Annotated in this window: 42 protein-coding genes and 1 rRNA gene (1 of these 43 running past the window's edge); 26 read left to right on the top strand and 17 right to left on the bottom strand. The window is 72.5% G+C overall.

From position 1 onward, the window contains the following. The 7 genes from AB0927_RS00215 to AB0927_RS00185 form a co-directional block, all read left to right on the top strand. Positions 1-1,743, top strand: the 3' portion of a protein-coding gene (locus AB0927_RS00215; protein ID WP_366665187.1) for an FHA domain-containing protein. It extends 1,557 nt beyond the left edge of the window; only the last 1,743 of its 3,300 coding nucleotides appear in the window; the start codon falls outside the window, past its left edge; its stop codon occupies positions 1,741-1,743. A 185-nt stretch (positions 1,744-1,928) separates the two neighbouring features. Further along, positions 1,929-3,308 (top strand): ABC transporter substrate-binding protein, encoded by a 1,380-nt coding sequence (locus AB0927_RS00210; protein ID WP_366665186.1) that lies wholly within the window; start codon positions 1,929-1,931, stop codon positions 3,306-3,308. 7 nt (positions 3,309-3,315) lie between these two features. Further along, complete coding sequence (locus AB0927_RS00205) at positions 3,316-4,659, top strand: sugar ABC transporter permease (RefSeq protein WP_366665185.1); 1,344 nt, start codon at positions 3,316-3,318, stop codon at positions 4,657-4,659. Further along, the gene (locus tag AB0927_RS00200; RefSeq protein WP_366665184.1) at positions 4,656-5,558 is read left to right on the top strand and encodes a carbohydrate ABC transporter permease; all 903 of its coding nucleotides are present in this window, start codon (positions 4,656-4,658) and stop codon (positions 5,556-5,558) included. The genes AB0927_RS00205 and AB0927_RS00200 overlap by 4 nt, the downstream gene beginning before the upstream one ends. Before the next feature lie 155 nt (positions 5,559-5,713). Then, on the top strand, positions 5,714-7,972 hold the full coding sequence (locus tag AB0927_RS00195; protein ID WP_366665183.1) for a CDP-glycerol glycerophosphotransferase family protein: 2,259 nt from the start codon (positions 5,714-5,716) through the stop codon (positions 7,970-7,972). Between the two features lie 124 nt (positions 7,973-8,096). Continuing rightward, positions 8,097-10,298 (top strand): CDP-glycerol glycerophosphotransferase family protein, encoded by a 2,202-nt coding sequence (locus AB0927_RS00190; protein WP_366665182.1) that lies wholly within the window; start codon positions 8,097-8,099, stop codon positions 10,296-10,298. 2 nt (positions 10,299-10,300) lie between these two features. Next, a complete protein-coding gene (locus AB0927_RS00185; protein WP_366665181.1) occupies positions 10,301-12,508 on the top strand; it encodes a CDP-glycerol glycerophosphotransferase family protein in 2,208 nt (735 codons plus the stop codon). A gap of 101 nt (positions 12,509-12,609) precedes the next feature. On the opposite strand, the gene AB0927_RS00180 is transcribed toward AB0927_RS00185, so the two are convergent. Continuing rightward, positions 12,610-13,023: an organic hydroperoxide resistance protein gene (locus AB0927_RS00180; protein ID WP_366665180.1), complete on the bottom strand. Its 414-nt coding sequence runs from the start codon at positions 13,021-13,023 to the stop codon at positions 12,610-12,612. Positions 13,024-13,146: 123 nt separating this feature from the next. Between AB0927_RS00180 and AB0927_RS00175 the strand changes: the two genes are divergently transcribed. Further along, a complete protein-coding gene (locus AB0927_RS00175; protein WP_366665179.1) occupies positions 13,147-13,629 on the top strand; it encodes a MarR family transcriptional regulator in 483 nt (160 codons plus the stop codon). Here AB0927_RS00175 and AB0927_RS00170 read toward each other — a convergent pair. Next, positions 13,577-15,307, bottom strand: a complete 1,731-nt coding sequence (locus AB0927_RS00170) for a glycosyltransferase family 39 protein (RefSeq protein ID WP_366665178.1) — start codon at positions 15,305-15,307, stop codon at positions 13,577-13,579. The genes AB0927_RS00175 and AB0927_RS00170 overlap by 53 nt on opposite strands. Positions 15,308-15,457: 150 nt before the next feature. Here AB0927_RS00170 and AB0927_RS00165 point away from each other — a divergent pair, with 150 nt between their 5' ends. The 4 genes from AB0927_RS00165 (at position 15,458) to AB0927_RS00150 (ending at position 20,570) form a co-directional block, all read left to right on the top strand. Next, the gene (locus tag AB0927_RS00165) at positions 15,458-16,729 is read left to right on the top strand and encodes a glycosyltransferase 87 family protein (protein WP_366665177.1); all 1,272 of its coding nucleotides are present in this window, start codon (positions 15,458-15,460) and stop codon (positions 16,727-16,729) included. Positions 16,730-16,773: 44 nt separating this feature from the next. Then, positions 16,774-18,462 (top strand): glycosyltransferase family A protein, encoded by a 1,689-nt coding sequence (locus tag AB0927_RS00160; protein WP_366665518.1) that lies wholly within the window; start codon positions 16,774-16,776, stop codon positions 18,460-18,462. Between the two features lie 98 nt (positions 18,463-18,560). Then, positions 18,561-19,556 carry a UDP-glucose 4-epimerase GalE gene (galE, locus tag AB0927_RS00155; protein ID WP_366665176.1) on the top strand — a complete coding sequence of 332 codons (996 nt, stop codon included), beginning with the start codon at positions 18,561-18,563 and terminating at the stop codon, positions 19,554-19,556. 57 nt (positions 19,557-19,613) lie between these two features. Further along, complete coding sequence (locus tag AB0927_RS00150; protein ID WP_366665175.1) at positions 19,614-20,570, top strand: ADP-ribosylglycohydrolase family protein; 957 nt, start codon at positions 19,614-19,616, stop codon at positions 20,568-20,570. Here the strand turns inward: AB0927_RS00150 and AB0927_RS00145 are convergent. Then, positions 20,557-21,195 carry a TetR/AcrR family transcriptional regulator gene (locus AB0927_RS00145; RefSeq protein WP_366665174.1) on the bottom strand — a complete coding sequence of 213 codons (639 nt, stop codon included), beginning with the start codon at positions 21,193-21,195 and terminating at the stop codon, positions 20,557-20,559. The two genes, AB0927_RS00150 and AB0927_RS00145, sit on opposite strands and share 14 nt — an antisense overlap. Before the next feature lie 208 nt (positions 21,196-21,403). On the opposite strand from AB0927_RS00145, the gene AB0927_RS00140 reads away from it, so the two are divergent. From AB0927_RS00140 to AB0927_RS00125, 4 genes are all read left to right on the top strand, one after another. Then, positions 21,404-22,315, top strand: coding sequence for an ABC transporter permease (locus AB0927_RS00140; RefSeq protein WP_366665173.1), 912 nt, complete (start codon positions 21,404-21,406; stop codon positions 22,313-22,315). Then, complete coding sequence (locus tag AB0927_RS00135) at positions 22,308-23,159, top strand: ABC transporter ATP-binding protein (protein ID WP_366665172.1); 852 nt, start codon at positions 22,308-22,310, stop codon at positions 23,157-23,159. The genes AB0927_RS00140 and AB0927_RS00135 overlap by 8 nt, the downstream gene beginning before the upstream one ends. A 180-nt stretch (positions 23,160-23,339) precedes the next feature. Next, entirely contained in the window at positions 23,340-25,535 is a 2,196-nt protein-coding gene (locus AB0927_RS00130; protein ID WP_366665171.1) for a CDP-glycerol glycerophosphotransferase family protein, read from the top strand. Further along, the gene (locus AB0927_RS00125; RefSeq protein WP_366665170.1) at positions 25,532-27,208 is read left to right on the top strand and encodes a glycosyltransferase family 2 protein; all 1,677 of its coding nucleotides are present in this window, start codon (positions 25,532-25,534) and stop codon (positions 27,206-27,208) included. The genes AB0927_RS00130 and AB0927_RS00125 overlap by 4 nt, the downstream gene beginning before the upstream one ends. Positions 27,209-27,268: 60 nt before the next feature. On the opposite strand, the gene AB0927_RS00120 is transcribed toward AB0927_RS00125, so the two are convergent. The 3 genes from AB0927_RS00120 to AB0927_RS00110 all read right to left on the bottom strand — a co-directional run bounded on the left by AB0927_RS00120 (position 27,269) and on the right by AB0927_RS00110 (position 34,348). After that, a complete protein-coding gene (locus AB0927_RS00120) occupies positions 27,269-28,750 on the bottom strand; it encodes a hypothetical protein (RefSeq protein WP_366665169.1) in 1,482 nt (493 codons plus the stop codon). 13 nt (positions 28,751-28,763) lie between these two features. Further along, entirely contained in the window at positions 28,764-29,243 is a 480-nt protein-coding gene (locus AB0927_RS00115; protein ID WP_366665168.1) for a GtrA family protein, read from the bottom strand. A 149-nt stretch (positions 29,244-29,392) separates the two neighbouring features. Then, the gene (locus AB0927_RS00110; protein ID WP_366665167.1) at positions 29,393-34,348 is read right to left on the bottom strand and encodes an NAD-glutamate dehydrogenase; all 4,956 of its coding nucleotides are present in this window, start codon (positions 34,346-34,348) and stop codon (positions 29,393-29,395) included. 578 nt (positions 34,349-34,926) lie between these two features. Between AB0927_RS00110 and AB0927_RS00105 the strand changes: the two genes are divergently transcribed. Continuing rightward, a complete protein-coding gene (locus tag AB0927_RS00105; RefSeq protein WP_366665166.1) occupies positions 34,927-35,493 on the top strand; it encodes a DJ-1/PfpI family protein in 567 nt (188 codons plus the stop codon). Between the two features lie 45 nt (positions 35,494-35,538). Here the strand turns inward: AB0927_RS00105 and AB0927_RS00100 are convergent, their stop codons facing one another. Then, positions 35,539-36,207, bottom strand: coding sequence for an HAD family hydrolase (locus tag AB0927_RS00100; RefSeq protein WP_366665165.1), 669 nt, complete (start codon positions 36,205-36,207; stop codon positions 35,539-35,541). 52 nt (positions 36,208-36,259) lie between these two features. Beyond that, positions 36,260-36,772: a hypothetical protein gene (locus AB0927_RS00095; RefSeq protein WP_366665164.1), complete on the bottom strand. Its 513-nt coding sequence runs from the start codon at positions 36,770-36,772 to the stop codon at positions 36,260-36,262. 82 nt (positions 36,773-36,854) lie between these two features. Here AB0927_RS00095 and AB0927_RS00090 point away from each other — a divergent pair, with 82 nt between their 5' ends. Together AB0927_RS00090 and AB0927_RS00085 are read left to right on the top strand one after the other, a co-directional pair. Beyond that, positions 36,855-37,058, top strand: a complete 204-nt coding sequence (locus AB0927_RS00090; RefSeq protein WP_366665163.1) for a hypothetical protein — start codon at positions 36,855-36,857, stop codon at positions 37,056-37,058. Between the two features lie 41 nt (positions 37,059-37,099). After that, positions 37,100-37,642 carry an Rv3235 family protein gene (locus tag AB0927_RS00085; RefSeq protein ID WP_366665162.1) on the top strand — a complete coding sequence of 181 codons (543 nt, stop codon included), beginning with the start codon at positions 37,100-37,102 and terminating at the stop codon, positions 37,640-37,642. A 66-nt stretch (positions 37,643-37,708) separates the two neighbouring features. On the opposite strand, the gene secA is transcribed toward AB0927_RS00085, so the two are convergent. Beyond that, the gene (gene secA / locus AB0927_RS00080) at positions 37,709-40,522 is read right to left on the bottom strand and encodes a preprotein translocase subunit SecA (RefSeq protein ID WP_366665161.1); all 2,814 of its coding nucleotides are present in this window, start codon (positions 40,520-40,522) and stop codon (positions 37,709-37,711) included. Between the two features lie 254 nt (positions 40,523-40,776). On the opposite strand from secA, the gene AB0927_RS00075 reads away from it, so the two are divergent. Next, entirely contained in the window at positions 40,777-41,349 is a 573-nt protein-coding gene (locus AB0927_RS00075) for a GNAT family N-acetyltransferase (protein WP_366665160.1), read from the top strand. A 48-nt stretch (positions 41,350-41,397) separates the two neighbouring features. Beyond that, positions 41,398-42,600, top strand: a complete 1,203-nt coding sequence (locus AB0927_RS00070) for a crosslink repair DNA glycosylase YcaQ family protein (protein ID WP_366665159.1) — start codon at positions 41,398-41,400, stop codon at positions 42,598-42,600. A 38-nt stretch (positions 42,601-42,638) separates the two neighbouring features. On the opposite strand, the gene AB0927_RS00065 is transcribed toward AB0927_RS00070, so the two are convergent. The 7 genes from AB0927_RS00065 to mtnA form a co-directional block, all read right to left on the bottom strand. Beyond that, positions 42,639-43,394 carry a response regulator transcription factor gene (locus AB0927_RS00065; RefSeq protein ID WP_366665158.1) on the bottom strand — a complete coding sequence of 252 codons (756 nt, stop codon included), beginning with the start codon at positions 43,392-43,394 and terminating at the stop codon, positions 42,639-42,641. Positions 43,395-43,598: 204 nt separating this feature from the next. Continuing rightward, positions 43,599-44,291, bottom strand: coding sequence for a ribosome-associated translation inhibitor RaiA (gene raiA, locus AB0927_RS00060; protein WP_366665157.1), 693 nt, complete (start codon positions 44,289-44,291; stop codon positions 43,599-43,601). A 316-nt stretch (positions 44,292-44,607) separates the two neighbouring features. Further along, positions 44,608-45,471: a ComF family protein gene (locus AB0927_RS00055; RefSeq protein WP_366665156.1), complete on the bottom strand. Its 864-nt coding sequence runs from the start codon at positions 45,469-45,471 to the stop codon at positions 44,608-44,610. Between the two features lie 119 nt (positions 45,472-45,590). Continuing rightward, positions 45,591-47,426: an LpqB family beta-propeller domain-containing protein gene (locus AB0927_RS00050; RefSeq protein ID WP_366665155.1), complete on the bottom strand. Its 1,836-nt coding sequence runs from the start codon at positions 47,424-47,426 to the stop codon at positions 45,591-45,593. Beyond that, entirely contained in the window at positions 47,416-49,557 is a 2,142-nt protein-coding gene (gene mtrB, locus AB0927_RS00045; protein WP_366665154.1) for an MtrAB system histidine kinase MtrB, read from the bottom strand. Before mtrB ends, AB0927_RS00050 begins: the two co-directional genes overlap by 11 nt. Position 49,558: 1 nt before the next feature. Beyond that, positions 49,559-50,248 (bottom strand): two-component system response regulator MtrA, encoded by a 690-nt coding sequence (gene mtrA, locus AB0927_RS00040; RefSeq protein ID WP_187282414.1) that lies wholly within the window; start codon positions 50,246-50,248, stop codon positions 49,559-49,561. A 145-nt stretch (positions 50,249-50,393) separates the two neighbouring features. After that, positions 50,394-51,536, bottom strand: a complete 1,143-nt coding sequence (gene mtnA, locus AB0927_RS00035; protein ID WP_366665153.1) for an S-methyl-5-thioribose-1-phosphate isomerase — start codon at positions 51,534-51,536, stop codon at positions 50,394-50,396. A gap of 140 nt (positions 51,537-51,676) precedes the next feature. Here mtnA and AB0927_RS00030 point away from each other — a divergent pair, with 140 nt between their 5' ends. The 5 genes from AB0927_RS00030 (at position 51,677) to AB0927_RS00010 (ending at position 57,311) form a co-directional block, all read left to right on the top strand. Continuing rightward, entirely contained in the window at positions 51,677-53,038 is a 1,362-nt protein-coding gene (locus tag AB0927_RS00030) for a hypothetical protein (protein ID WP_366665152.1), read from the top strand. A gap of 73 nt (positions 53,039-53,111) precedes the next feature. Next, a complete protein-coding gene (locus AB0927_RS00025; protein WP_366665517.1) occupies positions 53,112-53,825 on the top strand; it encodes a DUF4129 domain-containing protein in 714 nt (237 codons plus the stop codon). Next, positions 53,822-55,012, top strand: coding sequence for a DUF4350 domain-containing protein (locus tag AB0927_RS00020; protein ID WP_366665151.1), 1,191 nt, complete (start codon positions 53,822-53,824; stop codon positions 55,010-55,012). Before AB0927_RS00025 ends, AB0927_RS00020 begins: the two co-directional genes overlap by 4 nt. Continuing rightward, positions 55,009-56,001 (top strand): MoxR family ATPase, encoded by a 993-nt coding sequence (locus AB0927_RS00015; RefSeq protein WP_366665150.1) that lies wholly within the window; start codon positions 55,009-55,011, stop codon positions 55,999-56,001. Before AB0927_RS00020 ends, AB0927_RS00015 begins: the two co-directional genes overlap by 4 nt. After that, entirely contained in the window at positions 56,001-57,311 is a 1,311-nt protein-coding gene (locus AB0927_RS00010) for a DUF58 domain-containing protein (protein ID WP_366665149.1), read from the top strand. Before AB0927_RS00015 ends, AB0927_RS00010 begins: the two co-directional genes overlap by 1 nt. A gap of 101 nt (positions 57,312-57,412) precedes the next feature. On the opposite strand, the gene rrf is transcribed toward AB0927_RS00010, so the two are convergent. Then, a 5S ribosomal RNA gene (rrf, locus tag AB0927_RS00005) occupies positions 57,413-57,529 on the bottom strand. Between the last annotated feature and the right edge of the window lie 142 nt (positions 57,530-57,671).

Below are 57,671 nucleotides of genomic sequence, written 5' to 3'. Positions count from 1 at the left end.
CCGGCGGGATCCGGGGCACGGCCCGGCACGCCGTACGACACCCCGCCGATGCCTCAGCAGAGCCGGGGTCCGGAGGCGCCCGGCGCCCCCGTCGGGCCCCTCGGCGCCCCGGGCCAGGGCACCCTGTCCCCGGCTTTCGGGGCGCCGACGCGGGACACCTCCCCTCGCCGCCCGTCCTGGGCCAGGGACGAGGTCGGCACCGGTTTCCCCGGCCCCTACACGGTCGTCGTGGTCGACGGCGATCCCGGCGGGAGCGGGCTCCAGGAGGGGCTGGCCCGCGTGGCCGTGGCGGGCCCCCGGGCCGGAGTGCACGTGGTGTGCCTGGCCGAGGTCGGCGCGTCCTCGGCGGCGTCCCCGGCGGGCCGGACCTACGACGCGGCATGCGCCGTGACCCCGACGCTGCGGCACTGCGGGGCCGTGGCCCTGCTCGGCGGCGACGTGGCCGGCACGCTCCGGCTGATGCGGGTCGCGCCGGGCGGGCCCGTGGCGCCCGGCGTGCTCGCCGCCGTGGACGCGGTGTCCCCGGCGTGGGCGGAGCGGTTCGCGCGGGCGCTGGCCCCGTTGCGGGCGGACGGCCCGGCCGGGGCGGGGCACGCGCGGGTGGCGACGCCGTTGCCGCAGTCGGCGCGGCTGCTGGACGAGCTGGGCCTGGCCCGCGCCACCCCGGCCTCGCTGATGGCCCGCTGGGCGGACGCGGCGGACGACCCGGAGGCGCTGGGCGGCCGGGCCCGCGCGGTGCTCGGCGCCGGACCGCACGGGCCGGTCACCGCGGACCTGGTGGCCGACGGTCCGCATCTGCTGATCGAGGGCCCGGCGGGCAGTGGTCGTACGGAGCTGCTGCGGGCCGTCGTGGCGTCGCTGGCCGCGGCCGAGCGGCCGGACCGGCTCGGCATGGTGCTCATCGACGGCCGGGACGGCGTCGGCACGGGCCCCGGACGCAACGAGGGCCTGCGGGTCTGCGTGGAGATACCCCATGTGACGACCCACCTGATCGCCAACGACCCCGTCCGCATGCGGGAGTTCGCGCAGTCGCTCAGCGCGGAGCTGAAGCGGCGCGCGGAGCTGCTGGGCCGGACCGACTTCGCGCAGTGGCACGCGGGGCAGGCGCCGCCGGGCCGGGTCGTCGCCCAGCGCACTCCGCCCGGCGCGGGGGACATCGAGGCGCCGCCCAGCTCCACGCTGCGGCTGCGGCCGGGCGCCGCGGCTCGTCAACGCGCGGAGGCGGCACCGCCGTTGCCCCGGCTCGTGGTGGTCGTCGACGATCTGGACGCGCTGGTCTCCCCCGCGCTCGGCGCCCCCGGCCGGCCCGCCGCGGGTTCGGTGACGCGGGCGCTGGAGGCGGTGGCCCGCGAGGGCGAGCGGCTGGGCGTGCACCTGGTGGCGGCGGCCGGCACGGACGGCCGTACGGCGGACAGCGAACCGGCCCGCCGGGCCGCCCTGCGCATCACCCTGGCGCCTCCGCAGCAGGGCCCCGACGAACCGGCCCCGGGTCGCGGCGAGTTGGCCCGGCCGGACGGCGGCTCGGTGGAGTTCCAGGCCGGCCGGGTCACCGGCCGCATCCCCCGCACCGCGACCCAGCGCCCCACGGTCGTCCCGCTGGACTGGCACCGCATGGGCGACCCCCCGACCCGCCGCCCGGTCCGCGAACTCGGCAACGGCCCCACCGACCTGGCCCTCCTGGCCAGTGCCGTGGAACGCGCCGCCCGCCAGGTCGCGGCCGCCCAGGTGCCCTCGCTGCTGTAGGCGGGGCGAAGCCCAACGTGCCCTGAAGCAAGGCGCATACGCCCCCGGTCACGACCCGGTCACGATCACCCCGCCCCGCCCGCAGGCGCTCTTGCCCCGCCTCCGCGGCCCGGCGTACACCGGACCGCACGGGACAGAGTTCTGACGTTCACGGTGAAAGACGGAGAACGACGAACGGGGAAGTGATGCGCAGCAAGAGCGACACCATCCGGACCGGCAGGGCCGTCGGCGCGGTCGCCGCGTTGCTCGCGGGGGGCCTTGTGCTCAGCGCGTGCTCCGGCGGGGGCGGCGGTGACGACAAGAAGGACAAGGGGAGTTCGCCGTCCAGTGGCGCCTCCGTCTCGCTGCCCAGGCTGGACGGGGCGAAGCTGGAGATCGCGGCCGTGTGGACCGGGCAGGAGCAGACGAACTTCAAGAAGGTCCTCGCGGAGTTCGAGAAGCGCACCGGCGCGAAGGTCACCTTCGTGCCCGCGCAGGACCCGATCATCAACTTCCTCGGTTCGAAGGTCGCGGGCGGGCAGCCGCCGGACGTGGCGCTGCTGCCGCAGCCCGGCGCCATCAAGCAGGCCGTGGACAAGGGGTGGGCCAAGCCGGTCGGGCCGGACGCGCTCAAGGAGGTGCGGAAGAACTACTCGCAGGGCTGGCAGGACATCGGCAAGGTCGACGGCAAGCAGTACGGCGTCTACTACAAGGCCGCCAACAAGTCTCTGGTCTGGTACAACGCGAAGGCCTTCGAGAACGCGGGCGCCAAGGAGCCGCGGACCTGGCAGGACCTGCTGACGGCCGCGCAGGCCGTGTACGACTCCGGGGTCACGCCCTTCTCCGTGCCGGGCGCGGACGGGTGGCCGCTGACGGACTGGTTCGAGAACGTCTATCTGTCGCAGGCGGGGCCGCAGAAGTACGACCAGCTCGCCCAGCACAAGATCAAGTGGACCGACCCGTCGGTGAAGCGGGCGCTGGAGACGCTGGCGCAGATCTGGGGCAAGAAGGACTACCTGGCGGGCGGGCAGAACGGCGCGTTGCAGACGGAGTTCCCCAGCTCGGTCACCCAGACCTTCACCGGCGGCGACCAGCCGAAGGCCGCGATGGTCTACGAGGGCGACTTCGCGCAGGTCAACATCGGTGAGACCAAGGCGAAGGTGGGCACGGACGCCAAGGTGTTCCCGTTCCCCGCCGTCGGTTCCGCCGCGCCCGTGGTCTCCGGCGGCGACGCGGCGGTGATCCTGAAGGACTCCAAGGCGGCGCAGGCCCTGATGGCCTTCCTCGCCTCCCCGGACGCGGCCACGATCCAGGCGAAGCTGGGCGGCTACCTCTCGCCGAACAAGAGCGTGCCCATCTCCGCGTACCCGAACAGCGTGCAGCGGAAGATCGCCGAGGCGCTGATCGCGTCCGGTGACGACTTCCGCTTCGACATGTCCGACCAGGCCCCGCAGGCGTTCGGCGGCACCCCCGGCAAGGGCGAGTGGAAGGATCTCCAGGACTTCCTGAAGAACCCGGGCGACGTCGCGGGCACCCAGGCGAAGCTGGAGAAGGACGCGGCGGCCGCGTACGGAAGCGGGAGCTGAGCCGGCGATGGCGTCGGCAGCGGCGGCCGGGGCCCCACCGGGTCCCGCCGCGCCTCGCGCGCGCAAGAGCGTGACCGGCACCCGTAAGGCCGTGGCAGTGCTGTTCCTGCTGCCCGCCCTGGTGCTGCTGGGCGCGCTCGTGGTCTACCCGATCGGGTACTCGATCGTCCGCAGTTTCGGCACCGACTCGGGGCACGGCTTCGCCGGGTTCGACAACTACCGGACGGTCTTCACCGACGACGGCATCCTCACCGCCCTCAAGAACAACGTCATCTGGGTGGTGTTCGCGCCCGCCGTCTCCACCGCGCTCGGGCTGGTCTTCGCGGTGCTGACCGAACGGGTGCGCTGGGGCACGGCGTTCAAGCTGGTCGTCTTCATGCCGATGGCGATCTCGATGCTCGCGGCCGGGATCATCTTCCGGCTGGTGTACGACCAGGACCCGGACAAGGGCGTCGCCAACGCCGCGTGGGTGTCGGTGCACGACACGTTCGCGCAGTCCTCGGCGTTCCCGAAGGCGCATCCGGGGCGCCGGTCGCCGCTGGTGCCGAAGGACGGCGGGTTCGTCACCAGGACCGTCGTGCACGCCGGGCAGCCGGTCACCCTGCCGCTCGTCGGAGTCGCCCCGGACATGATGCCGGGCGGCGCGAAGAAGGCGGCGGCCGCGAAGGCCGAACCGGGCCGGGTCACCGGCACCACCTGGCAGGACTTCACCCGCGGCAAGGGCGTCGGCCGGCTCGGCGCGCCCGACCCGGCGGAGCTGGGCTATCCGGGGATGCGGATCGAGGCGGTGAAGGGCGGCAAGGTCGTGGCCTCGGCGAAGGCGGCGGCGGACGGCACCTTCACGCTGCCCGCCGCCGCGGACGGGGCCCGGCTGCGGCTGCCGGCCGGCAACTTCCGGGAGCCGTACAACGGCGTGGAGTGGCTCGGCCCGGCGCTGGTCACCCCGGCGATCATCGGCGCGTACGTCTGGATGTGGGCGGGCTTCGCGATGGTGCTGATCGCGGCCGGACTCGCGGGCGTGCCGCGGGAGTTGCTGGAGGCCGCGCGGGTGGACGGCGCGAGTGAGTGGCAGGTGTTCCGCAGGGTCACCGTGCCGTTACTCGCGCCGGTCCTCGCGGTCGTCGCGGTCACCCTGATGATCAACGTGCTCAAGGTGTTCGACCTCGTCTACATCATCGCCCCCGGCTCCTCGCAGGACGACGCCAACGTGCTCGCCCTGGAGCTGTACCGCAGGGGCTTCGCGGAGGGCCAGCCGGGCGTCGCGAGCGCGATCGCGGTGTTCCTGCTGCTGCTGGTGATCCCGGTGATGCTGTTCAACATCCGACGGCTCAGGCGGGAGGTACGGCGATGACGGCGCTCGCCACCGACGTGCGGAAGGCGGCACCCGCGCCCAGGGCCCGGCAGTCGCTCGGCGCGAGGATCGCACAGCGGCTGAACGGCACCCTGGTCCGGGTCTTCCTCGTCCTGGTCGGCCTGTTCTGGCTGGTGCCGACCATCGGCCTGCTGATCTCCTCGCTGCGCTCCCCCGACGCCATGAGCGCGAGCGGCTGGTGGACGGTGTTCACCAAGCCCTCCCAGCTGACCTTCGGCAGCTACAAGAACCTGCTGGAGAACGGCGACATCACCCACTCCCTGCTGAACACGGTGCTGATCACGGTCCCGGCGACCGTGCTCGTCGTGGTCATCGGCTCGCTCGCCGGATACGCGTTCGCGTGGATGGAGTTCCCGGGCCGGGACTGGTGGTTCCTCGGTGTGGTCAGCCTGCTGGTGGTGCCGGTGCAGGTGGCGCTGCTGCCGATCGCCGAACTGTTCGGGAAGATCGGCCTGTTCGGGACGATCCTCGGCGTGGTCCTGTTCCACACCGGCTTCGGTCTGCCGTTCGCCGTGTTCCTGCTGCGGAACTTCTTCGCGGAGATCCCGCGCGAACTGCTGGAGGCGGCCCGCCTCGACGGGGCCGGTGAACTGCGGCTGTTCGCGCGGGTGGTGATGCCGCTCGGCGGACCGGCGATCGCGAGCCTCGGCATCTTCCAGTTCCTGTGGGTGTGGAACGACATGCTGGTCGCGCTGGTGTTCACCAAGTCCGGCACCCAGCCGATCACGGTCGCGCTCCAGACCCAGGTACGGCAGTTCGGCAACAACATCGACGTGCTGGCGCCCGGTGCGTTCATCTCCATGGTGATCCCGCTGGCCGTGTTCTTCGCGTTCCAGCGGCAGTTCGTGTCGGGGGTGATGGCGGGGGCGGTCAAGTAGGCGTTCGCGGAAGGCAGTAGGGGGGTCGGCTCGGGCACGGGCCGGCCCCCTCCCGCTCGCTGGGTGTCCCCCGAATGCCGTACAGGCCGTAACCCCGTCACTCCTTCGGCCGTTGCCGGGCATAACGCCCGCGCCGACCGACCCATGGATGTCCCGTGCCCAGGTTCAGTGTCATCGTCCCCGCGTACCAGGTCCAGGCGTACCTCCCCGAGTGCCTGGACTCGGTGCTGTCGCAGTCGTACCCGGATCTCGAAGTGATCGCCGTGGACGACCGTTCGCCTGACGCGTGCGGGGAGATCATCGACGAGTACGCGGCCCGGGACCCCCGGGTGAAGCCGGTGCACCTGGAGGAGAACCGGGGGCTCGGACGGGCCCGGAACGCGGGGATCGCGCAGGCCACCGGCGACTACCTGATCTTCCTGGACAGCGACGACACCCTCACCCCGGGCGCGCTGCGGGCCATCGCCGAGCGGATCGAGGCGACCGGCGGGCCGGATGTGCTGGTGTACGACTACGAGCGCACGTACGGGGACGGCCGGCGGGTGCGCAACCATCTGGCGGCCGAGCTGTCCGAGCGCGGCCCGGCGCCCTTCCGGCTCACGGACCGGCCGGGGCTGCTGCGGGTGCTGATGGTGGCCTGGAACAAGGCGTACCGGCGGGAGTTCGTCGCGGCGGAGGGCTTCACCTTCCCGCCGGGCTACTACGAGGACACCCCCTGGACCTTCCCGGTGCTGATGGCGGCCGGGTCGGTCGCCACGCTGGACCGGGTGTGCGTGCACTACCGGCAGCGCCGCCAGGGCAGCATCCTGTCCACCACCAGCCGTAAGCACTTCGATCTGTTCGACCAGTACGAGCGGGTCTTCGCCTACGTCGCCGACCACCCCGAACTCGCCTGCTGGAAACCCGAGTTGTTCCGGAGGATGGTCGACCACTACGGGGTCGTCTTCACCCGGCCGGGGCGGCTGCCGCGCGGCAGCCACGGGGAGTTCCTGCGCCGGGCCCGCGACCACCACCGCCGTTACCGGGTGCCGAAGGCGCGGCTGAGGCGGCGGCACGTGCTGATCCGGTTCGGGCTGCACCGCACCTTCCGGGCGCTGCGGTACGTCTCCGCCGTCCGCCGGCGCGTGCGCAGGGCCGTGCTGGGTACGGCGCGCGTCGTGCGCTCCGGCGCGCTCCGGCTGCACTACCGGATCCAGCTCCGGCTGCCCCTGCGGCCCGAGCGGGCGCTGTTCGGCGCCGAGGGCGGGTACGCCGGCGACCCGGCCGCGCTGGAGGAGGCGGTGCGCCGGTACGCCCCGCACGTGCGCACCGCCTGGCTCGCCGACCCGGCGCACCCGCACCCGCTCCCGCCCGGCCCCCGCCGCATCACCCCCGGCACCGCCGCCCACTGGACGGCGCTCGCCCGCTCCACGTACCTGTTCGGCGACGCCCACCTCACGCGCGGGCTGCGCAAGCGGGACGGGCAGATCCTCGTGCGCACCCTCGGAGGAACTCCCCTCGGTCATACCGGACTTGACCTCGCGGAGCGTCCGACGGCCGCCCGGGGCACCGACCACGCGGCGCATCTGCGGGACGTCGACCAGTGGGACCACGTGGTCTCCGGCAACCGGCACTCCACCCTGGTCTGGGAGCGGGTCCACCCGGGCCGCTACACCACCCTGGAGTACGGCAGCCCGCGCACCGACGTCTTCCAGCGGGCCACCCCCGACGACGTGGCCCGGCTGCGCGCCTCGCTGGGCGTCCCCGTGGGCGCGGTCGCGATCCTCTACGCGCCCGCCCGCCGCGACCACCGCCGCACCCAGCACCTCCCGCTGGACCTGCCGCGGCTCGCGCACGCCCTCGGCCCGCGCTTCGTGATCCTCGCCCGCACCCACGGGGACGTGCCCGTCGAGGGCGCCCGGGTCGTGGACGTCTCCGCGCACCCCTGCCGCAAGGAGCTGTGCCTGGCCTCGGACGCGCTGCTCACCGACCAGTCGCCGCTCGTGTTCGACTACGCGGGCCTGGACCGGCCGATCGTGCTGCACACCGGGGACTGGGCGGCGTACGAGGCCGTCCGCGGCGCCTACGTCGACCTGCCCGCTGCCCCGCCGGGCGAGGTGGGGCGCGACGAGGACGAGTTGGCCCGGGTGTTCACCGACGGCCGCTGGAACAGCGCGCGCGCCGCGCGGCTGCGGGCCGCGTTCCGGGACCGGTTCTGCCCGTGGGACGACGGGCGCGCCGCCGAGCGGGTCGTACGGCACATCGTGCTGGGCCGCACCGAGCCGTCACCGGTGGTGCCGCCCGCCGAGCGCCGTCCGGTGCCGTCGGCCGCGGCGGCCCGTAGGGGTACCGCGGGCACCGAACGGCAACCGTTGACCACCGTGCCGCATCCGGCCGAGCCCCACCCCGACCCCAGGGCCGCCGAACACCGCTGAGATCACCGGGAGTTCCCATGGCCCTCGGCTCGACGCGGCCCACTCCGAGCCGGCCGTCCACCTGGCGCCCGGCGGGGCGACCCGGCCGCGCCCGCAGCCTTCGCATGACGACAGAAAGAGCAGTATGCCCCGCTTCAGCATTATCGTCCCTTCCCATGGGGTCGCCGGCCGGCTGTCCCAGGCGCTGGACTCGGTCCTCGGCCAGTCCCTCGGCGACCTGGAGCTGATCCCGGTCTGCGACGCGCCCGACGCCCCGGCCGCCGGGGTGGCCGCCGGGCACGCCGGGCAGGACCCCCGGGTGCGGCCGGTCCACTCACCGCCGTCCGAGGGGCTCGGCGGGGCGCGCAATGCCGGGCTGCGGGCGGCGACCGGCGCGTACGTGCTGTTCCTGGACGGCGACGACCTGCTGCTGCCGGGCGCGCTCGCGGCCGTGGACGCCCGGCTGACCGAGACCGCGGGGGTGGACGTCCTGTACGTGGAGCACGAGCGCGCCCCCTGGTGGGAGGGCGATCCCGCCAACCCGGTCGCGCCGCTGTTCGCCGGTGCCCCGGAGGGCGCCTTCACCCCCGCCGAGCTGCCGCGGCTGACCGGCGCCCTGCTCCCCGCGTGGAGCGCGGTGTACCGCCGCGCCTTCCTCGCCGAGCACGAACTCACCTTCCCCGAAGGACATTTCACCGACCTCGGCTGGGGCGGGCTGACCACGGTCGCCGCCCGGCGGATCGCCGTACTGCGCCGGGTCGTCGTGCGGCACCGGCTGCGCCGGCAGGGCAGCCGGCTGAACGCGCCCGGAGAGCGGCAGCACACCCTCCTCGACCAGGTGGAGCTGGTCCTCACGCGGGCCGCCGAGCGCGCCCTGCCCGCCGAGCGCACCGGTCCCCTCTTCGACCAGCTCTTCGCGCTGGTGCTGAAGACCGCCTCCCGGCCGGAGCGGCTGCCCCACGGCCACCGGGCGTTCTTCCGCCGCGCGGCCCGCCTGTACCGGCGGTTCAGTCCGGAGGGGCACCGGATGCCGCGCGGCAGCCTGGGTGTGCAGCACCGGCTGCTCGCGGTCGGCGCGTACGACGCCTTCCGCGCCCTGCGCGACGCGAACCGGCTCGCGAGCCGGGCCGCCCGGACGGTGCCGCGCCCGCGCGCGGTCCGCACCCGGCTGCGCTACCGGGCCGCCCTGCGCCGCCCGCTGGACCCCGGCCTCGCCGTGTACTGCGCCTACTGGGGCCGCGGCTACGCCTGCAACCCGGCCGCGATCCACGCCAAGGCCCGTGAACTCGCCCCGCACCTGCGCTCGGTCTTCCTGGTGGAGGCCGGGCAGGAGCACACCATGCCGAAGGACGTCGAGTACGCGGTGCTCGGCTCCCACCGCGCCTGGGAGGTGCTGGCCCGCGCCACGTACCTGGTCAACAACGCCAACTTCGCCGAGGGCGTGGTCAAGCGGCCGGGCAGCGTGCATCTCCAGACCCAGCACGGCACCCCGCTGAAGACGATGGGCGTGGACCAGTCGACGTACCCGGTGGTGGCCGCGCGCTCCGGCAGCTTCACCCGGCTGCTCGGCCGGGTCGACCGCTGGGACTTCAACCTCTCCTCCAACCGGCACTCCACCCGGATGTGGGAGCGCGCCTTCCCCGGCTCCTGGGAGGCACTGGAGTACGGCTATCCGCGCAACGACGTCTACTACACGGCGACCGCCGCCGACGTGGCCCGCGTCCGGCGGGAACTGGGCGTCCCCGAGGGCCGGTTCGCCGTGCTCTACGCGCCCACCCACCGCGACCACCACTCCGGCTTCGAACCCGGCCTGGACCTGGACGCGTTCTGCGCGGCGGCCGGCGAGGACGTCGTCGTCCTGCTGCGCGCCCACTACTTCTACGACCAGGGCCGCGCCCGGCACTCGGAACAGGTCATCGACGTCACCGCGCACCGCTGCGCCGAGGACGTGTGCCTGGCCGCGGACGCGCTGATCACCGACTACTCCTCCATCATGTTCGACTACGCCAACCTGGACCGGCCGATCGTGATCTACGCCGAGGACTGGGACGTCTACCGGCGGACGCGGGGCGTCTACTTCGACCTCATGGCCGAGCCGCCCGGACCGGTCGCCCGCACCCCCGAGGAGTTGGCCGCCGTCTTCCGCGACGGGGCGTACGCGGGCGCGGAGTCGACGGCGCTGCGGGCCGGGTTCCGGCGGCGGTTCTGCGAGTTCGACGACGGCCGGGCCGCCGAGCGCGTCGTGCGGCGGGTGCTGCTCGGCGAGGCGGCGCACGCGCTCCCGCCGGTGCTGCCGCTCGGTGAACGCGTCCCCGCCCCCGCCGCCGTGACCCCCGTGAGGAGCTGACCGTGCCCCGCTTCAGTGTGATCGTGCCCTGCTACCGGGTGCAGGCGTACCTCTCCGAGTGCCTGGACTCGGTGCTGGCGCAGTCGTACCGGGACCTGGAGGTGATCGCCGTGGACGACCGCTCGCCGGACGACTGCGGCGCGATCCTGGACGAGTACGCCGCCCGCGACCCCCGGGTGAAGGTGCTCCACCTGCCGGAGAACGTGGGGCTCGGGCGGGCCCGCAACGCCGGGCTGCCGCACGCCACCGGGGACTACCTCCTCTTCCTGGACAGCGACGACACCTTGACCCCGGGCGCGCTCGGGGCCATCGCCGACCGGCTGGCGGAGAGCGGCGACCCGGACGTGCTGGTGTTCGACTACGCGCGCACCTACTGGTGGGGCGGCACCCGGCGCAACGCGCTCGCGGAGGTGCTGGCCGAGGCCGGTCCCGACGCCTTCACGGCGGCCGGGTACCCGCGGATCCTTGACCTGCTGATGGTGGTGTGGAACAAGGTCTACCGGCGGGAGTTCACCGAGGCGGAGGGCTTCGCGTTCCCGCCCGGCTACTACGAGGACACCCCCTGGACCTTCCCGGTCATGCTCAGCGCCCGGCGGATCGCCGCGCTGGACCGGATCTGCCTGAACTACCGCCAGCGCAGGCAGGGCAACATCCTGTCCACCACCAGCCGCAAGCACTTCGACGTCCACGACCAGTACGAGCGGGTCTTCGCGTTCCTGGACGAGCGGCCCGCGCTCGACTCCTGGCGGCCGTACCTGCACCGCAAGATGGGCGAGCACTGCCTGGACATCCTCGCCAAGCCGGACCGGCTGCCGCCCGCCGACAAGGCCGAGTTCTTCCGCCGTACGGCCGACCTGTTCCGCCGTCTCAAGCCCGCGGACGCCCGGGTGGACGGCGAGGTCGCCGTGCTGGAGGGCGGCTGGGCCGCCTACCGGCTGCGGCGGCAGGCGGGGCGGGCCGCACGGGGGGCGGCCCGGCGGGCGGGCTCGGTCCGCCGCGCGGCGGCCGCGCGGACCCGCGCCGGCTGGGCGTCCCTGCACGCCCGCCGCCCGCTGGACCCCGAGCTGGTGGTGTACTCGGCCTCCGCGCATCGGGGCCTGCTGGGCGACCCGGCCGCCGTCTACCGCGCGGCCCGCCGGATCGCGCCGCAGCTGCGCGGGGTGTGGGTCGTACGGGACGCGGAGACGGCGGCGGGGCTGCCGCCGGACGTGGAGCACGTGATCGCGGGCACCCGGCGCTGCGCGGAGGTCATGGCGCGGGCCTCGTTCCTGGTCAACGACGTCAACTGGACCGGTGTCCCGGCCAAGCGTCCCGGCAGCGTGCACATCCACACTCATCAGGGCACCCCGCTGAAGTACCTCGGCGCGGACCTGCTGGACAAGCCGGGCGCCCGGCTCGGCGTCGACGTGCCGCAGCTACTGCGCCAGGCCGACCGCTGGGACCACAGCCTGGTCGCGAGCCGCCACTCCGAGCTGGTGTACGAGCGGGCCTACCCCTGCCACTTCGCCTCGGCGCGCACCGGCAGCCCGCGCAACGACGTGCTGGTCACCGGCGGCACCGGCGACTTCCGCCGGCGGCACGGCATCCCCGACGACCACACGGTGGTGCTGTACGCGCCGACCCGCCGGGACTACCGCAGGGGCGGGCACGTGGACCGGCTCGACGTGGCCCGGTTCGCGGCCGGTCTCGGTGAGGGGCACACCCTCGTGGTCCGGCTGCATCCCGCGCTGGCGAGCGGCCCGGCGCGCGGCCTGGGCCTGACGGAACTGGCCCGGCGCGGTGTCGTGGTCGACGCGACGGACGAGCCCGACCTGCCGGACGTGCTGCTGGCGGCGGACGCGCTGGTCACCGACTACTCGTCCGTGATGTTCGACTACGCCAACCTGGACCGGCCGATCGTGATCCACGCCGACGACTGGGAGGTGCACCGGCGGACGCGGGGCGTCTACTTCGACCTCCTGGCCGAGCCGCCGGGCCATGTCGCCCTCTCCCAGGGGGAGTTGGCTCTGCTGTTCGCCTCGGGCCGCTGGCGGGACGAGGAGTCGGCGCGGCTGCGGTCCGTCTTCCGGTCCCGTTACTGCGAGTTCGAGGACGGGCGGGCGGCCGAACGGGTCGTCCGGACACTGCTGCTCGGCGAGCCGATGCCGGGTGCCGGGATCCGGCTGCCGGGTCAGGCGGCGACGGGGCGGGACGCGCTGACGCGGGCGTGAGGGACGGACCGGCCGGCGCGGTCGTCACACCGCGCGGCCGGTCCGTTCGTCTGTCCGTTCGTCTGTCCGTTCGTCCGGCCTGTCCGTCCGGTCCGCCGGGCCTACTCGACGACGAGGTCGACGTCGATGTTGCCGCGGGTGGCGTTGGAGTAGGGGCAGACCTGGTGGGCGGCCTCGACCAGCCTGCGGCCGGTCTCGCGGTCCACGGTGTCGGGCAGCTCGACGCGCAGGGTGACCTTCAGGCCGAAGCCCTCGCCCTGCTTGCCGATGCCGACCTCGGCGGTGACGGCGGCGTCGGTGACGTCCACCTTCTCCCGGCGGCCGACGAGTCCGAGGGCGCCGCCGAAACAGGCGGCGTACCCGGCGGCGAAGAGCTGCTCGGGGTTGGTGCCCTTGCCGTCGCCGCCCAGCTCCACCGGCGGGGCCAGCTTGACGTCGACCTTGCCGTCGGAGGAGACGGCACGGCCCTCACGGCCGTGGGTGGCGGTGGCGACGGCGGTGTAAAGCGCGTCCATGACGAACCATCCCTCTCGATATGTCCTGTGCCGGGTCGCTCAGCGCTTCCCTGACACCACAAGTAGAGCACACAATTAAGTTGTGCACAATCAAATGCCGGGCGAAGAGCTACCCTGGGACCCATGACCGCTTCCCCCGCCGAGACCGAGGCGGACTGGCTCCGCCTGGACAACCAGATCTGCTTCTCGCTGCACGCCGCGTCCCGCGCCTTCAACGGCGTCTACCGCGTGGTCCTCAGGGACCTCGGCCTCACCTACCCGCAGTACCTGGTGATGCTGGTGCTGTGGGAGCAGGGCGAGCTGCCGGTCAAGAAGCTCGGCGAACAGCTGCGGCTCGACTCCGGCACGCTGTCCCCGCTGGTCAAGCGACTGGAGGCGGCGGGCCTCGTCCGCCGGGAGCGCAGCGTCGAGGACGAGCGCTCGGTGCGGGTCCTGCTCACCGAGGAGGGCGCGGCCCTGCGCGAGCGGGCGCTGGAGGTGCCCCGCCGCATCATGCGCTCCACCGGCTTCGACGCCACCGAGATCGCCGATCTGCGCGCCCGCCTCGACCGCCTCACCAGCGCGCTGGACGCGGCGGCGACGGAGGCCGCGTCCCCGCGGGACTGAGGGTCCGCACATAGAGCCGTACGACGGCCCGCCCGCGCACGGCCTCGCCGCGCACGGTGAACTCCTGCCGGAGCAGGGCGAGTTTGGCCCGCTCGACGGGGCTGCGCGGCGTCCACCGCCCCGCCAGCACGGCCCGGTCGGCGACGACCCACACCCGCCGGAGCCCGGCCGCCCTGCGCCGCACCTCCGCCCCGGGGACCTCCGTCCCGTACAGGGTCCCCGACACGTCCCCGGCGCGCGCCAGCGCGAGATCCCGCGTCCCGCGGAACGCCCCCGGGTACGCCAGCTCGGTGTTCCGGGTGTACGCCGGCAGGTACAGCACGGCGTCCCCCTTCCGCACCCCGTGGGCCGCCGCCCGCGCGATCGCCGCCAGGTCGTCGGGACGCCGGGCGGGGTCGCGGTCCTGCCGCAGCAGGGGGAACTGCTGGAGGGGGACGAGGGCGATCGCGAGGAGGCCGAGAAGGGTGGCGGGGAGGGAGCGGGGGAAGGCGCCGGGGAAGGGGCCGAGGCGGGTGACGGACAGGGTGCCTGGGCGGATGACGGACAGGGTGCCGGGATGGGTGGCAGCGAGGGAGGGGGCGCGCGGTGGGGTGCGGCGGTCCGGTGGGCCGCCGGTGGCACGTGGCGGGGTGCGGCGGTCCGGCCGGCCGCCGGTGGCGCGTGGCGGGGTGCGGCGGTCCGGCCGACCGCCGGTGACCAGCCGCCGCACCGTCCCCGCCACCCACTCCGCCCCGCCGGCCACCAGCAGCGGCGCCCCGGCCAGCGCGTAGAGCACGTACCGGTCGACGTACAGCGGCGACGAAGAGCGCGACACCACCATCAGCACCGCCGGCGGCACCACCACCAGCGCCCCCGCCACTCCCGCGAGCGTGACCCTCCCGGCCTCCCCCCTCCCCCCGGCCGCCCCCGCCAGCAGCCCCGCCAACGCCAGCCCCAGACTCACCCAGTACACCCCGTCGGACACCCCGAAGAACTGCCGCGCCAGCCCCTCCACCGTCTCCCCCGTCGGTCTGCGCAACCACGCCACCTGTGCAGCCTGCGCCCGGGACACCACCGCCATCGGCACCAGACAGACCACGACCGCCCCCGCCGCGCACCCCCACCCCCGCCACACCCGCCCCCGCACCCGGGCCAGCGCCAGGGCCACCGCGTGGGCCGACACCACCAGCACCGCGAACTCGTGCAGCCAGCACGTGACCCCGAGGACAAGGCCGTACCCCCACCACCCGCCCTTCTCCACCCCCCGCGCGAGCAACAGCGTCGCCCCCGTCACCCCCGCCGCCACCAGCGCGTAGGAGCGCCCCTCCTGCGCGTAGTGACCGGCCATCGGATTCACGGCGTAGAGCAGCCCCGCCCACAGCCCCACCCGCGGCCGCGCCAGCCGCGCGCCCAGCTCGGCCACCAGGCCCGCCGTCACCACCGCCCCGGCCACCGACGGCAACCGCAGCATCACCTCGTCGGCGCGGACGGCGAGCACGGCGTGCATGAGGACGTAGTAGAGCCCGTGCACCGCGTCCACCTCCCCCAGGAGCCGCCAGATCTGCGGCACCGAGCGCCGCGCGACCTGGAACGTGACCGCCTCGTCGCGCCACATCCCGCCCCGGTCCACCCCCCACAGCCCGAGCGCGAGCGTCACCAGCGCGGGCACGCCCACCACGACCCCGCGCCGCCCGCGCATCGCGGGCGGCTTCCGGGACGGCGCTTGCACAGCTTCCCCAGGGAGCCCGACGTTCACCACGGCCCGATCTTTTGCGATTAGCCAATGTTTGGGGGTGATTGCGGCGTATCGGCGCCGATACTCCATCCACCCGGCTTAGGCTCCAACGCGATGAACGGTCTCCGTGTCACCTCCCGCCCGGTCCTCGGGCTCACCACCGGCTGGCTCGCCACCCGGGCACTGATGCTGTGGCTGCTCGCGCACGACAGTTCGCCGCTGCTCAGCGGCGGTTCGGTGGCGCGCGAGGTGGGGCGGCTGTACTTCCACTGGTACGGCGTGCTCGAACAGGGGTCGTACCCGGTGCACGACACGCTGTGGCAGTACCCGCCGGGCGCGGGCGCGGTGCTGCTGGCGCCGGGGCTGGTGCCCGGACTGACGTACGTCCAGGCGTTCGTGACGCTCACGCTGGTCGCGGACGCGCTGATCGAGGCGGCGCTGGTGCGCGCGGGGCGCCGGCCGGGGCGGAGCCTGCGCGGCGCGGCCCTGTGGACGGGCGGGCTGCCGCTGCTGCTGCACCTGCCGCTCGCGCGCTACGACGTCCAGGTCACCGCCCTCGCCGTCCTCTCCCTGCTCGCACTGGCGCGTTCCCCGCGCGCGGGTGGTGCGCTGGGGGCGCTCGGCGCGCTGGTGAAGGGCTGGCCCGCGCTGGTGCTGCTGGGCACGCCCCGGGGCGCGGCGACCCGGAGCGCGTGGACCTGGGCGGCGGGCGCCGGGGCGGTCGTCCTGGGGCTGCTCTCCGTCGCGTTCCGGCATCCGCTGTCCTTCCTGGCGGAACAGGGCGGGCGCGGGGTGCAGATCGAGTCGCTGGGCGGCACGGCGCTCAACCTCGCCCGGCACGCGGGCTGGTCGGGCCGGCCTCGTTACCAGTACGGCGCCATCGAGCTGGTCGGCCCGTACGTGCCCGCCGTCGCCGCCGCGTCCCTCGCGCTGACGGCGGGCGCGTTCGGGCTGCTGGTGCTGTGGCGGGTGCGGGCGCGGCACTGGACCGAGGCGACCCCGTACGACGCGGCGCTGTGCGCGGTGCTGCTGTTCACGGTGACCAGCCGGGTGATCAGCCCCCAGTACATGGTCTGGCTGCTGGGGCTCGCCGCCGTCTGCCTGACCTCGCGGCACACCGGCCAACGCCCGGTGGCGGCACTGGTCCTGGCGGCGTCGGCGCTGAGCACGGTGGTGTATCCGCTGTGCTACGGCCTGGTGATCGAGGGCAGTTGGGCCGGCTGCCTGCTGATGCTCGGGCGCAACGGGACACTGGCGGCCGCGGCGGCGCTTTCCTTCGTCAGGCTGTGGCAAACCACCGGGGCCCTGCCGGTAAAGGGTAGGCAAAGGGCACAACCTTGCCCAGATTCTGACCGTCTCCCAAACCGAGCGCTAAGCCTCTCTTAATGGAGCATTACCAAATATTTCTACGCTCCCGGCCTGTGGACCCTATGCCTCCCGACTCACCCGAACAGTCCGAGAACACACAGAGCGCACAGCACCCTCAGAGCGACCAGAGCAACCAGAGCAACCAGAACACCCGGAACGCCCCGACCACCCGGAACGCCGTCTGTGTCGTCGTGATCGGCTACAACGACCGGGCCCATGTGGCCGACGCGGTGCGTTCGGCGCTCGCGCAAGGTCCCTCGGTCGCGGAGGTCGTCGCGGTGGACGACCGGTCCACGGACGGCAGCGCCGAGTTGCTCGACCGGATGGCCGCGGCCGACGCCCGGTTGCGGGTGGTCCGACGGGACGTCAACAGCGGTGGCTGCGGCGGTCCGCGCAACAGCGGGATCGACGCGGCGACGGCGCCGTACGTGATGTTCCTGGACAGCGACGACGTGCTGCCCCCGGGCGCGGTGGACGCCCTGCTGGCGGCCTCGCGGGAGGCGGACGCCGAGGTGGCGAGCGGGCTGTGCGTGCGCCGGGAGCTCCCCTCGGGGCGTGAACAGCCCTGGCAGGAGCCCCTCTACACGGCGCACTCCGTCCTCGCGCGCCCCTCCCGGCGCCCGGAGCTGGTCCACGACACGCTGTGCGTCAACAAGCTGTACCGCACGGCCTTCCTGCGCGAACACGGCATCCGCTTCCCCGAAGGCCGCTTCCTCTACGAGGACTTCGTCTTCACCGCCCGGGTACTGGCCGCGGGCCCGCGCATCGCGCTGGTGCCGGACCGCGTGTACGTCTGGCACGTGCGCCGCGCCGCCGAGCGGCTGTCGCTCTCCCTGGACCGGGGGCACATCGACAACTGGCAGGCGCGCACGCGGGCGTGCGCGCAGGCGTACGACATTCTGCTGGCCGCCGGGCAGAAGGAGCTGGCGCGGGCGGCGCGGGCCAAGTTCCTGGACCACGACGTGCGCATGTACGCACGCGAACTGGGGCTGCGCGACGCGGAGTACCGGCGCGCGTGGTGGACGCACACCCGAAACCACCTCGCGCGCTACGACGCCGCCGACTGGGAGGCGGACCCGGCCACGCCAGGCCGGCTGCTGGGCCGGCTGCTGCTGGAGTCCCCGGAGCCGCGCGACCTGCCCCGGCTGCGGGACCTGGCCGCGCGTCCGGGCCGCCTGCTCCCGCCGTACGCCCGTACCCCGGACGGCACCCCGGTCTGGTCCGAGGACCTCCCCCAGCTGTCCCTCGCCCCCCTCCTGACCAGCCCCGTCGAGGCGCTCCCGCTCGCGCTGGACGCCGAACTGCGCCCGCGCGCGGGGGCGACCACCCTCACGCTGCGGCTGCACGAGCTGTACGGCAGGGTGGCCGAGGCCAGGCCGCGCGAGCTGGAGGTGCGCTGGCGCTCCCGGAACGACGAGCGGACCCGGGGCCGCGCGACGGCCGCCCTCACCGGCACCGGGCCGGGCCTCTGGTCCGCCGGGCTGCCCGTCGACCTCGGCTCGCTCGGCGCGGGCGTCTGGGACCTGCGGCTGACCGTGCGCTTCGCGGACGGCGCGGAACGCGAGGTCACGGCGGCCGCCCGCGCGGGCGCCGGGCGGCTGCGCCGCCGCGCCGTGCCCAGCGTCCGGCACGGCGTGCTGCTGGTCCAGCCGTACGCGACGCACTCCGGCGCGCTGGCCCTGCGGCTGGAGACGGGTGCCCTCGGACTCGCCCGGATACTGCGGGGCCGCCTGCGGCGGCTGCTTCACTGAGACGGCGGCCCGTCCGCCCTGTCCGCTCTGTCTCCTCTGTTTACTCGTACCGTGTCGGGAACTACTGGGTCTGGAACCAGACCGGGAAGAGAATCATCGTGTCTGTCCTCATCGCCGGTGGAGCGGGTTACATCGGAAGCACCGTCGCGTCGGCCTGCCTGGACGCGGGCATCACCCCGGTGATCCTCGACAGCCTGGTACGCGGCCGCGCCGAGTTCACCGAGGGGCGGATCTTCTACCAGGGCGACATCGCGGACGGCGCCCTGGTCGACCGGATCTTCTCCGAGCACCCGGACATCTCCGCCGTGGTGCACTGCGCGGCGCTGATCGTGGTGCCGGAGTCCGTGGCGGATCCGATCGGCTACTACGAGGCGAACGTCACCAAGAGCCTGGCCTTCGTCGGCCACCTGCACCGCAACGGCTGCGACCGCCTCATCTTCAGCAGTTCCGCCTCCATCTACCGGGCCGAGGACGGCTCCCCCGTCACCGAGGACTCCCCACTGGCGCCGCAGAGCCCCTACGCGCGGACCAAGGCGGTGTGCGAGGGGATGTTCGCCGACATCGCCGCGGCCGGCAAGATGCGGGTGCTGTCCCTGCGGTACTTCAACCCGATCGGCGCCGACCCCCTGCTGCGCACCGGCCTCCAGCTCAAGCGGCCCAGCCACGCGCTGGGCATGCTGATCCAGGCCCACCAGGCGGGCACGCCGTTCCCGGTCACCGGCGTGAACTACCCGACCCGCGACGGCACGGGCATCCGTGACTACGTGCACGTCTGGGACCTCGCCGCGGCCCACATCGCGGCGATCGAGCGTTTCGACGCCATCCTCACCGCGTCCCGGCCGTCGATCGCGATCAACCTGGGCACGGGCTCCGGCACCACCGTCCGGGAGCTGTGCGCGGCGTTCGACAACGTCGTGAGCACCCCCCTGACCACGGTCGACACCGACCCGCGCCCCGGCGACGTCGCCGGCGGCTACACCACGAGCGACCGTGCCGCGCGGCTGCTGGACTGGGCGCCGCGGCTGTCCCTGGAAGAGGGCATCCGCTCCGCACTGGACTGGATCCCGGTGCGCGACAAGATGCTCGGCGACTGAGCCCGCCGCGACCTCCCGGCCGCCCACGGACCCGCCCCGCCTCAGTACGCTGAGCCGGTGACCCCGGCTCCCTCACCCCTCGAACGGGCCATCGGCGCCGTCGTCGGTTCCGCTGTCGGCGACGCCCTGGGCGCGCCCTTCGAGTTCGGACCCGAGGGCGCCTTCTCGGACCGCTTCCCGACCCCCGGCGACGAGATGTGCGGCGGTGGCGGCTGGGATCCCGGGGAGGCCACGGACGACACGCAGACGGCGGTCCTCGTCGCGGAGTCGCTCCTGGAGCGCGGCGGGCTCGACCTCCCCGACGTCTTCCGGCGCCTGAGGCGCTGGGCCGCGGCCGAGCCGAAGGACATCGGGTTGCAGACGGAGGCGGTGCTGACCGGCGGACACCCCTGGGACACCGCCGCCGCCCTGCACTTCCGGACCAGTCAGCGGGCCGCCGGAAACGGCGCGCTGATGCGGGCCGCACCCTCCGCCGTGTACTTCGCGCGCCACGGCCGGACCGCCACCCTCGACGCCGCCCGCCGCCTCTCCGCCCTGACCCACGGCGACCCCGCCGCCGGCGAGGGCACGGCCGTGCTGCACGAGCTGGTCCGGGTCGCGCTGACCGGTGCGGACCCGCTGGAGGCCGTACCGGAGACGCTGGCCGCCCTGCGTCCCGAGCACCGGGAGCGGTTCGCGGTAGTACTCGCGCCCACCTGGCACCCGGACGACGCCACCGAGTTCAACGGCGCGGTCTGGCCCTGTCTCGGCTCCGCCGTCTGGGCCCTGCGCACGACGGCCTCATACGAGGCGGCCGTCCGCGCGGCCGTCGATCTGGGCGGTGACACGGACACGGTGGCGGCGGTCACCGGTGCGCTGGCGGGGGCCGTCCACGGGATCGGCGCCGTGCCGGAGCGCTGGACGCGCGTCCTGCGCGTACCGCTCCCCGGCTTCGGCGATCGGGTCCTGCGGGCACCGGAGCTGACCGGCCTCGCCCGCCGGCTCGCCGGCGACCCCGCCGTCACAACGCCTTGAGCGCCCCCGCCGTGGCCCGGGCCAGCTTCTCCAGGTAGCCCTTGGGGAGCTTCGGGGAGCGGATGACCACCGCGCGCCAGTACAGCGGGCCGGAGATGAGGTCGAGGGCGAGGTCGAGGTCGAGGCCGGGGCCGAGCTCACCGCGGGCCGCGGCCGCCTCGACGATCTTGCTGGCCACACCCTCCTGACCGTCGCGCAGGGCCTTCTGGAAGGCCTCGGCGATGTCCGGGTTGCGGGCCGCCTCGGCCTGGAGGTCGGGGATGACCTGGGAGGCGACGGGGTGGCGCAGGGCGCGGGAGGTCACCTCGTAGAGGAGCCGGAGGTCGCCCTCCAGGGAACCGGTGTCCGGCGCCGGCAGGCCCAGGACCGCCATCGCGGAGACGACGTCGAGCACCAGGTGCAGCTTCGAACGCCAGCGCCGGTACACCGCCGTCTTGCCGACCCCCGCCCGCCGCGCGATCCCCTCGATGCTCATGCGCGCGTAGCCGACCGCCGCCAGCTCCTCGAAGACGGCCGCCCGGATGGCCTCGGTCACGTCCTGGCGCAGCACCGCGGCCCCGGCGGGGGTACGGCGGCGCGCACGCGTCGGCGGTTCGTCGGCGGGCCCGGCGGCGTTGGTGGTCATGGAACCCAGCATAGGGCGTTACGACGAAACGGTTGCGTTGCGACGTCCCTTGGTTCTACGCTCACGTTGCGACGATACGGTCCCGTCCCGTCGTAAGAGAACGTGAAGAGAAGCGTAAGGAAACGCCGGACGACGGGACCGGCCCGCCGCGGTTCGCGCCACAGTCGGATCCGCGGCACCCCCACTCCCCCGAGCGAAAGCAGCGGATGTGAGCCAGGTCCTCGACACACCGCCCCCGATCCAGGCCCCTGCCGACGACCTCAGGGCGCTGGCCGCCAGGCACGGCCTGTCGGTGAGCGGCGCCCGTCCCTCCCTGTCGGAGTACGTCCGCCAGCTCTGGGCCCGGCGCCACTTCATCACCGCCTTCGCCACCGCCAAGCTCACCGCGCAGTACAGCCAGGCGAAGCTCGGCCAGGTCTGGCAGGTCATGACCCCGCTACTGAACGCGGCGGTCTACTACTTCATCTTCGGCGTGCTGCTGGGCACCAAGAGGGGTGTCCCGGACTACATCCCCTTCCTGGTCACCGGCGTTTTCGTGTGGACGTTCACGCAGAGCTCGATCCAGGTCGGCACCCGGGCGATCTCCGGCAACCTCGGCCTGGTGCGCGCCCTGCACTTCCCGCGCGCCGCGCTGCCGATCTCCTTCTGCATCCAGCAGCTCCAGCAACTGCTGTTCTCGATCGCCGCCCTGGTCGTCATCCTGCTCTGCTTCGGCGTGCCGGTCAGCGCCTCCTGGCTGCTGATCGTCCCGGCGCTGTTCCTCCAGTTCACCTTCAACGCGGGCGTGGCCATGATCATGGCCCGGTGGGGTGCCAAGACCCCGGACATCGCCCAGCTGATGCCGTTCATCCTGCGCACCTGGATGTACGTGTCCGGCGTGATGTGGAGCATCGACAACCTCACGAAGAAGGACCACCTGCCGCACGTCGTCATGGTCCTGCTCCAGGCCAACCCGGCCGCGGTCTATATCGACCTCATGCGCTTCGCGCTGATCGACAGCTTCCACGCCCGGCAACTGCCCCCGCACGTGTGGCCGATCGCCGTCGGCTGGGCCCTGGTCGCCGGCCTCGGCGGCTTCATCTACTTCTGGAAGGCTGAGGAGACCTACGGCCGTGGCTGAGCAGACCGAGCAGACCCAGCAGAGCGCGCACACCGACCGGATCCCCACCGTCGTCGCCGACCGCGTCGACATCGTCTACCGGGTCAACGGCACCGGGGGGGGCCGCGGCTCCGCCACCGCAGCCCTCAACCGCATCATGCGGCGCAAGCAGGCCGAGAAGGCCGCCGGCGTGCGCCGGGTGCACGCGGTGAAGAAGGTGTCGTTCATCGCCTACAAGGGCGAGGCGATCGGCCTCATCGGCACCAACGGCTCCGGCAAGTCCACCCTGCTCAAGGCCGTCGCCGGCCTGCTGCCGGTGGAGAGCGGCCACATCTACACCAACGGCCAGCCCTCCCTCCTCGGCGTCAACGCGGCACTGATGAACGACCTCACGGGCGAGCGCAACGTGCACCTCGGCGGCCTCGCCATGGGCATGTCCCGCGAGCAGATCAAGGAGCGCTACGAGGACATCGTCGAGTTCTCCGGGATCAACGAGAAGGGCGACTTCATCACCCTTCCGATGCGCACGTACTCCTCCGGCATGGCCGCCCGGCTGCGCTTCTCCATCGCCGCCGCCAAGGACCACGACGTGCTGCTCATCGACGAGGCCCTGGCCACCGGCGACCGCAGGTTCCAGGTGCGCTCGGAGGAGCGGATCCGCGAGCTGCGCGCCACGGCGGGCACCGTCTTCCTGGTCAGCCACAACAACAAGTCGATCCGCGACACCTGCGAGCGGACGCTGTGGCTGGAGCGCGGCGAACTGCGCATGGACGGCCCCACCGAGGAGGTCATGAAGGAGTACGAGGCCTTCACCAACGACAAGTCGGACAAGGCGAAGAAACCCGCCCCGAAGAAGGCCGCGTAACGCGCCCGGAAACCCAACACCACGTAAAGGCGGCCAACGAGGCAACCAGGGGCCCGGAGTGCCTGTCTAACCAGCCGGGCCCCCCTTCTTACCTCGAACGTGTACATCCTTTTCATCCGCTTAGTGACAGTATGTTATGAAGGGTGATCCTCCACCGACGAGCCGAAGGAGTCCCCCGCGATGCCCCAACTCAGCGTCATCGTCTACGGACCCAACGCGCAGGGGCATCTGACGGAGCTGCTCGACTCCTTGGAAGCTCACCCGCTGTCCGATGCCGAGGTCGTGGTCGCCGCCGTCGGCGACTGGGCCCGGGAGACGGCCGGGGGGCACACCCCCGACACCGTCGTGGTCCCGCTCCCGGACGGCACCACCGACGCGGCCGCCCGGGCCGCGGGCGCCGCCCGCGCCTCCGGCCGCTGGCTGCACTTCGTGCACGCCAAGGACGGCCTGCCGGCCGGCGCGCCCCGCCTGATCGCCGAGCGCGCCGCCGAGCTGGACGACTCCGTGGACGTCCTCCTCCTCGACCACCTCACCACCACCTGGCAGAGCGCCGCCCGCCCCTCCCGCGACGGCCGCTTCCTCGCCGCCGTCGGCCGCGCCGACCGCCCCCTGGACGAGGCCGCCGACCTGCTGCGCCTGACCCCGCTGCTCGGCAACCGCGCCCTGCGCAGGGAGTTCTGGGTAGCGCACGAGGAGCGGCTCACCACCGACGACGAGCCGCGCGCCGCGCACGCCGCCCTGCTGTACGCGGACCGCGTCGCCTGCCTCAACCAGGTGGCGTACGAGAACCGCGAGCTGCGCCCCGAGAGCCTGCCGCCGCTCGCCCCCGAGGACCGCTTCGGCCTCATCGAGCGCTACGAGTCGCTGATGCCGCTCGCCCGGGACCGCCGCGCCCCGCGCGTGGTGCTCTACGACCTGATGATGCGCGACCTGGTGCGCACCTTCGCCGGCGAGAACCTGCCCGACGAGGTGGCCCGCGAGTTCTTCCGCCGCGCCTCCCTCGCGGCGGTGCGCTGGCGCCCCGAGCGATACGAGCACCCGGCGGGCGTGGAGGGCGTGCGGCACGCGCTGCTGGAGGAGGGCGCGTACACCAGGTACCGCGCGTTCCAGGCCGCCAACCGCGCCCGCCGCGCCGCCCGCAAGGCCGTGCGCACCCACAAGCGCCGGCTGGCCGCCAAGCTGCGCGACCAGCAGTACCGGCGCGCCCTGACCCGTCCCGTCGATCCCGGCCTCGCGGTGTTCGCGGCCTACTGGGAGCGCGGCGTGGCCTGCAACCCGGCCGCCATCGCCGCCCGGCTGGCCGAACTCGCCCCGCACATCCACCCGGTGTGGGTCGTCTCGAAGGACAACACGGCCCTGCTGCCGCCCGGCACCGACCACGTGGTCCCCGGCACCCGCCGCTACTGGGAGGTGCTGGCCACCGCCAAGTACCTCGTCAACAACGTCAACTTCCCCAACGCGGTGGTCAAACGGCCCGACGCGATCCACCTCCAGACCCACCACGGCACCCCGCTCAAGCGCATGGGCCTGGACCAGATGGAACACCCGGCCGCCGCCAAGGGACTGGATTTCGCGGCGCTGCTGGCCCGCATCGACCGCTGGGACTACAGCGTGAGCGCCAACAGCCACTCCACCCGGATGTGGGAGCGCGCCTACCCGGCCCGCTACACCTCGCTGGACCACGGCTATCCGCGCAACGACGTCTTCTACACCAGCGGCGCGGACGCGGTCCGGGCCGCCCGCGCCCGGCTCGGCATCGCCCCCGGCAAGACGGCGATCCTCTACGCGCCCACCCACCGCGACTACGAGGCCGGCTTCACCCCGCGCCTCGACCTCGCCGAACTCGCCGACCGGCTCGGCGAGGACACCGTCCTGCTGGTGCGCGCCCACTACTTCTACGGCGGCGCCACCTCCCCGCTGACCGGCCTGCGCCGCTCCGGGCGGCTCATCGACGTCTCCTCCTACGACCCCGTCGAGGAACTGTGCCTGGCCGCCGACGCGCTGGTCACGGACTACTCGTCGATCATGTTCGACTACGCCAACCTGGACCGCCCGATCGTCGTCTACGCCGACGACTGGGAGACCTACCGCACCACCCGCGGCGTCTACTTCGACCTGATGACCGACCATCCGGGCCAGGTCGCCCGCACCCAGGAGGAGCTGACGGAGATCTTCCGCTCCGGCGCCTGGCGCGACGACAACGCGGCCAAGGCCCGCGCCGCCTTCCGGCGCCGGTTCTGCGAGTACGACGACGGCCGCGCCGCCGAACGGGTCGTACGACGGGTGTTCCTGGGCGAGCCGGAGGAGGCGCTGCCACCGGTGCTGCCGATCGAGGACCGCACCCCCGCCCCGACCCCCGAGGAGGCCACGGCATGACGACCCCGGCCACGACCCCCGACGTCACGGTCACCGTCATCGTGTACAACGACGCGGCCCGCCTGCCCCGGGCGGTCGCCTCGCTGCGCGCGCAGACGCACGCCGACATCGAGATCATCATCAGCGACGACCACTCCACCGACGACACGCCCGAGGTGGCGCGCCGGCTGGCCGCGGAGGACCCGCGCGTGCGCTATCTCCGGCTGCCGGAGAACAGCGGCGGGTGCAGCGCCCCGCGCAACCGGGCCATCGAGATCGCCCGCGCGCCGTACCTGATGTTCCTCGACAGCGACGACGAACTCCCGCCGGGCGCCGTGGAGTCGCTGCTGGCCGCGCACCGCGAGCGCGAGGTCGACTTCACCATGGGCGCGGTGCGCCGGGTGCGGGTGGACAACGGGCGGCGTACGACATGGATGCCGCACCTGGTCGCCGAGCGGCGCACCGTCGAGGGCATCGAGGCCGACCCCAGGCTGCTGTTCGAGCACCTGTCGACCAGCAAGATGTACGCGCGCTCCTTCCTGGACCGGCACGGACTGCGCTTCCCCGAGGGCATCCACTACGAGGACCAGCTGTTCTCGGCCCAGGCGTACTGCCTGGCGAAGGCGTTCACGATCATCCCGGACCCGGTGTACGTCTGGTACATCGACCCGTTCGCGGCGGCCGCCTCGGCCTCCATCTCCAACCAGCGGCACAAGGTCACCAACGTGCGTGACCGGGTCCATGTCCAGCGGCTCATCGACGACTTCCTGGTGGAGAGCGGACACGCGGGGCTGCGCGAGGACAAGGACTTCAAGTTCCTCAAGCACGACTTCCGGATGTACGCGGGCGACCTGCCCTACCGGGACGAGGAGTGGCTGGCCGCGTTCGCGGACATCATGAACCCGTACCTGGACACCCTGGCCCCGGGGGCGTTCGCCCGGCTGCCCCGGCCCGAGCGGGTGGTCCTGGAACTGCTGCGCTCCGGCCGCCTCGCCGACGCGCGGTTCGCGGCGCGGGGGCTGGGCCAGGACGTGGCGCCGCGCCAGGTCACGACGGACGCGGCGGGCGCCCCGTACTGGGGCGACAGCGTCCCGGACACCGAGCGTGGCCGCCGGGAACTGGACGTCTCGGACCTGGAGTTGGACACGCGTCCGTTCCCGACGGCGCAGTTCCGGCACGAGATCACCGAGCTGGTCCGGGGCAGCGGGGCGTCCGTGACACTCGCCGTGCGCACGTACGACCCCGGGCTGCGCCTCCCCGTCGGGCCCCAGCGCGCCGGGCTGATCGTCTCCCCCGGCGGGCGCCGGATGACGGTGCCCTTCCGCCTGGACCCGGTCAGCCCCGGTGTCTTCGAGGGCACGGTGCGGCTGGACCTCGCCGCCGCGCGCCTCCCGCTCCAGGGATTCCAGGGCATCCGCCATCCCCTGGTCCGCCTGAACCAGCAGGGCCTGTGGAACTCCGGCGTCCTCCTGGCCCCCCTGGACTTCCCCCCGGCCACGACCCGCGTCGAATACCGCTCCGGCACCACGCCCCACTCGGTCACGGTCGAACCGGAGGGCCGCAACCCCGGCCGCCTGCAACTGCGCTGGGAGCCGGTGGGGGTGACGGCGGCGGTGATCCGCCCGGTCCTGCACAAGGTCGCCCGGCCGAGGGTGCGCAAGGCCGCGAAGCTGGTCGCGAGCTTCCTGAAATAGGCCCGGCCCTCTCGTGTCGGCGGCACCGCGGCCCCGTGGACCTCCACGGGGCCGCGGTGCTCAGGGCTCGACCCGGTACAGGACCTGGTGGGCGGGACCGGTCGTCACCTTCCGCAGTCCGGGCCCGGCCAGGTCCGCCGGCCCCACGACCCACCGGACGCCGTACTCCCGCAGAATCCCCCGCCGCCGCGACGCGGACGCGTCCGCCGCGAAGAACCGGTCCACCGCCGCCGCCCGCCGCGCGGCGTCCGGCAGGAACACGTCCGGATATCCCGGCGCGACGGTGTACGCCCCGTACGCCGGGATCTGCCGCGCCGGAACCGTCCGGGCCATCACCACGTCCCCGTACCGCACCCACGGCGTGAGCCAGTGGTAACCGACCCACGGCGCCTGGTACTTGGCGGCCAGCACGGACGGAAGCGCGCCCTTCCCGGTCGCGTACCCGAGCGTCCCGGCCTGCCCCCAGAAACCCACCGCCAGCGCGAGGCCGAGCACGCACGCCCACCCAGCCCGCACCGGCCGCCGCCCGGCGGACACCACCTCCAGCGCGGCGGCGAGCTGCGCCGGGACGAGCGCGGCGGGCAGCGCGCGCCCCCAGGAGTAGTGGCCGGTCAGCCCGCCCGCCGCGACCACCAGCGCGCCGAGCACGAAGAACAGCACCAGGGCGTCCCACCGGTCCCGCCGGAAACGCAGGGCCAGCGCGACCACCCCCAGCAGCACCAGCCCGAACCGTGCGAACAGGTGCTGGTACAGCGACCTGTGGATGGCCTCCAGGTCGGCCCCGGCGGAGAACAGCGAGAAGAAGTCGTAGTACGGCCACAGCCACAGCAGCACCGCCCCGAGCGCCAGGGCGCCCCCGAGCCGCAGCCACACATCCCGTCCCGGCCGCGCGGAGACGACCATGGCCAGCGCGCCGAGCGTGGCGACGACGCCCGTGAACTGGTGGCAGAGCAGGATCAGCGCCCACAGCACCCCGAGGCCCAGCCACCGCCCCCAGGACGCCCGCGAGCGCAGCGCCCGGGTGAGCCAGGCCCAGAAGTGGAAGGTGAGACCGAGCGCGAACACACTCGGATAGGAGATGGTCAGGGCGAGGGAGTGCAGCCCGATGAACCCGCTCCAGTTGAGGACGTCCGTCCCCCACAGCAGCACCAGGCTCAGCAGGGCCAGCGCCGGCGCGGCGCGGTGCGCGCTGAGGGTGCGGACGTACCGCCACACCCCGGTGACCAGCAGCGCCAGCCCCACAAGCGCGCCGACGCGCAGCACCACGAACACCGACAGGCCGGTCACCTTGGCGAGCGCGCCCAGCAGCAGCATCCACGGCGAGTAGTACGGGCTCGGCGTGTCCGCGTCGACCAGCGGATTGCCGGGGTGCGCGAGGCTGTGGCCGAGCCGCTGGATCGTGGCCGCATGCATGCCGAGGTCGCCGATCCACGGCAGCCGGACGATCACCGCCAGCAGCAGCGCCACCACCAGCGCCGCGGCCGCCCAGGGCACCGCACGGGCCGCCCGCGCGCCGCCGCTCGACGGCTCCGGCCAGCTCACCCGTTCTGCGAGGTCAGACTGCGCTGCGTGCATCCTGCTGGAACACCCATGTCCGGTAGACGAGAAAACGGAAAGCGGAGGCGAGGACGATCGACAGCGCCTTCGCCGCATTCGAGCCCATCACGCCGCGCATACCGAGACCGTGATAGCCGATCCAGAACAGGCCGATCTCCATCACCACACCGAGTCCGCTGAACACGAAGAACAGCAGGATCTGACGGCGGGTGCGCGAGGCCCGGTCGCGATAGGCGTAATAACGGAAGCCCAGGTAATTGGTCGCCATCGCGATGACACTGGCCGCCACGGTCGCGGTCATCGCCCGCCAGAGCAGGCCGTGCAGCAGCAGATTGAAGACCAGGAAATTGACCAGGACACCGCTGCCGCCGACGATCCCGAATTTCACGACCTCCAGCACGACACGGGTGACCGGCCGGGCCGGAGCCGGCCCCGGAGGCGCTGCTGCCGGACGGATCTCGGTGAGGTTCGCTGTCACAGCGCAGACCCTATCCGAAAGACACCGGCGAGCAGGAAATGGTAAATCCGCCGATCTCCTTTGTACAAAGGTCGGCAAGAAAAGGAACGCCCCGGGCCGGTTCTTCATCGGCCCGGGGCGTTCTCAGCCTCGTACTGGTACCGCCACGGCTACGAGTGCGTGCGCAGCAGCGTCCGCATCGTCCGCATCGCCACCGACAGGTTGGCGAGGTCGAAGGCGTCCGAACTGCGGATCTCCTCCAGGGTGGCGCGCGCCCGGCTCAGGATCGGGGCGTTCTTCCGCTCCCAGTCCGTGAAGCGCTGCTCCGGCGACGAGGTGCCGTTGCCCACCGCGAGCACGTCCGCGGTGAGCGCCGCGTGCGCCGCGTAGAGGTCCTCGCGGATGGAGGCGCGGGCCATGGACTGCCAGCGGTCGTTGCGGGGCAGCTCGATGATGCGGTCCATCAGCTGGCTGATGCCCAGGCGGTCGGCGAGGTCGTAGTAGACCTCGGCGACGTCCAGCGGCTCCTTGCCCATGCGGTCGGCCACCGAGACGATGTCGAGCGCCGGGAAGGCCGAGGAGAACCCGGCCACCCGGGTGGCCAGCTCGTCCGGGACGCCGGCCGCGGACAGCTCGTCGTACACGTGCTGGTACCACTCCAGGTCCGCGCCCCGCACCAGCTTGGGCAGTTGCTGCCAGACCTGCTCGACGCGCTCGGCGAAGAACTCCACCGTCTCGGCGAGCTGGAGCGGCTGCGGCCGGTTGTTGAGCAGCCAGCGGGTGCCGCGCTCGACCAGGCGGCGCGAGTGCAGCCGGATACGGGTCTGGACGTCGGCGTCGACCCGGTTGTCCAGCTCCTCCACCGCGTCCCACACCGGGGCCGAGCAGAAGATCGCGCGGGCCGCGGTCTGGGCACGGACGATCTCCTCCAGGGAGGCGCCGGTCTCCTCGCGCAGCCGGTGCAGATACGTCGTACCGCCCGTGTTGACCGTGTCGTTGACCAGCACCGTGGTGGTGATCTCGCGGCGCAGCGGGTGGTTGTCGACGGCCTCCGAGAATCGCTCGCGCAGGGCGGTCGGGAAGTAGGCGTGCAGCAGCGTGCGCAGGTACGGGTCGTCCGGCAGCGAGGTGCCCAGCAGCTCCTCGGCGACCGTGATCTTCGTGTACGCCATGACGACGGCCGTCTCCGGGCCGGTCAGGCCCTGGCCCTGGCCGAGGCGCTCGCGGATCTGGCGGTCGGTCGGCAGGAACTCCAGCGCCCGGTCCAGGTGGCCCTCGCGCACCAGGTGGCGGATGAACCGCTGCTGGGCGTTGAGCATGTCCTTCGCCTGGAAGAGGGCGTTGGCGAGCGCGGTGTTCTGCGCATAGTTGTTGCGCAGCACCAGGGCGCCGACCTCGTCGGTCATCTCGGCGAGCAGCTTGTTGCGCTGCTTGACGGTCATGTCGCCGTCCGCGACCAGGCCGTTCAGCAGGATCTTGATGTTCACCTCGTGGTCGGAGGTGTCCACGCCGGCGCTGTTGTCGATCGCGTCGGTGTTGATCTTGCCGCCGTGGTTGGCGAACTCGATGCGGCCGAGCTGGGTCAGGCCCAGGTTGCCGCCCTCGCCGACCACCTTGACGCGCAGGTCGGCGCCGTCGACGCGGATGGCGTCGTTGGCCTTGTCGCCGACGTCCGCGTTCGACTCCGCCGACGACTTCACGTAGGTGCCGATGCCGCCGTTCCACAGCAGGTCGACCGGCGCTTCGAGGATCGCCTTCATCAGGTCGGCCGGGGTCATCTTGGCGATCTTGCCCTCGATGCCGAGGGCCTCGCGGATGTGCGCGTTGAGCTGGATCGACTTGGCGCTGCGCGGGAAGATCCCGCCGCCCGCCGACAGCAGCTCGGTGTCGTAGTCGGCCCAGCTGGAGCGGGGCAGCTCGAACAGCCGGCGGCGCTCGGCGTACGAGGTGGCCGCGTCCGGGACCGGGTCGATGAAGATGTGCCGGTGGTCGAAGGCGGCGACCAGGCGGATGTGCTCGGACAGCAGCATGCCGTTGCCGAACACGTCACCGGACATGTCGCCGATGCCGACGACCGTGAAGTCCTCGGACTGGGAGTCCACGCCCAGCTCGCGGAAGTGCCGCTTGACCGACTCCCAGGCGCCACGCGCGGTGATGCCCATGCCCTTGTGGTCGTAACCCGCCGAGCCGCCGGAGGCGAAGGCGTCGCCGAGCCAGAAGTTGTACTTCTCGGCGACCCCGTTGGCGATGTCGGAGAAGGTGGCGGTGCCCTTGTCGGCCGCGACGACCAGGTAGGTGTCGTCGCCGTCGTGCCGCACCACGTCCTTGGGCGGTACGACCTCGCCGCCGACCATGTTGTCCGTGATGTCCAGCAGCGCCGAGATGAACGTCTTGTAGCTGGCGACGCCCTCCGCGAGCCACGCGTCCCGGTCCTGCGCCGGGTCGGGCAGCTGCTTGGCGACGAAGCCGCCCTTGGCGCCGACCGGCACGATGACGGTGTTCTTCACCATCTGCGCCTTGACCAGGCCGAGGATCTCGGTGCGGAAGTCCTCGCGCCGGTCCGACCAGCGCAGACCGCCGCGCGCGACCTTGCCGAAGCGCAGGTGCACGCCCTCGACCCGCGGCGAGTACACCCAGATCTCGAACGCCGGACGCGGCGCGGGCAGGTCCGGGATGGCCTGCGGGTCGAACTTCATCGACACGTAGTCGTGCGGGTGGCCGTCGGGGCGCCGCTGGAAGAAGTTGGTGCGCAGGGTCGCCTTGATGACGGTCAGGAAGGAGCGCAGGATGCGGTCCTCGTCCAGGCTCGCCACCTGGTCCAGGGCCGCGTCCAGCTCCTCCAGCAGCGCGTCCGTCAGCTCCAGTCCGGCCTGCTGCCGCTCCGGGGACATGCGCGCCTCGAACAGGGAGACGAGCAGCCGGGTGGTGTGGACGTTGTTGCGGAGGGTGTCCTCCATGTAGTCCTGCGAGAAGGTCGAACCGGCCTGGCGCAGGTACTTGGCGTAGGCGCGCAGCACCATCGCCTCGCGCCAGTTCAGCCCGGCGCTGAGCACGAGGGAGTTGAAGCCGTCGTTCTCCGCGCGGCCGGTCCAGGTCGCGGCGAACGCCTCCTGGAAGCGCTCGCGGCCGTCGTCGCCCAGGTAGTCGCCGTTGCCGCCGCCGAGCGACTTCGGGATGCGCAGACCGAAGTCGTAGATCCAGCCGGTGGTGCGGTCCGAGCAGCGCAGCTCGTAGGGCCGCTCGTCCACGACCTCGACGCCGATGCGCTGGAGGACCGGCAGCACGGCGGACAGGGAGACGGAGGAACCCTTGCGGTAGATCTTGAAGCGGCGCTCGTCGGGGGCGGCGCCGACCGGCTCGTACAGGCTCAGCGCGAAGTCGTTGCCCGGCTCCTCGGTCAGCCGCTCCAGGTGCACGAGGTCGGCGACGGCCGCGCGCGGGGTGTGGTCGGCCTTGTAGCCCTCGGGGAAGGCGTTGGTGTAGCGGCGCAGCAGCTCGGCGGCGCGCTCCTCGCCCAGCTCGGCGGTGAGCGCCTCGGCGAACCCGTCCGCCCAGGAACGGGCGGCCTCGACCAGGCGGGCCTCGATGCGGTCCTTGTCGGCGTCCGACAGCTCGGGCAGCTCGGTGCCCTGCGGGACGCGGACGACGAAGTGCAGCCGGGAGAGGATCGACTCGGTGTTCCAGGCGGTGAAGTCGACGCTGATGCCGCCGAGCTCCTCCTTCAGGATGTCGATGATCCGCAGGCGCACGCCGGTGGTGTAGCGGTCGCGCGGCAGGTAGACGAGGGCCGAGTAGTAGCGGCCGTACTCGTCCTGGCGCAGGTAGAGGCGCAGCCGGCGGCGCTCCTGGAGGTAGAGCACGCTGGTGACGATCGACTGGAGCTCGGCGGCCGGCGTCTGGAACAGCTCGTCGCGCGGGTAGGTCTCCAGGATCTGGAGCAGGTCGCGGCCGTCGTGGCTGCTGGGCAGGAACCCGGCGCGGTCCAGCACCTCGGCGACCTTGCGGCGGATGACCGGGACCCGGCGCACCGACTCGGTGTACGCGGCCGAGGAGAACAGGCCGAGGAAGCGGCGCTCCCCGACGACATTGCCGTCCTTGTCGAACTTCTTGACGCCGATGTAGTCCAGGTACGACGGCCGGTGCACGGTCGACCGGCTGTTCGCCTTGGTCAGCACCAGCAGCTTGTGCTCGCGGGCCTTGGCGCGGGCGTCGGCCGGCAGCCGCTCGAAGGAGGGGCTGACCGGGTGCTGGTCGTCCTCGGCGTGTTGCGGGTCGGAGCGCAGGATGCCGAGGCCGGTGCCGGGCACGGCGGCCAGGGTGTCGTCCTCGCGCAGCTGGTACTCGCGGAAGCCCAGGAAGGTGAAGTGGTCGGTGGCGAGCCAGCGCAGCAGCTCGCGGGCCTCCTCGACCTCGGGCTTCGGCAGGTCGGCGGGGACCGGCTCGCTCTCCAGCTCGCCGGCGATCCGCGCCGCCGCCTCCCGCATCTTCTCCCAGTCCTCGACGGCCTCGCGGACGTCGGACAGCACGCGCAGCAGGTCGGAGGTGATCTGCTTCAGATCGGCGCGGTCGGTCTCGCGGTCGATCTCGACGTGGATCCAGGACTCGACGTGCGCGTCGTGCGGCAGGCCGGTGGCGGAGGTGGGCGGGGTCGGCAGGATCTCCAGCAGCTTGCCGGTGAGGTCGCGGCGGACCACGACCTGCGGGTGGATCACGACATGGATGCCGCGTCCGCCCCGGGTCAGCTCGTTGGTGACGGAGTCGACGAGGAACGGCATGTCGTCGGTCACGACCTCGACGACCGTGTGGCTGCACGTCCAGCCGTTCTCCTCGACCGTCGGGGTGTGCACCCGGACGTTCGCGGTGCCCTGGGGCCGGTTCTCGGCGAGACGGTAGTGCGAGACCGCGGCGCCGAAGGCGTCCACCGGGTCGCGGTCGGCGAGGTCCTCGGGTGCGGTGTGCAGGTAGTACCGCTGGAGGAACGCGAGCGTGGATTCGCTGTCCGGGGTGTCCGGGGAGCCCTCGCCCGTCGACCCGGTCGGTAGGTGCCCCCCGACCGGGCTGTTCTCAGCTACCCGAGCGGCCCGTTCGAGCAGCTCGGCCTTGGCTTCGTCCAGCTTGGTCTGCATTGTCCTCTGACTCCTGTCGCGCGCCGTTGCGTGACGTAGAAGGAAGTACTGGCTCGTCCCCTGCGGCTCGACGCCACGGCCCGGGGTTTCCGGTCCGCTCCGACGCTATGCCGCCAGGCGAGATGAGCGGGGGGTATTCGGCCATTTCCGGCACGACCATCGGGTGTGACGCTGCTCTCGGCACCGTCGCTTTCCGGGCCGGCCTCGGCGTCCTGGGGGCATCGGCGCCCCCGCCCCGCCCGCGAAGACCAGCGACCGCCGCCCGGTCACGGAGATCCTCCGTGCAACCCGGGCGCAGGGCGGGAGCCGGATCGCTCCCGCGAGCTATCGCGCTGATCACGCCACCAGGCTATCGCCCCTCACCCCGAAACCGTCATGAGCCGTATGTGTACAAAACAGGGGGTCAAAGTTTGACGTTCTGCACAGCACCGGAGGCCGCGCGGGTGGCGTAACCGGATTTCGGCCAGTCGGGGAGCGGGGTGGGGTAGCGGCACGCCGCCTCCCGCCGCACCCTGAAAGCCACGGCTCAGGTGCCACCGCTCAGGAGTCCGTCCCGTCCGTCCCGGAGGAGCGCCGACATGCCCGCGAAGATCCTCATCGTCACCGGCGACGCAGCGGAGTCCCTGGAGGTGCTCTACCCCTACCAGCGCCTGCGCGAGGAGGGCTACGACGTCGACATCGCGGCTCCCTCCCGCAAGACGCTCCGCTTCGTCGTGCACGACTTCGAGCCCGGCTACGACACGTACACCGAGAAGCCCGGATACACCTGGCCCGCCGACCTCGCCTTCGCCGAGGTGGACCCCGGCGCGTACGCCGCCCTCGTCATCCCCGGCGGCCGGGCTCCCGAGTACCTGCGCAACGACCCCGAACTGCGCAAGATCCTCAAGTCCTTCTTCGACGCGGACAAACCGGTCGCCCAGATCTGCCACGGCCCCCTGCTCACCGCCGCGATCGACACCCTGCGCGGCCGCCGGGTCACCGCCTATCCGGCGCTGGAACCCGACATGCAGTCCGCCGGCGCGAGCTTCCAGGACACCGAGACGGTGACGGACGGCACGCTGGTCTCGGCGCGGGCCTGGCCGGATCACCCGGGATGGATGCGGGAGTTCCTCAAGGTGCTGCGCGCGAAGGCTCCGGTGAACTAGGGAGTCGCGCGGCGGCACCGGCGCCGGGCGCCGTCGAGGGCTCGCTCACCCGGCTATTCGCTGCGCGACCTCCACCGCCTCCGCCAGCGTGTCCACCACCGGCACCCCGGCCGCCTCCAGGCTGGCCCGGCTGTGCGACCCCCCGGTGTACAGCACCGCCCCCGCCCCCACGTACCGCGCCGCCACCGCGTCGTCCGCCGCGTCCCCGATCACCACGGTCCGCCCCGGCTCCGCCGCCCCCGCGAGCCGCGACAGGTGCCGCACCATGTGCTCCGCCTTGCTGCCCCCGGACGGCCCCGTGCGCCCGTCGACGCGTACGAACTGCTCCTCGATCCCGAACCCCCGTACCAGCGGCACCAGTTCCTCATGCCCGTACATGCTCAGCAACGACTGGCTGTGCCCCGCCGTCCGCCATCCCCGGAGCAGTTCCGCGGCCCCGTCGGTCAACGCGCAGCGCGCCCGCTGCTCCTTGTAGCGCCGATGGAATATCCCGTCCATCAGCTCCCACTCGGCGTCGCTCGGCAGCCGCCCCATCAGCCGCTCGTAGAACTTCGGCACCGGCACGCAGTACAACGCCCGGTACTGCTCCAGCGTGATCGGCGCCAGCCCCAGCTCCGCGAAGGCGGCGTTGGTCGCCTCGATGATCGCTTCGTTGTCGTGGAACAGCGTCCCGTTCCAGTCCCAGACGATGTGCGCGCGTGACTGCTTCCCCATGTCCAAGACCGTACCCGGCCCCACTGACAATGCCGCCGGACGGTCCGCCCGGTCAGCCCCGGCCGACGAGGTTGGGGATCTCCTGCGTGGCGTACCACAGCAGTTCGTGGTCGTCGGCCCCGTCCACGGCGGCCTGCGCGTCGTCGTCCCCGGCGTCCGCCGCCGCCAGCGCCCGCGCCGCGGCGGTCACGTCCCGCTCCGCGTCGTCGGCGTCGAGATGGACCGCCGCCGCCTTGGCGAGCGGCACCGTCACCCTCACGCTCACCTCGCCCGGCGCGGCCGGGTCGGGCCCGCGGTCCGGACCGGCCGCGGCGGCGCCGTCGGCCACGTCCACGGCCACCACGACCCGGCGCCGCGGCGCGTCCTCGTCGGCCGCGAGGAGGCGCAGCGAGGCCAGCGCGGCTTGGCCGAGCGCCGCGTACTCGAGTTCCTCGGTGTCGTCGGAGCGGTACCAGTCGCGCAGGCCGGGCGTGACGGCGTAGGCGGCGAAGGGGCCGGCCCCCAGCTCACCCGTCCTGTGCGCCTCGGCGAGACCGGGGAGGGTCAGGGGGACGTAGACGCGCATGCTCGCCGCTCTTTCCTGCTCAATGGCTCCGCTGGGCCCCGGGCGGGCCGCTGCCCCGCCTTCCGGAGGGCCTTCAGGATACGTGCGGCTGTCCCCTTTCGAGTTCCTGCCCACACCCCGCGAGCGTCAGCTCCGCACCTCGAACCTCACCCGGTCCACCCGCATGAACTCGGGGCTCAACACCCTGTCCATCCCCCTCAGGGGTGATACCCGTCGGCCCCTCGCCACCATCGCCCACGTCCTTGCCGCGCCGCCCCCCGCCCCGTACAAGATCCCCACCAGCTAGTTACCGCCCGGTATCCCCGGGCCCGCCGAACGGGGACCCCCATGAACAAGGTCATGAGCCGCACCCCCCACCCCCGCCCCCGCCACCGCCCGCCGACCCGCCACGACACCCGCCGCCCCTCGTCGGCCCCGCGCCGCGCGTCCGCCGACAGCCGTACCACCCCGCGCACGGCACGCACCCAGCCACCCCGGACGGCACCTGCACCGGCCCAGCCGCCCCGCACGGCTCCTCAGCCGGCCGCACGGCCCCCTCGCCCCACCGACCTCTTCGCGGACCGTCTGCTGGCCGTCCTCAGCGGTCAGCGCCCGGTCCACTGGATGCTGCGCCACACCGCGGGCCGCGCCTACGACGACCTGGCCCGCCTCGCCGCTCACGGCCCCCTGCGCACGCGGGGCGCCCGCCCCGTCGTGCGCGACATCGGCTACTACGTCGCCCGCGAGGGCGCTCTGGAGGTCTTCGCCCGCATCGCCGCCGGAAACCAGCTCCGCGCCCTGGCTTTCCGCCTCGAACTCGGCGCCGACCTCCGCTGGCGCTGCACCGCCGTGGAAACGGGCCCGCGCCCCCAGCCAAGCCCCCGAGCCTGATCCGGCCCCGGCAACACGAAAGGGCCGGGCTCCCAGCGGAACCCGGCCCTTCTCACGACAGGCGCGTCACTTCTTGCGACGCCGCCCGCCCTTGGCCTGCTTGCGCCGCTCCGCCCGCGTCAGCCCGTCCGACTCGGACCGCACCGGCCCGTCGTCCTCCAGGTCGCGCTCGACGATGCCGCCCTCGCCGTCCACCGTCGGCGCGGAGAAGTGCAGGTCCCGCCGCTGCGGGACGTCGAGCCCCTTCGCGCGGATCTCCGGACGGCCCGCACCCGCCTGCGCCGGCACCGCGTCCTGGACGCCCTCGCCGACCGGCTCGGCCTCCTCGACCGGCACCTCCTCGACCTGCTGCTCGACCTGGACCTCCAGGTTGAACAGGTAGCCGACGGACTCCTCCTTGATGCCCTCCATCATCGCGGTGAACATGTCGAAGCCCTCACGCTGGTACTCGACCAGCGGGTCCTTCTGCGCCATCGCGCGCAGGCCGATGCCCTCCTGGAGGTAGTCCATCTCGTAGAGGTGCTCACGCCACTTGCGGTCGAGGACCGACAGCACGACCCGCCGCTCCAGCTCCCGCATGATCTCGGAGCCGAGCTGGGCCTCTCGGGCCTCGTACTGCTCGCGGACGTCCTCCTTGATGGACTCCGAGATGAACTCGGCGGTCAGACCGGCCCGGTCGCCGGCCGCCTCCTCCAGCTCCTCGACGGTGACCTTCACCGGGTAGAGCTGCTTGAAGGCGCCCCACAGCCGGTCCAGGTCCCAGTCCTCGGGGAAGCCCTCGGCGGTCTCCGCGGCGACGTACGCGTCGATCGTGTCGTTCATGAAGTGCTGGATCTGCTCCTGCAGGTCCTCGCCCTCCAGCACGCGCCGGCGCTCGCCGTAGATGACCTCGCGCTGGCGGTTGAGCACCTCGTCGTACTTCAGGACGTTCTTACGCGTCTCGAAGTTCTGCTGCTCGACCTGCGACTGCGCGGAGGCGATCGCGCGGGTGACCATCTTGTTCTCGATCGGCACGTCGTCCGGCACGTTCGCCATGGACATCACGCGCTCGACCATCTGGGCCTTGAACAGACGCATCAGGTCGTCGCCGAGGGAGAGGTAGAAGCGGGACTCGCCGGGGTCGCCCTGACGGCCGGAACGACCGCGCAGCTGGTTGTCGATGCGCCGCGACTCGTGCCGCTCGGTGCCGAGGACGTAGAGCCCGCCGAGCTCCTCGACCTCGTCCTTCTCCGCCTTTACCGCCTGCTCGGCCTTCTCCAGGGCGGCGGGCAGGGCGGCGGCCCACTCCTCGATGTGCTCCTCGGGGTCGAGGCCGCGCTGGCGCAGCTCCGCCTCGGCGAGGTCCTCGGGGTTGCCGCCGAGCTTGATGTCCGTACCACGGCCGGCCATGTTGGTGGCGACCGTCACGGCCCCCTTGCGGCCGGCCTGCGCGACGATCGACGCCTCGCGCTCATGGTGCTTGGCGTTCAGCACCTCGTGCTGGATGCCGCGCTTGCTGAGCTGCTGCGAGAGGTACTCGGACTTCTCGACGGAGGTGGTGCCGACGAGGATCGGCTGGCCCTTCTCGTGCTTCTCGGCGATGTCGTCCACGACCGCCTCGAACTTGGCCACCTCGGTGCGGTAGATCAGGTCCGACTGGTCCTTGCGCACCATCGGCCTGTTGGTCGGGATGGGGACGACGCCGAGCTTGTAGATCTGGTGGAACTCGGCGGCCTCGGTCATCGCCGTACCGGTCATGCCGGAGAGCTTGTTGTAGAGGCGGAAGAAGTTCTGCAGGGTGATGGTGGCGAGCGTCTGGTTCTCGTCCTTGATCTCCACCCCTTCCTTCGCCTCGATCGCCTGGTGCATGCCCTCGTTGTAACGGCGGCCGGCGAGGATACGGCCGGTGTGCTCGTCGACGATCATCACCTCGCCGTCGATGACGACGTAGTCCTTGTCCTTCTTGAACAGTTCCTTCGCCTTGATGGCGTTGTTCAGGTAGCCGACGAGCGGGGTGTTCACCGACTCGTAGAGGTTGTCGATGCCCAGCCAGTCCTCGACCTTGCCGACGCCGGACTCGTGGATGGCGACGGTGCGCTTCTTCTCGTCCACGTCATAGTCGCCGGTTTCCTCGACGCCCTTGAGCGGGTTGCCGGCCTCGCCCTTCTTCAGGCGCAGGACGAGCTTGGCGAAGTCGCCGTACCACTTGGTGGCCTGGTCGGCCGGGCCGGAGATGATCAGCGGCGTACGGGCCTCGTCCACGAGGATGGAGTCGACCTCGTCCACGATGGCGAAGTTGTGGCCGCGCTGCACCAGCTCGTCCTGCGACCACGCCATGTTGTCGCGCAGGTAGTCGAAGCCGAACTCGTTGTTCGTGCCGTAGGTGATGTCGCACGCGTACTGCTCGCGGCGCTGGGCCGGGGTCATGCTGGCGAGGATGACGCCGACCTCGAGGCCCAGGAACTTGTGGACGCGGCCCATCATCTCGGAGTCGCGCTCGGCCAGGTAGTCGTTGACCGTGACGATGTGGACGCCGTCGCCGGACAGCGCGTTCAGATAGGCGGGCAGGGTGCCGACGAGGGTCTTGCCCTCACCGGTCTTCATCTCGGCCACGTAGCCGAGGTGGAGCGCGGCGCCGCCCATGATCTGCACGTCGTAGTGACGCTGGCCGAGGACGCGCTTGGCGGCCTCGCGGACGGTGGCGAACGCCTCGGGGAGCAGGTCGTCCAGGCTCTCACCATCGGCGTACCGCTGCTTGTACTCCTCGGTGAGGGCCCGCAGCTCGGCGTCGGAGAGGTCGACGAAGTCCTCTTCGATGGAGTTGACCTGGTCCGCGATGCGGTGCAGCTTGCGCAGGATCTTGCCTTCGCCTGCACGCATGATCTTCGAGAGGACGGACACGGGGGCTGGTCTCCTTGCCGGTCGGGCCTGGGACGGTCGGTTTTCCATGTGACGTACTGAGCAACGGCCATCGTATGCGAGGACCCCGCCGCGCCGGGAGGGCCTGGCACCCCGGCCGCTGCTTCACAGGAATAACGGACGGGCTATCCGGATAGTGCCGCATCGACGCAGGGATTTGTGCGAAATGTGATCGCGTGCTCACGGATCGCGGAAAACAATGGCCCTCCGCCGGGCGGTACGAGCAGAATCGCCCGATGGAACCCGTCACTCTCACCACCGGCCGTCTTCGTCTGCGCGCCGTCGGACCGGCCGACACCGAGGCCGTGTACGAGGCCGCCCAGGACCCCGACATCCAGCGCTGGACCACGATCCCCTCCCCCTACCTGCGCGAGCACGCCCGTGGTTTCACGCACGAGATGGTCCCGGAAGGCTGGGCGCAGGGTTCGATGTTCACCTGGGGGATCTTCCAGGCCCAAGATGAGCTGGCCGGCATGCTCAGCCTCTCGATGCGCGGGCCCGCCGCGGCGGAGCTCGGCTTCTGGGCCGCCAAGGAGCACCGCGGCCACGGCTATGTCACGGAGGCCGCGCTCTCGGCCTGCCGCTGGATCTTCACCGACCTGGGCGTCGACCGTGTCGAGTGGCGCGCCGAGGTCGGCAACCACGGCTCGCGCAAGGTCGCCGAACGCGCGGGTTTCACCCTGGAGGGCACCCTGCGCTCCGCCATCAACAACAAGGGCGTGCGCCGGGACTGCTGGATCGCCTCCCTGCTCCCCTCGGACCTCGGCCTGCCGTCCACCGCCCCCTACTTGCCGAGGTCCGCACAGTAATCCGCAGCTCAGCGCGGGTTGTCAGTGCCGCCCTCTATCGTCCGAGGCATGACGACCCTGCCGCGCCCGACCACCACGCTCACCGCGGACGACGCCCGCCGTATCGCCCTGCGGGCCCAGGGCCTGCTGGGCGCGCCCGACCGCCGGTCCGGGGTGCGCGGGGTGCTGCGGCACCTCGGCGCGGTCCAGCTCGACACCATCTCGGTCCTCGCCCGCTCGCACGAACTCGTGCCGTACGCCCGCCTCGGCGCCGTCGGCCGCAAGACCGTCGAGCAGGCGTACTGGCGGCCGGATTCCGCGGGCGCGTCCCCGGCGGGCCCGCACGCCTTCGAGTACTGGTCGCACGCCGCCTGTCTGCTGCCCGTCGAGGAGTGGCCGCACTTCGCCTTCCGCCGCCGCGCCTACCGCAACCGCCCGCACTGGAACCACGAACTCCCCGACGGCGCCTACGAACAGGTCGTCAAGCAGCTGCGCACGGAGGGCCCGCTGACCGCGACCGAGCTGGGCGGCGCGAAGCGGACCAGCGAGTGGTGGGACTGGTCCGGCACCAAGGTCGCGGTCGAACGGGCGCTGATGTACGGCGAGGTGGTGTGCGTCGAACGCCGCGGCTGGAAGCGGGTCTACGACCTGGCCGAACGCGCCGTCCCCGCCTCGCTGCTGCACGACGAGCTGGACGACGCCGAGTGCCTGCGCCGCCTGGTCCGGCTGGCCGGCGAGTCGCTGGGGGTGGGCACCCGCGCGGACATCGCCGACTACCACCGGCTGAAGGCCGAGCAGGTGGACGCGGTGATCGAGGACTCGGGCCTGGTGCCGGTCGAGGTGGAGGGCTGGGGCAGGCCGGCCTGGGCGGATCCGGCGGCCCTGGCGACCCCGCCGCGCGGCCGCCACCGCACCACCCTGCTCTCGCCCTTCGACTCGCTGATCTGGGAACGGGCGCGCACGGAACGGATCTTCGGCTTCACCCACCGCCTGGAGGCGTACGTCCCCAAGCCCAAGCGGGTGTACGGCTACTTCGCCATGCCGGTGCTCGCGGGCGGCCGGCTGGTCGGGCGTGTCGACCCGGCCCGGGAGGGTCGCACCCTGGTGGCCCGGCAGGTCACCCTGGACGGTCCCAAGGCGGTCCCGGCGGTCGCCCAGGCCCTGCTCGAAGCCGCCACGTGGGTGAATTGCACCAATGTCCGCGTGGAGCGCGTGGACGCCCCCGCCCTGCACGGACCACTCACCACGGAACTCGCCCGGACCCTCGGCTGAGCGGAGACGGCGGACGACGGACGGCTGACGACGGGCGGCTAACGGATCTCCAGGATCTTCTCCCGCATCGCGTAGACCACGGCCTCCATCCGGGAGTGCAGCTGCAGTTTCTCCAGGATGTTGCGGACGTGGTTCTTCACGGTGTTCTCGGAGATGAACAACTCCTTGGCGATATCCCGGTTGTTCATCCCCGTGGCGACGAGTTTGAGGACTTCCAGTTCACGGTCGGTCAGCCGGGGCGCGGGCACCAGCCGGCGCTCGTCGGTGCGCTGGATCATCGACTTGAACTCGGTGAGGAGTTTCGACGCCATGGACGGGCTGATCTGCGACTGCCCGTCGGCCACCGCGCGAATGGCGGTGGCCACCTCGTCGGTGGAAATCTCCTTGAGCAGATATCCGGTGGCGCCCGCCTTGATCGCGTCGTAGAGGTCGGCCTCCTCGTCGCTGATCGTCAGCATGATGATCTTCGCGCTGGGGGCGACCTCCTTGATGGAGGTGCACGCCTCGATCCCTCCGCGGCGGGGCATCCGGACGTCCATCAGCACGATGTCCGGCAGCAGATCGGCGGCCTTGTCGACGGCCTCGGCGCCATCGCCCGCCTCGCCGACGACCTGGATGTCCTCCTCGGCCGCGAGCACGATCTCCAGGCCGCGCCGGAAGAGCGCGTGGTCGTCCACCACCAGGACTCTGATCGGTTCCTCGCGCGACGAGCCCCCGCCGGAGCACATGCCGAGGACACCGTCGTCGGTGTCGTCGGCCTCCTCGCTCCGCATCGGTCCGAAGGTGTCCGCCATCGTTCCTCCCCCTGAAGGCTGTGGCCTGTGTGGTCCCGTGCCATCGCCAACCCAAGGCAGCGGCCCACCGGTTGGGCCCTTGCGGCCATGATTTCATGCCGGAACGACACCGAGGCGCCGTGCGCGGCGTGAACTGGTCGCACGCTGGTGCCCCGGGGGCGCACGCGCGCTCCAGGGGCACCGGTTCGGCTGCGGCCCGGGCGGTCAGCCGCCCAGCGTGCCCCCTGCCGCTGGGGGCTGCGCCTCGGCGACCATCGGGTCCGTACTGAGGTGGATCACGCCGTAGTCGTAGGCGTGGCGCCGGTAGACGACGCTCGGTTCCTTCGTCTCGGAGTCGACGAACAAGTAGAAGTCGTGGCCGACCAGTTCCATCTCGTAGAGGGCCTGGTCCAGGCTCATCGGGGAGGCGACGTGGGTCTTCTCGCGGACGACCAGGGGGCCTTCGCCCTTGACCTCCAACGAGCCGATCTTCGTGGTCGGCACTCCGTCCGTCTCTTCCTCCCCCACCGGGAGGCCGTTTCCGTTCAGCGTCGCCGCGCCCGGGACGTGGTCGGGGACCTCGGCCGCCGAGATCCGGCGTGCGCCGCGACGCGAGAACCGCTTGTCGTGCTGCTTGCGCAGCCGCGCGTCCAGCTTCTCCGCCGCCATGTCGAGTGCCGCGTACGGGTCACTTGCCGCCGCCTCCGCCCGGATCACCGGACCACGGGAGCGGAGCGTGATCTCCACTCGGTCGCAGCGGTCGGCCTGACGAGGATTGGGCTCCTTGGACACCTCGACGTCGAGGCTGATCACCTTGCCATCGAGCTTCTGGATCTTCTCCAGCTTCAGCTTCTCGGCCACGTGCTTGCGGAACCGGTCGGGCACCTCGGTCTTGCGGCCTTTGACGACGATGTCCACGCAGAACTCCGTTCCCGGATCGCTCCGCTGTTTCGGCGGAGCATCTCCCTTTTGCACCAGGGGCCCGGTGAGCACCGGACCTCGGACTCGGTGACGTCCACCTCCTCCTCCCCCAGGGGCGGGGTCTCCACCCCACCGGCGCGGGTGATTGCGGAAAACCCGCAGCACGGCATTCGGATATGAGAGGTGTGGCCTGCGCCTCTTTCCTCACAACCGAACATATCTCGCCCGGACGGATGTCGTCACCCTCTACCGCGACGTACCTCCGTTCAGGTCAATTAACCCTCTCACTACCTGCAACGATGCAGGTCTGCGGTCAGTTCCTGTTCATTTCGAAAGAATTCGCAGGAGCGGCGATCACCGCCGCGTGCAGCGGCGGACGAAGGGCGTTCACCGCAGCCTTTTTCGCTGCACCATGCACCCACTGCCCCTTCTCCGGTCGTGCCCCGGCGCTTCGTTCCTCCCTTCCTTCCCGAGTTGCGTTCTCGTACACGGCCCCCGGCTCCCCGATTCTCAGGGCCCGCGCCGCCTCCGCGAGACTGGCCCCGGTGGTGACGAGGTCGTCGACGAGCACCACCCGGCCGCCGGCGAGCAGCCGGTCCCCGCCCGCCGTCACCTCCAGCGCGCCGGCGAGGTTCGCCAGGCGCCGCCGCGCGTCCAGCCCCGCCTGGTCCGCCACGGGCCTGCGCTGGCGCAGCACCGCCGCCACCCTGGCCGGCGTCCCGGTGCGCCGCAGTTCCCCGGCCGCCGCGAGCGCCATCCGCCGTACCGGATCGTGCCCCCGTGCCCGCACGGCCCACCGGGCGGAGGGCACGGGGACGAGCACGACGGTCCCCGCAGTACCAGCCCGCCAAGCCCCGTTCGCCGGTGCGCGGGACCCGGTCGACGCACCGAGACCCGCCCGCACGGCCCCCGCGAGAGCCGTGCCCAGCGCCCCCGTGAGCGTCAGCGCGCCCCTCTCCTTGTGGGCGAGAAGAAGCGCGCGCACCGCGTCCGCGTACGGAGCCGACGCGTACACCACCGGCAGCCCGGGCGGCTCCGGCAGCGGCCGCACCCGCCGCGGCGCGCCCGGGGCCAGCGCGGTCCGGCAGCGCGCGCAGAGCGTCGTACGAGGTGCTCCGCAGCCCGCGCAGTCGGTCGGCAGCACCAGGTCGGTGAGGTCCCGCCACCACCCCCGCATGACCACCACTGTGCCAAGGCCGGGGCCGGCCCACCACCCCTGTGGACAACGGCCTGTGGACAACTCGCGCAGCCCCCCACAGGCCCGTGGCTCAGCCCGGACAGGTCAGCACGGGCAGGTCAGCCCGGATAGACCGGCGCCGTCCCGTCCTTGTCCACCTTCTGCCACTGCGCCCCGCTCGGCAGCCGGACGATCCCGTCGTCCGAGTAGGCCACCAGCGGCACCCGTTCGCTCTCGGACGCGGCGATCGCCTTCAACCCCGGCAGCGCGCCGGGCGCCGGACCGTCGAGCGTGGCACCGTCGACCTGCACGTACCGCATCTGCTGCACGCCGCCCTGCTCCTGGCCGACGACCAGCAGCCTGCTGTCCCCGGCCCAGGTCATGGCGCTGACCTCCTCCAGGTCGGGCGCGGCGGAACGGAGCCCGACCACCGAGGGCGCCTCCCCGGTCCGGTCCCCGTGCTCGATCCGGCCGATCTGCAGGGACTGCTTGCCGTCCTTCTCCACGACCAGCGCGACCCGCACGCCGTCGGCGGCCACCCGGACGTCCTTGATACGGCCGGGCAGGTCCGGGACGGTGACCTTCTCCGCCCTGTCGGCGCCGTGCTCCACGACGTACAGGCCGGTGTCCTGCGGGTCGCGGTCGGCCACCCAGAGGTCGCCGCGGGCGTCCCAGCTCGGCGTGGTCAGCCGATCGGCGGGCGTCGGGCCGTGGCTGGTGACCAGCGCGTCGCCGAGCGAGCCGTCCAGGGCCAGCGACGTCACACGCAGCGACGTGCCGTCGCCGTCGACCGCCGCCACGCTGTGTTCGTCCCGCGACACCGCCACCGACTGCAGCGTCCTGTCACCCTCGCCGAGTGCGCCCGGCACCTGCACGGACCCGGTGCCGGTACTCGCGGTCGGCATCCGCACCAGCCGGTGCTTGCCGTCGACGTAGTACAGGTATTCGGGCCGCTTCGCCGAGCCGTGCCATGCCTCGGACTCGGCGCGCTCCTCGGTCAGCTCGCACAGCTGGCCGCCGCCGGTGCCCCGCAGATCGACGGACTCCAGGGTCGGTGCCAGGTTCCGCAGCATGAACAGCAGCTGGGTGGCCATCTCGGTGCACGTGGACTCCGCGATGCGCGAATCCTTGAGGTTCAGCGGCACCGTCAGCCTGTTCTGGTCGTCCGGCGCCAGCCCTGACACGCCCTTCTGCAGGGCCGTGCCGGTCGGGAAGCTGGAGCGCACCACCGGCCGGAGCCAGGTGGACGGCCCCTTCAGCAGCGAACGGACCATCTGCGTCATCGGGTCGACCTTGCTGCGCACGAAGACCGGATCGGCGACCGCCACCGGCTCCCCGGCCGCCGCCCCGAGCGGCGTCCCGGAGGCGAAGTAGTACTTGTCGACGGACGTGTAGTTGCGCTGGAAGTCCGACTTGCCCATGACCACGCCGTCGGGCAGCTCGTCGATGCGCCACTGCCCGGTCTTGCCGTCCCGGGTGAGATGCACCTTCTTGCGGTAGGTGCCGGTCGCGGGCTGGTAGGCCTGCTCAGCGTCGACCGTGGCCACCCGGGCGCCGGTCAGCACACAGGTGACGCTGTTGGCCGCCTCCCGGTTGCCCGCACGGCAGTCGGTCTCGATGCTCGGCCCGTTCGCGAGGACGGTGGCCGACTGCTCCGGTCGCCAGGTACGCGCGGCATCGCTCGCCAGGTACTTGCGCGCCGTGTCGTACGCCGGGTCGTCGCTGGTCAGCGCCTCCAGGAAGCCCTGCATGATCTCGCCCGGGTTGGCGTCCTCGGCGGGCGGCATGGCGAACACCCGTACCCCGGTGTCCTGCCGGGGCGTGGACTCCACGTCCCGCAGATCGCCGCTGTCGGGCATCGAGGCGCACCCGGCCAGCAGAACGGCCCCCAAGGCGGTGTACGCCGCCGCGCGCCACGGTCGTCGCCCGGCGCCCCCCTCGCGGTCAGCGCCCACGAAATGCCTCCCCTGGCTCGGTCGAATCCCCTGGCCGTGCCTGTTCCTGGCCCGCCCCCTGCCCCGGCTCCTGGCGGACGGCCGGTGCGTCCGGCGCCGAGTCCGCGGCGGGCCGCTCCTCCGGGCGCCGCACGGACCCCGTGGGCCGGGGCACCACGCGCGCCCCGTTGCCGGGCAGGGCGGTCGGATCGGCGGCGGGGCTCGCGGCGGGCCGCCGGGGCGCGATGGGGGCGCCCGCCGGCAGCGCGGACGCGGGACCACCGCGCTGCTGCGCCGGAACGGTCGCCCGCCTCTCAGCGCGGGGCGTCCCGGAATCGTCGGGGTGCCGGTTGCGGCGCGCGTCCTTGGGCTCCAGCGGTATCGGCGAGCCCCGCAGTGGCTCGTCCGCGGTCCTGGGCAGCGTCAGCCGGAACTGCGAACCGCCGCCCGGCTCGCCCCAGGCCTGCAGCCAGCCGCCGTGCAGCCGCGCGTCCTCCAGGGCGATCGACAGCCCGAGACCGGTGCCCCCGGTGGTACGGGCACGGGCCGGATCGGCCCGCCAGAAGCGGCTGAACACCCGGGTCGCCTCGCCCGGCTTGAGCCCGACGCCGTAGTCGCGCACCGCGACGGCGACCGCGCCACCCGCGGCGGCCAGCCTGACGATGACGTCCTTGCCCTCGCCGTGCTCGACGGCATTGACGACGAGATTGCGCAGCACCCGCTCCACGCGCCGGGCGTCGGCCTCCGCGACCACGGGCTGCAGATCGCCGACCACCCGTATCCGCGTGCCCTTGCGCTCGGCGAGCGGCTCGGCGCCGCCCACCACGCGCCGCACGACCTCCCTGAGGTCGATCGGCTCGGCCTCCAGCGCCGCCGCGCCCGCGTCGAAGCGGCTGATCTCCAGCAGATCCGCGAGCAGCGACTCGAAGCGGTCCAGCTGGTCGGCGAGCAGCTCGGCGGAGCGCGCGGTCACCGGGTCGAAGTCCCCGCGTGCCTCATGGATGACGTCGGCGGCCATACGGACGGTCGTCAGCGGGGTGCGCAGCTCGTGCGAGACGTCCGAGACGAACCGGCGCTGCATCCGCGACAGGTCCTCCAGCTGCTGGATCTTGCCCTGGAGGTTCTGCGCCATCTTGTTGAAGGCCTCGCCCAGACGGGCGATGTCGTCCTCGCCGGTGACCTTCATCCGTTCCTGGAGCCGCCCGGCGGACAGCCGCTCGGCGATCCCGGCCGCCATCCGCACCGGCGTGACGACCTGCCGCACCACCAGCCAGGCGATGGCCCCGAGCAGGACGACGACGAACAGCCCGGCGGTCGCCAGGGTGCCCTTGACCAGGCTCAGGGACTTCTCTTCCTGCGTGAGCGGGAAGAGGTAGTACAGCTCGTACGGTCGCCCGTTCGGGTCGTTGACCTGCTTGCCGATGACCAGCGCGGGCTGCGAGTCCTTGCCGTTGGAGTAGATGATGCGCGTGTAGCTCTGGGCGGCCGTCGTGCCGCTGTTCACCCGCTCGCGCAGGTCGGCGGGGACGCTGGAATTCGGGTTGACGTTGCCGGAGCCGCGCGGGCTGCGGCCGCCGCCGCTGTCGTCGCCGACGGGCAGCGTCACCACGTCGAAGGCGCCCGCGCCGCCGCTGGACAGCGACTCCACGAGGTCGCTCATCCACTGGATGACGTTCTGCGTCGGGCGTCCGTCCGCGCCGGCGGTGTCGTCCGTACCGCCGTCGGCGGTGCCGGGCGTGGTACCGGTACCCGTGCCGTTGGTGCCCGCCGCCTCGTCGGCGCGCTGCTTGGCCACCGCGAAGCCGCCCGTGGCCTGGCTCTGCGAGGCGCGTACCTTCGCGTCCAGCAGGCCGTTGCGCACCTGCCCGATCACGACGAAGCCGAGCAGCAGGACGACGCCCAGCGACATCACCAACGTGGTGGCGACGACCCTGAGCTGGATATTGCGCCGCCACAGCCGCATCACCGGCAGCAACGGCCTGCGCACCCAGCGCAGGAGGAGCCGCAGGACCGGACTGCCCTGCACCCCGCCCTGCATCAGTCCGCCCTCGAAGAGTCGCCTGAAGCGCGCACCCGCCGCCGTCCGGCCGACAGGCCGCTTCGGACGGTCCCCGGGCAGGCCGGATCCCGAAGCGGCGCTGTCCCCGGACATGTCAGCTCGGTCCGGCCTTGTAACCGACACCACGGACGGTCACCACGATCTCCGGCCGTTCCGGGTCCTTCTCGACCTTGGAGCGCAGCCGCTGGACATGCACGTTGACGAGGCGGGTGTCGGCGGCGTGACGGTAACCCCACACCTGTTCGAGCAATACCTCGCGGGTGAAGACCTGCCAGGGCTTGCGGGCGAGCGCGACCAGCAGGTCGAACTCCAGCGGGGTCAGCGCGATCGACTGCCCCTCCCGCTTCACCGAGTGCCCGGCCACGTCGATGACCAGGTCACCGATGGTCAGCTGCTCAGGCGCCGGCTCCTCGGAGCGCCGCAGTCGCGCCCGGATCCGCGCCACCAGCTCCTTCGGCTTGAACGGCTTGACGATGTAGTCGTCCGCGCCCGACTCCAGGCCCACCACGACGTCCACGGTGTCGCTCTTGGCCGTGAGCATCACGATCGGCACGCCGGACTCGGCCCGGATCAGCCGGCACACCTCGATGCCGTCCCGTCCGGGCAGCATCAGGTCGAGCAGCACCAAGTCGGGCTTGGCCTCACGGAACGCGGCCAGCGCCTTGTCGCCGTCAGCTACGAAAGACGGCTCAAAACCTTCACCACGCAGCACGATGCCGAGCATCTCGGCCAGTGCGGTGTCGTCGTCGACGACAAGGACTCGTCCCTTCATAAACGACATCATCCCATTCTCGTAACAGTGACAGAGGCGCTGGTGAGCGAGGTCACTGGCCGGTGACGATAGTCGTACGGAGCCGTCACTGTCTGCCCAGGCCGTCTCACCGGGCGGCCCGCGGCGCCGGCTCCGCATCCCGGCGCCGCGTTTCCGGTCAGCCGATCGCCGCCTCACGCGCCCGCTCGCACACTCCAGCGAGCGTCTCACTCGACACGGGCGTGACGGCCCCCTCCTCGGTGACGATGGCCGTCACCAGCTCCGGCGGCGTCACATCGAACGCCGGGTTGTACGCCTGCGTCCCCAGCGGCGCCACCGGGATCCCGCCGCCCGGCCCGGTCACCTGCGCCTGCGGGGCCATCACCTCGGTCACCTCGAAGCCGGGACGCTGCTCGACCTCGATGGACGCGCCGTCGGGGGTGTCCGGATCGATCGTGGTCAGCGGCGCCACCACGATGAACGGCACCCCGTGGTGGCGCGCGAGCACGGCGAGCGGATAGCTGCCCACCTTGTTCGCCACGGAGCCGTCCGCCGCGATCCGGTCCGCCCCGATCAGCACCGCGTCCACCTCACCCGCCGCGAACAGCGAGCCCGCCGCATTGTCGGTGAGCAGGGTGTACGCCATGCCGTTGCGGGCCGCCTCGTACGCCGTCAGGCGCGCGCCCTGGAGCAGCGGACGCGTCTCGTCCACCCACAGCCTGCGCAGCCGCCCCGCACGATGGGCCGCGAGCGCCACCGCCAGAGCGGTGCCCTCACCGCCCGAAACCAGCGCCCCGGTGTTGCAGTGGGTGAGGATCCGGTGCCCGCCGCCGGGCACCAGTTCGTCCAGCAGCGCCAGGCCATGGGCCGCCATCCGGGCGCTGGCCTCGGCGTCCTGCCGGTGCAGCGTCCGCGCCGCGGCCAGCGCCGCCACGGCCGCGGCGGCCGGGTCGCCGCTGCCGGCCAGCTCGGCCTCGTACGCGGCCCGTGCCCGGCGCACGCCGACGGACAGGTTCACCGCAGTGGGCCTGGCCTCCTCGATGGAGCGCGCCGCCTCGGGCACGTCGAAGCCCCGCGCGGCGGCGAGCGCGACGCCATACGCCCCCGCGATCCCGAGCAGCGGCGCCCCGCGCACGGCGAGCGAACGGATCGCCTCCACCAGCGCCGGCGCGTCCGTGCACACCAGCTCGACCTCCTCCACGGGAAGCCTCGTCTGATCGAGAAGGACCAGCACAGGACCTTCGGGTGGTTCCTCCCATCGGATCGCCGGTATACCGGACGGCCGTTCGTCCCCGCCGCTTCGTGCCTGATGATCAGCCATGCGGTCAGTCTGCCCTGGAGACTGCGGGCAACTGAAGACATCCGGCCCGCCCCTCGCCCCGCCCTGACGTCACCGCCCCATGGCACGATGTCCACCAACCTGCCGCCGCGACCGCGGACGGGCACCGAGAAGGAGCTCCGATGACAGACACTCCGGGCTGGGCCTCGCCCGGATCCGACCCGACGCCCGAGGGACAGGAACCCGGCACGTCCGACACCGCCGACCAGCCCGGAAACGGTGCCGGCGCGCCCACCCCGCAGCCGGGCCCGCAACCGGGCCCTCAGCCGCAGGGCCCAGGCGCGCAGTGGTCCCCCCAGCAGCCGCCACCCGGCCAGTGGTCCGCGCCCACGGGTGCCCCCGGCCAGACCCCGCCGCCTGGCCCCGGTTGGGGCGGCCCCCAGCCGGGCACACCCGGCGGCGGTTACGGAGGCCCCCCTGGCTACGGCGGTGGTTACGGCGTCCCCGGCGGCTACGGAGCCTGGGGCGGCGGCTGGGGCGGTCCCCCGCCCGCGGCCAAGCCCGGCGTCATCCCGCTGCGCCCGCTCGGCGTCGGCGAGATCCTCGACGGTGCCGTCTCCACCCTGCGCACCTACTGGCGCACGGTCCTCGGCATATCCCTGACGCTCGCACTGGTCACGGAGATCATCTCGGTCCTCGTCCAGGGCCTCTTCCTGAACAACGCCGCCACCCGGGCCTCCCTCAACGACCCGACGGTCACGCCCACCGAAGCCCTCCGCATCATGGGCGAGTCCTTCCTCAGTTCCATCATCCTGGGCCTGATCACCGTGATCGGCACGCTCATCGCCACCGCGATGCTGACGAGCGTGACCAGCCGCGCCGTCCTCGGCAGGCCGGCCACCCTGGGCGAGGCCTGGCGGGAGGCCCGCCCGCAGCTGTGGAAGCTGTTCGGACAGCTGCTCCTGCTCGCCCTCATGGGCTTCGGAATCATGCTGGTCGCCTCGGTGCCCGGCATCATCGGCTTCCTCGGCGGCAGCCGGGGCGCCGGAATCGCACTCCTGATCCTCGGCTTCCTCGCCGGGATGGTCGTGCTCGTGTGGCTGACGGTGCGCTTCTCCCTGGCCGCACCCGCGCTGATGCTGGAGAAGCAGGGCATCATGCAGTCCCTGCGCCGCTCCACGAAGCTGGTGCACGGCTCCTGGTGGCGCATCCTCGGCATCCAGCTGCTCGCCGGGCTCATCGTCGGCGTCGTCAGGGTGCTGATCTCGATCCCCTTCACCGTGATCGCCCTGATCGCGAGCGACGACGGCCTGTCCGGCCTGCTGGGTCAGAACGGCGGACACGTCGGCTGGACCTTCCTGACGATCATCGGGATCGGCGCGGTGATCGGCACCACCATCACCCTGCCGATCTCCGCCTGCGTCACCGTGTTCCTCTACATCGACCAGCGCATCCGCCGCGAGGGCCTCGACCTCGAACTGGCCCGCGCCGCCGGTGTCCAGGGCGCCCCCACCGGCACCCCCGGCCCCGTCCCGGGGAGCTGACGGGGTGCTCTTCACGGGGGGATCGTTCACGGCGCCGGGTCCGCCCGGCGCCGTGGCCACAGTCGTACACGGCCTGCTGCGCGCCTCGGGCGCGTCCGCCCTCACTGCCGCAGGCCCGGGGGACGGCCCGGCGGTGGCCATCCCGCGCGACCCCGCCCGCGAGGCGGCCCGGCGCGAACTGGCCAAGCGCATGTACCACGAGAACGACCCCGGCCTGTTCGAGCGCGCCCTGAAGGCGCTCGCGAACTGGCTCGACGGCCTGTTCGGCAGCGCCGCCGCGCCGATGCCCGGCGGCGCGGTCGGCCTGTGGGTCGTGGTCCTCTTCATCGTCGCCGTCCTGGCCGCCCTGTGGTGGCGGCTGGGCACCCCGCAGCGCCGCCCCACCCGCTCCGCCGCCGTCCTGTTCGACGACGGTCCGCGCAGCGCCGCCGAACACCGCGCGGCCAGCGAGGCACACGCCGCCCAGGGCCACTGGAGCCAGGCCGTCCAGGAGCGCATGCGCGCCATCGTCCGCGCCCTGGAAGAGCGCACCGTGCTCGACATCCGTCCCGGGCGCACCGCCGACGAGGCAGCCGCCGAGGCCGGCCGCTCCCTGCCCACACACACCGACCGGCTCCGCGCCGCCGCCCGGGAGTTCGACGACGTGACGTACGGCGGACGCGCCGCGAGCGAGCAGGCGTACCACCGCCTCGCCGAACTCGACCGCGACCTGGAACGAACCAGGCCCGCCCACGCCGACAGCACGGCCGACACGGCCCACAGCACCAGCCAGGGGGCCGCCGGATGACCGCCGAGGCCGCGCCGCCGACCACCTCCACCGCGCCCACGGCCCGCACGGTGTGGACCCGGACGCGAGGCATCGCCCTCGCCGTCGTGCTGCTCCTGGCCGCGGCCGTCGCCATGGCCGCCGTACGCTCCACCGAGCGACACGGCGAGCTGGACCCGCGCTCCGCCGACGCCTATGGCAGCCACGCCGTCGCCCAGCTGCTGGCCGACCGAGGGGTCACCACGCGCGTGGTCACCACCCTGCGCGCCGCCCGCGCCGCCGCCGGCCCCGACACCACCCTCCTGGTCGCCGTCCCCGACCGGCTCACCAGCGGCCAGCAGACCGAACTGCACCGGGCGACCGCGCCCTCCGGCGGGCGCACCGTCCTCGTCGCGGCGAGCGGCTGGTCCGTCGGCCGGCTCGCCCCCGGGGTCAGTGCCGACCCCGCCGACAGCCTCGGCTCCACCCTGGCCCCCGGCTGCCCCCTGCCTGAGGCCCGGCGCGCAGGCAGCGCCGACACCGGCGGGGTCCGCTACACCACCACGCGGCCCGACGCCGACTCCTGCTACCCCAGCGACCGGCTCGCCACCCTGCTGCGTATCCCGGCCGCGTCCGGAGGCGACACCGTCCTGCTCGGCGCGCCCGACATCCTCTACAACGACCGCCTCGACGAACAGGGCAACGCCTCGCTCGCCCTGCAACTCCTCGGCTCCCGCCCCCATCTGGTCTGGTACCTCCCCTCGCTCTCCGACGCCCCCGCCGCCGACAGCGACCGCAAGAGCTTCCTCGATCTGATCCCCTCGGGCTGGCTGTGGGCCACCTTGCAGCTGTTCATCGCGGCCGTGCTAGCCGCCTTCTGGCGGGGACGCCGCTTCGGCCCCCTGGTGCCCGAACGACTCCCCGTCGCGATCCGGGCCTCCGAGACCGCCGAAGGCCGCGCCCGCCTCTACCGCAAGGCCAACGCCCGCGACCGCGCGGCCGCCGCGCTGCGCTCCGCTGCCCGCACCCGCCTCGCGCCGCTCGCCGGGGTGCCCGTCGCCCAGGCGCACGCGCCCGAGGCGCTGCTCCCCGCCCTGTCCGCCCGTCTCGCCGGCGACGGACAGGACCTGCGCTCTCTGCTCTTCGGGCCGCCGCCCGGCGACGACACGGCCCTGATCACCCTGACCGACCAACTCGACGCCCTCGAAAGAGAGGTACGCCGTTCATGACGGATCCGACCACCGACAACGCCGGGCTGACCAAGGCCGCGGACGACCCCCGCGCCTCCCTGGAAACCCTGCGCGCCGAGATCGCCAAAGCCGTGGTCGGCCAGGACCCCGCCGTGACCGGTCTCGTCGTCGCCCTCCTGTGCCGCGGGCACGTCCTGCTCGAAGGCGTCCCCGGAGTCGCCAAGACGCTGCTCGTGCGCGCCCTCGCCTCCGCCCTCGAACTCGACACCAAACGCGTCCAGTTCACCCCCGATCTGATGCCGAGCGACGTCACCGGCTCCCTCGTCTACGACACCCGCACCGCCGAGTTCTCCTTCCAGCCCGGCCCGGTCTTCACCAATCTCCTGCTCGCGGACGAGATCAACCGCACCCCGCCCAAGACCCAGTCCTCCCTCCTGGAGGCCATGGAGGAGCGCCAGGTCACGGTCGACGGCACGCCCCGCCCCCTCCCCGAGCCGTTCCTCGTCGCCGCCACGCAGAACCCGGTCGAGTACGAGGGCACCTATCCCCTTCCCGAGGCCCAGCTGGACCGTTTCCTACTCAAGCTGACGATCCCGCTGCCCTCCCGCGAGAACGAGATCGACGTCCTCACCCGCCACGCCTCGGGCTTCGACCCCCGTGATCTGCGCGCCGCAGGCATACGTCCCGTCGCCGGCCCCGCCGACCTAGCAGCGGCCCGCGCATCGGTCGCCGCGACGACCGTCTCCCCGGAGATCACGGCCTACGTCGTCGATATCTGCCGTGCCACTCGCGAATCCCCTTCCCTCACCATGGGTGTGTCCCCGCGGGGGGCCACCGCCCTTCTGTCCACCGCTCGTGCCTGGGCCTGGCTGACGGGCCGGGATTACGTCATCCCGGACGACGTCAAGGCCCTTGCCCTGCCGACCCTGCGCCACCGCGTCCAGCTGCGCCCCGAGGCGGAGATGGAAGGCGTGACGGCCGACTCCGTCATCAACGCCGTCCTCGCCCACGTCCCGGTTCCCCGCTGATGGCGCTCACCGGACGCGCCGCCCTGCTCGCGGCCCTCGGCTCCATCCCGGTCGGCATCCTGGAACCGAGCTGGACGGGCCTCCTCGCGGTCAACGGCCCGCTGGCCCTGGCCTGCGCCTGCGACTTCGCGCTGGCCGCGCCCGTGCGAAACCTGGTCCTCAACCGCTCCGGCGACACCACCGCCCGGCTCGGTGAGGGCGCCGATGTCACCCTCACGGTCGCCAATCCGTCGCGCCGCACGCTGCGGGCACGGCTCCGGGACGGCTGGCCGCCCAGCAGCTGGCTTCCCGGGACGGAGGTCGAGTCGTCCCGGCACCAGCTGACCGTGCCCTCGGGCGAACGCAGGCGGGTGACCACCCGGCTGCACCCCACCCGCCGAGGCGACCGCCAGGCGGACCGTGTGACGATCCGCTCCTACGGCCCCCTCGGGCTGTTCTCCCGCCAGGGCGCCCATCGTGTGCCCTGGTCTGTACGGGTTCTGCCCCCGTTCACGAGCCGCAAGCATCTTCCTTCGAAACTCGCTCGGTTGCGTGAACTCGACGGTCGTACAAGCGTATTGACGCGCGGCGAAGGAACCGAGTTCGACAGCCTTCGCGAGTACGTCCCCGGCGACGACACCCGCTCGATCGACTGGCGGGCCACCGCCCGGCAGTCCGCGGTCGCCGTACGCACCTGGCGCCCCGAACGCGACCGCCACATTCTTCTTGTCCTGGATACCGGCCGCACCTCGGCCGGGCGGGTGGGCGACGCCCCGCGCCTGGACGCGGCCATGGACGCGGCACTCCTCCTCGCGGCGCTCGCCTCCCGGGCCGGCGATCGCGTGGATCTGCTCGCCTACGACCGCCGGGTACGCGCCCTGGTCCAGGGCCGCTCCGCGAACGAGCTGCTGCCCTCACTCGTCGGCGCGATGGCCACGCTCGAACCGGAACTCGTGGAGACCGACAACCGGGGCCTGACCTCCATGGCGCTTCGCACGGCGCCGCGGCGTTCCCTGATCGTCCTGCTCACGACGCTGGACGCGGCACCGGTGGAGCAGGGACTGCTCCCTGTACTCCCCCAGCTCACGCACCGCCATACGGTCCTGGTCGCCGCGGTGGCCGATCCGCACATCGCCCGCATGGCGAAGGCCCGGGGCAGCGCGGAATCGGTTTACGAGGCGGCTGCCGCCGCCCAGGCACAGAACGAACGACAGCGCACCGCGGACAAGTTGCGCCGGCACGGGGTCACCGTGGTCGACGCGACCCCGGAGAACCTGGCGCCGGTTCTGGCGGACGCGTATCTGGCCCTGAAGGCGGCGGGTCGACTCTGAGCGGCGCCGACCCACCGCCCTTCCGGGCAGCACACTGACGGAAAACTCCCCTGAACGCAGAAAACCCCCGCACCAGAGGTGCGGGGGTTTCCCCAAAAATTGTTCGGCGGCGTCCTACTCTCCCACAGGGTCCCCCCTGCAGTACCATCGGCGCTGAAAGGCTTAGCTTCCGGGTTCGGAATGTAACCGGGCGTTTCCCTAACGCTATAACCACCGAAACACTATGAAACTGACAACCGAATGGCTGTTCGTGGTTTCAGAACCAACACAGTGGACGCGAGCAACTGAGGACAAGCCCTCGGCCTATTAGTACCGGTCACCTCCACCAGTTACCTGGCTTCCAGATCCGGCCTATCAACC

This window comes from Streptomyces sp. NPDC048106 (assembly GCF_040706415.1).
Taxonomy (GTDB): Bacteria; Actinomycetota; Actinomycetes; order Streptomycetales; family Streptomycetaceae; genus Streptomyces.
This window is presented reverse-complemented; position numbering and strand designations above follow the sequence as displayed.

Bases quoted from the DNA above. Each gene is read 5' to 3' on its own strand.
- AB0927_RS00210 (WP_366665186.1), top strand. From the start codon at position 1,929: ATGCGCAGCAAGAGCGACACCATCCGGACCGGCAGGGCCGTCGGCGCG.
- AB0927_RS00205 (WP_366665185.1), top strand. From the start codon at position 3,316: ATGGCGTCGGCAGCGGCGGCCGGGGCCCCACCGGGTCCCGCCGCGCCT.
- AB0927_RS00200 (WP_366665184.1), top strand. From the start codon at position 4,656: ATGACGGCGCTCGCCACCGACGTGCGGAAGGCGGCACCCGCGCCCAGG.
- AB0927_RS00190 (WP_366665182.1), top strand. From the start codon at position 8,097: ATGCCCCGCTTCAGCATTATCGTCCCTTCCCATGGGGTCGCCGGCCGG.
- AB0927_RS00180 (WP_366665180.1), bottom strand. From the start codon at position 13,023: ATGGACGCGCTTTACACCGCCGTCGCCACCGCCACCCACGGCCGTGAG.
- AB0927_RS00175 (WP_366665179.1), top strand. From the start codon at position 13,147: ATGACCGCTTCCCCCGCCGAGACCGAGGCGGACTGGCTCCGCCTGGAC.
- AB0927_RS00170 (WP_366665178.1), bottom strand. From the start codon at position 15,307: ATGCGCGGGCGGCGCGGGGTCGTGGTGGGCGTGCCCGCGCTGGTGACG.
- AB0927_RS00165 (WP_366665177.1), top strand. From the start codon at position 15,458: ATGAACGGTCTCCGTGTCACCTCCCGCCCGGTCCTCGGGCTCACCACC.
- AB0927_RS00160 (WP_366665518.1), top strand. From the start codon at position 16,774: ATGCCTCCCGACTCACCCGAACAGTCCGAGAACACACAGAGCGCACAG.
- AB0927_RS00145 (WP_366665174.1), bottom strand. From the start codon at position 21,195: ATGACCACCAACGCCGCCGGGCCCGCCGACGAACCGCCGACGCGTGCG.
- AB0927_RS00130 (WP_366665171.1), top strand. From the start codon at position 23,340: ATGCCCCAACTCAGCGTCATCGTCTACGGACCCAACGCGCAGGGGCAT.
- AB0927_RS00125 (WP_366665170.1), top strand. From the start codon at position 25,532: ATGACGACCCCGGCCACGACCCCCGACGTCACGGTCACCGTCATCGTG.
- AB0927_RS00110 (WP_366665167.1), bottom strand. From the start codon at position 34,348: ATGCAGACCAAGCTGGACGAAGCCAAGGCCGAGCTGCTCGAACGGGCC.
- AB0927_RS00105 (WP_366665166.1), top strand. From the start codon at position 34,927: ATGCCCGCGAAGATCCTCATCGTCACCGGCGACGCAGCGGAGTCCCTG.
- AB0927_RS00100 (WP_366665165.1), bottom strand. From the start codon at position 36,207: ATGGGGAAGCAGTCACGCGCGCACATCGTCTGGGACTGGAACGGGACG.
- AB0927_RS00095 (WP_366665164.1), bottom strand. From the start codon at position 36,772: ATGCGCGTCTACGTCCCCCTGACCCTCCCCGGTCTCGCCGAGGCGCAC.
- AB0927_RS00085 (WP_366665162.1), top strand. From the start codon at position 37,100: ATGAACAAGGTCATGAGCCGCACCCCCCACCCCCGCCCCCGCCACCGC.
- AB0927_RS00075 (WP_366665160.1), top strand. From the start codon at position 40,777: ATGGAACCCGTCACTCTCACCACCGGCCGTCTTCGTCTGCGCGCCGTC.
- AB0927_RS00070 (WP_366665159.1), top strand. From the start codon at position 41,398: ATGACGACCCTGCCGCGCCCGACCACCACGCTCACCGCGGACGACGCC.
- AB0927_RS00065 (WP_366665158.1), bottom strand. From the start codon at position 43,394: ATGGCGGACACCTTCGGACCGATGCGGAGCGAGGAGGCCGACGACACC.
- AB0927_RS00055 (WP_366665156.1), bottom strand. From the start codon at position 45,471: ATGCGGGGGTGGTGGCGGGACCTCACCGACCTGGTGCTGCCGACCGAC.
- mtrB (WP_366665154.1), bottom strand. From the start codon at position 49,557: ATGTCCGGGGACAGCGCCGCTTCGGGATCCGGCCTGCCCGGGGACCGT.
- mtrA (WP_187282414.1), bottom strand. From the start codon at position 50,248: ATGATGTCGTTTATGAAGGGACGAGTCCTTGTCGTCGACGACGACACC.
- mtnA (WP_366665153.1), bottom strand. From the start codon at position 51,536: ATGGCTGATCATCAGGCACGAAGCGGCGGGGACGAACGGCCGTCCGGT.
- AB0927_RS00030 (WP_366665152.1), top strand. From the start codon at position 51,677: ATGACAGACACTCCGGGCTGGGCCTCGCCCGGATCCGACCCGACGCCC.
- AB0927_RS00020 (WP_366665151.1), top strand. From the start codon at position 53,822: ATGACCGCCGAGGCCGCGCCGCCGACCACCTCCACCGCGCCCACGGCC.
- AB0927_RS00015 (WP_366665150.1), top strand. From the start codon at position 55,009: ATGACGGATCCGACCACCGACAACGCCGGGCTGACCAAGGCCGCGGAC.
- AB0927_RS00010 (WP_366665149.1), top strand. From the start codon at position 56,001: ATGGCGCTCACCGGACGCGCCGCCCTGCTCGCGGCCCTCGGCTCCATC.